General features: G+C 64.3%; 56 protein-coding genes and 1 tRNA gene (1 of these 57 cut by a window edge). 29 read left to right on the top strand and 28 right to left on the bottom strand.

Annotated features, from left to right (window positions below):
- Window positions 1–263: 263 nt before the first annotated feature.
- The 3 genes from JWQ24_RS04455 to JWQ24_RS04465 all read left to right on the top strand — a co-directional run bounded on the left by JWQ24_RS04455 (window position 264) and on the right by JWQ24_RS04465 (window position 1,791).
- A complete protein-coding gene (locus JWQ24_RS04455; protein ID WP_299804870.1) occupies window positions 264–854 on the top strand; it encodes a hypothetical protein in 591 nt (196 codons plus the stop codon).
- An 85-nt stretch (window positions 855–939) separates the two neighbouring features.
- On the top strand, window positions 940–1,158 hold the full coding sequence (locus JWQ24_RS04460; RefSeq protein ID WP_299804873.1) for a hypothetical protein: 219 nt from the start codon (window positions 940–942) through the stop codon (window positions 1,156–1,158).
- Window positions 1,159–1,248: 90 nt separating this feature from the next.
- Window positions 1,249–1,791, top strand: a complete 543-nt coding sequence (locus tag JWQ24_RS04465; RefSeq protein ID WP_299804876.1) for a methylated-DNA--[protein]-cysteine S-methyltransferase — start codon at window positions 1,249–1,251, stop codon at window positions 1,789–1,791.
- Window positions 1,792–1,831: 40 nt separating this feature from the next.
- On the opposite strand, the gene JWQ24_RS04470 is transcribed toward JWQ24_RS04465, so the two are convergent.
- The 5 genes from JWQ24_RS04470 to JWQ24_RS04490 form a co-directional block, all read right to left on the bottom strand.
- Window positions 1,832–2,446 carry a glutathione S-transferase family protein gene (locus JWQ24_RS04470; RefSeq protein WP_299804878.1) on the bottom strand — a complete coding sequence of 205 codons (615 nt, stop codon included), beginning with the start codon at window positions 2,444–2,446 and terminating at the stop codon, window positions 1,832–1,834.
- Window positions 2,447–2,584: 138 nt separating this feature from the next.
- The gene (locus JWQ24_RS04475) at window positions 2,585–3,427 is read right to left on the bottom strand and encodes a fumarylacetoacetate hydrolase family protein (protein WP_299804881.1); all 843 of its coding nucleotides are present in this window, start codon (window positions 3,425–3,427) and stop codon (window positions 2,585–2,587) included.
- 76 nt (window positions 3,428–3,503) lie between these two features.
- Complete coding sequence (locus tag JWQ24_RS04480; protein WP_299804883.1) at window positions 3,504–4,355, bottom strand: MBL fold metallo-hydrolase; 852 nt, start codon at window positions 4,353–4,355, stop codon at window positions 3,504–3,506.
- A 78-nt stretch (window positions 4,356–4,433) separates the two neighbouring features.
- A complete protein-coding gene (locus tag JWQ24_RS04485) occupies window positions 4,434–5,216 on the bottom strand; it encodes an SDR family oxidoreductase (RefSeq protein ID WP_299804886.1) in 783 nt (260 codons plus the stop codon).
- Between the two features lie 114 nt (window positions 5,217–5,330).
- Window positions 5,331–5,843, bottom strand: coding sequence for a CvpA family protein (locus tag JWQ24_RS04490; RefSeq protein WP_299804889.1), 513 nt, complete (start codon window positions 5,841–5,843; stop codon window positions 5,331–5,333).
- Window positions 5,844–5,958: 115 nt separating this feature from the next.
- On the opposite strand from JWQ24_RS04490, the gene JWQ24_RS04495 reads away from it, so the two are divergent.
- Window positions 5,959–6,720 (top strand): SDR family oxidoreductase, encoded by a 762-nt coding sequence (locus JWQ24_RS04495; protein ID WP_299804892.1) that lies wholly within the window; start codon window positions 5,959–5,961, stop codon window positions 6,718–6,720.
- A 233-nt stretch (window positions 6,721–6,953) separates the two neighbouring features.
- Window positions 6,954–7,030: transfer RNA gene (locus JWQ24_RS04500), tRNA-Met, on the top strand.
- Between the two features lie 450 nt (window positions 7,031–7,480).
- Here JWQ24_RS04500 and JWQ24_RS04505 read toward each other — a convergent pair.
- The 3 genes from JWQ24_RS04505 to JWQ24_RS04515 all read right to left on the bottom strand — a co-directional run bounded on the left by JWQ24_RS04505 (window position 7,481) and on the right by JWQ24_RS04515 (window position 11,083).
- On the bottom strand, window positions 7,481–8,674 hold the full coding sequence (locus JWQ24_RS04505; protein WP_299804895.1) for an MFS transporter: 1,194 nt from the start codon (window positions 8,672–8,674) through the stop codon (window positions 7,481–7,483).
- Window positions 8,675–8,738: 64 nt separating this feature from the next.
- The gene (locus JWQ24_RS04510) at window positions 8,739–9,728 is read right to left on the bottom strand and encodes an aldo/keto reductase (RefSeq protein ID WP_299805034.1); all 990 of its coding nucleotides are present in this window, start codon (window positions 9,726–9,728) and stop codon (window positions 8,739–8,741) included.
- Window positions 9,729–9,919: 191 nt separating this feature from the next.
- Window positions 9,920–11,083 (bottom strand): NADH-dependent flavin oxidoreductase, encoded by a 1,164-nt coding sequence (locus JWQ24_RS04515; protein ID WP_299804898.1) that lies wholly within the window; start codon window positions 11,081–11,083, stop codon window positions 9,920–9,922.
- 135 nt (window positions 11,084–11,218) lie between these two features.
- Between JWQ24_RS04515 and JWQ24_RS04520 the strand changes: the two genes are divergently transcribed.
- Both JWQ24_RS04520 and JWQ24_RS04525 read left to right on the top strand, forming a co-directional pair.
- Window positions 11,219–12,112 carry a LysR family transcriptional regulator gene (locus JWQ24_RS04520; RefSeq protein WP_299804900.1) on the top strand — a complete coding sequence of 298 codons (894 nt, stop codon included), beginning with the start codon at window positions 11,219–11,221 and terminating at the stop codon, window positions 12,110–12,112.
- Window positions 12,113–12,214: 102 nt separating this feature from the next.
- Entirely contained in the window at window positions 12,215–12,364 is a 150-nt protein-coding gene (locus JWQ24_RS04525) for a hypothetical protein (protein WP_299804902.1), read from the top strand.
- A gap of 257 nt (window positions 12,365–12,621) precedes the next feature.
- On the opposite strand, the gene JWQ24_RS04530 is transcribed toward JWQ24_RS04525, so the two are convergent.
- The gene (locus tag JWQ24_RS04530) at window positions 12,622–14,013 is read right to left on the bottom strand and encodes a TAXI family TRAP transporter solute-binding subunit (RefSeq protein WP_299804904.1); all 1,392 of its coding nucleotides are present in this window, start codon (window positions 14,011–14,013) and stop codon (window positions 12,622–12,624) included.
- Between the two features lie 153 nt (window positions 14,014–14,166).
- Here JWQ24_RS04530 and JWQ24_RS04535 point away from each other — a divergent pair, with 153 nt between their 5' ends.
- The gene (locus JWQ24_RS04535) at window positions 14,167–15,312 is read left to right on the top strand and encodes a DUF3095 domain-containing protein (protein WP_299804906.1); all 1,146 of its coding nucleotides are present in this window, start codon (window positions 14,167–14,169) and stop codon (window positions 15,310–15,312) included.
- 88 nt (window positions 15,313–15,400) lie between these two features.
- On the opposite strand, the gene JWQ24_RS04540 is transcribed toward JWQ24_RS04535, so the two are convergent.
- The gene (locus JWQ24_RS04540) at window positions 15,401–15,844 is read right to left on the bottom strand and encodes a DUF2147 domain-containing protein (RefSeq protein WP_299804908.1); all 444 of its coding nucleotides are present in this window, start codon (window positions 15,842–15,844) and stop codon (window positions 15,401–15,403) included.
- A 123-nt stretch (window positions 15,845–15,967) separates the two neighbouring features.
- Entirely contained in the window at window positions 15,968–16,492 is a 525-nt protein-coding gene (locus JWQ24_RS04545; protein ID WP_299804911.1) for a GNAT family N-acetyltransferase, read from the bottom strand.
- 110 nt (window positions 16,493–16,602) lie between these two features.
- Here JWQ24_RS04545 and JWQ24_RS04550 point away from each other — a divergent pair, with 110 nt between their 5' ends.
- From JWQ24_RS04550 to JWQ24_RS04595, 10 genes are all read left to right on the top strand, one after another.
- Window positions 16,603–17,844 carry an MFS transporter gene (locus JWQ24_RS04550; RefSeq protein WP_299804914.1) on the top strand — a complete coding sequence of 414 codons (1,242 nt, stop codon included), beginning with the start codon at window positions 16,603–16,605 and terminating at the stop codon, window positions 17,842–17,844.
- Between the two features lie 87 nt (window positions 17,845–17,931).
- On the top strand, window positions 17,932–18,534 hold the full coding sequence (locus JWQ24_RS04555; protein WP_299804917.1) for a superoxide dismutase: 603 nt from the start codon (window positions 17,932–17,934) through the stop codon (window positions 18,532–18,534).
- Window positions 18,535–18,739: 205 nt separating this feature from the next.
- Complete coding sequence (crcB, locus tag JWQ24_RS04560; RefSeq protein ID WP_299805037.1) at window positions 18,740–19,114, top strand: fluoride efflux transporter CrcB; 375 nt, start codon at window positions 18,740–18,742, stop codon at window positions 19,112–19,114.
- Between the two features lie 80 nt (window positions 19,115–19,194).
- The gene (locus JWQ24_RS04565; RefSeq protein WP_299804919.1) at window positions 19,195–19,371 is read left to right on the top strand and encodes a hypothetical protein; all 177 of its coding nucleotides are present in this window, start codon (window positions 19,195–19,197) and stop codon (window positions 19,369–19,371) included.
- Complete coding sequence (locus tag JWQ24_RS04570; protein ID WP_299804922.1) at window positions 19,371–20,126, top strand: ABC transporter ATP-binding protein; 756 nt, start codon at window positions 19,371–19,373, stop codon at window positions 20,124–20,126. The genes JWQ24_RS04565 and JWQ24_RS04570 overlap by 1 nt, the downstream gene beginning before the upstream one ends.
- Before the next feature lie 4 nt (window positions 20,127–20,130).
- Window positions 20,131–21,000 (top strand): metal ABC transporter permease, encoded by an 870-nt coding sequence (locus JWQ24_RS04575; protein ID WP_299804924.1) that lies wholly within the window; start codon window positions 20,131–20,133, stop codon window positions 20,998–21,000.
- 29 nt (window positions 21,001–21,029) lie between these two features.
- Window positions 21,030–21,887 (top strand): metal ABC transporter substrate-binding protein, encoded by an 858-nt coding sequence (locus tag JWQ24_RS04580; RefSeq protein WP_299805040.1) that lies wholly within the window; start codon window positions 21,030–21,032, stop codon window positions 21,885–21,887.
- 68 nt (window positions 21,888–21,955) lie between these two features.
- The gene (locus JWQ24_RS04585; RefSeq protein WP_299804927.1) at window positions 21,956–23,008 is read left to right on the top strand and encodes a GTP-binding protein; all 1,053 of its coding nucleotides are present in this window, start codon (window positions 21,956–21,958) and stop codon (window positions 23,006–23,008) included.
- On the top strand, window positions 23,008–24,024 hold the full coding sequence (locus JWQ24_RS04590) for a WD40 repeat domain-containing protein (protein WP_299804930.1): 1,017 nt from the start codon (window positions 23,008–23,010) through the stop codon (window positions 24,022–24,024). The genes JWQ24_RS04585 and JWQ24_RS04590 overlap by 1 nt, the downstream gene beginning before the upstream one ends.
- 298 nt (window positions 24,025–24,322) lie before the next feature.
- Window positions 24,323–24,880 carry a sugar O-acetyltransferase gene (locus JWQ24_RS04595; RefSeq protein ID WP_299804932.1) on the top strand — a complete coding sequence of 186 codons (558 nt, stop codon included), beginning with the start codon at window positions 24,323–24,325 and terminating at the stop codon, window positions 24,878–24,880.
- A 332-nt stretch (window positions 24,881–25,212) separates the two neighbouring features.
- Here JWQ24_RS04595 and JWQ24_RS04600 read toward each other — a convergent pair whose 3' ends face one another.
- The 4 genes from JWQ24_RS04600 to JWQ24_RS04615 all read right to left on the bottom strand — a co-directional run bounded on the left by JWQ24_RS04600 (window position 25,213) and on the right by JWQ24_RS04615 (window position 30,127).
- The gene (locus tag JWQ24_RS04600) at window positions 25,213–26,316 is read right to left on the bottom strand and encodes an alkene reductase (protein ID WP_299804934.1); all 1,104 of its coding nucleotides are present in this window, start codon (window positions 26,314–26,316) and stop codon (window positions 25,213–25,215) included.
- A 176-nt stretch (window positions 26,317–26,492) separates the two neighbouring features.
- A complete protein-coding gene (locus JWQ24_RS04605; RefSeq protein ID WP_299804937.1) occupies window positions 26,493–26,996 on the bottom strand; it encodes a DUF1993 family protein in 504 nt (167 codons plus the stop codon).
- A gap of 119 nt (window positions 26,997–27,115) precedes the next feature.
- Window positions 27,116–28,432, bottom strand: coding sequence for a lytic murein transglycosylase (locus JWQ24_RS04610; RefSeq protein ID WP_299805043.1), 1,317 nt, complete (start codon window positions 28,430–28,432; stop codon window positions 27,116–27,118).
- Window positions 28,433–28,681: 249 nt separating this feature from the next.
- Entirely contained in the window at window positions 28,682–30,127 is a 1,446-nt protein-coding gene (locus tag JWQ24_RS04615; RefSeq protein WP_299804940.1) for an XRE family transcriptional regulator, read from the bottom strand.
- 212 nt (window positions 30,128–30,339) lie between these two features.
- Between JWQ24_RS04615 and JWQ24_RS04620 the strand changes: the two genes are divergently transcribed.
- From JWQ24_RS04620 to JWQ24_RS04630, 3 genes are all read left to right on the top strand, one after another.
- Window positions 30,340–31,977 carry an isocitrate lyase gene (locus JWQ24_RS04620; protein ID WP_299804943.1) on the top strand — a complete coding sequence of 546 codons (1,638 nt, stop codon included), beginning with the start codon at window positions 30,340–30,342 and terminating at the stop codon, window positions 31,975–31,977.
- Between the two features lie 21 nt (window positions 31,978–31,998).
- Window positions 31,999–32,205 carry a hypothetical protein gene (locus tag JWQ24_RS04625; protein WP_299804946.1) on the top strand — a complete coding sequence of 69 codons (207 nt, stop codon included), beginning with the start codon at window positions 31,999–32,001 and terminating at the stop codon, window positions 32,203–32,205.
- 210 nt (window positions 32,206–32,415) lie between these two features.
- Entirely contained in the window at window positions 32,416–32,955 is a 540-nt protein-coding gene (locus tag JWQ24_RS04630; RefSeq protein ID WP_299804949.1) for a hypothetical protein, read from the top strand.
- A 73-nt stretch (window positions 32,956–33,028) separates the two neighbouring features.
- On the opposite strand, the gene JWQ24_RS04635 is transcribed toward JWQ24_RS04630, so the two are convergent.
- On the bottom strand, window positions 33,029–33,910 hold the full coding sequence (locus tag JWQ24_RS04635) for a metallophosphoesterase (protein ID WP_299804951.1): 882 nt from the start codon (window positions 33,908–33,910) through the stop codon (window positions 33,029–33,031).
- A gap of 94 nt (window positions 33,911–34,004) precedes the next feature.
- On the opposite strand from JWQ24_RS04635, the gene JWQ24_RS04640 reads away from it, so the two are divergent.
- Both JWQ24_RS04640 and JWQ24_RS04645 read left to right on the top strand, forming a co-directional pair.
- Window positions 34,005–34,493 carry an NUDIX domain-containing protein gene (locus JWQ24_RS04640; protein WP_299804954.1) on the top strand — a complete coding sequence of 163 codons (489 nt, stop codon included), beginning with the start codon at window positions 34,005–34,007 and terminating at the stop codon, window positions 34,491–34,493.
- Between the two features lie 60 nt (window positions 34,494–34,553).
- Window positions 34,554–35,066 (top strand): N-acetyltransferase, encoded by a 513-nt coding sequence (locus JWQ24_RS04645; protein WP_299804957.1) that lies wholly within the window; start codon window positions 34,554–34,556, stop codon window positions 35,064–35,066.
- 137 nt (window positions 35,067–35,203) lie between these two features.
- Here the strand turns inward: JWQ24_RS04645 and JWQ24_RS04650 are convergent, their stop codons facing one another.
- The 6 genes from JWQ24_RS04650 to JWQ24_RS04675 all read right to left on the bottom strand — a co-directional run bounded on the left by JWQ24_RS04650 (window position 35,204) and on the right by JWQ24_RS04675 (window position 45,299).
- Window positions 35,204–37,558 carry a TonB-dependent receptor gene (locus JWQ24_RS04650; protein ID WP_299804960.1) on the bottom strand — a complete coding sequence of 785 codons (2,355 nt, stop codon included), beginning with the start codon at window positions 37,556–37,558 and terminating at the stop codon, window positions 35,204–35,206.
- Between the two features lie 119 nt (window positions 37,559–37,677).
- Window positions 37,678–38,052: a DUF2946 family protein gene (locus tag JWQ24_RS04655; RefSeq protein WP_299804963.1), complete on the bottom strand. Its 375-nt coding sequence runs from the start codon at window positions 38,050–38,052 to the stop codon at window positions 37,678–37,680.
- Between the two features lie 294 nt (window positions 38,053–38,346).
- On the bottom strand, window positions 38,347–40,410 hold the full coding sequence (locus JWQ24_RS04660) for a hypothetical protein (protein WP_299804965.1): 2,064 nt from the start codon (window positions 40,408–40,410) through the stop codon (window positions 38,347–38,349).
- Window positions 40,411–40,537: 127 nt separating this feature from the next.
- The gene (locus JWQ24_RS04665) at window positions 40,538–43,351 is read right to left on the bottom strand and encodes a DUF4159 domain-containing protein (protein ID WP_299805046.1); all 2,814 of its coding nucleotides are present in this window, start codon (window positions 43,349–43,351) and stop codon (window positions 40,538–40,540) included.
- Entirely contained in the window at window positions 43,351–44,295 is a 945-nt protein-coding gene (locus JWQ24_RS04670) for a DUF58 domain-containing protein (protein ID WP_299804967.1), read from the bottom strand. Before JWQ24_RS04670 ends, JWQ24_RS04665 begins: the two co-directional genes overlap by 1 nt.
- Window positions 44,295–45,299 (bottom strand): MoxR family ATPase, encoded by a 1,005-nt coding sequence (locus JWQ24_RS04675; RefSeq protein WP_299804969.1) that lies wholly within the window; start codon window positions 45,297–45,299, stop codon window positions 44,295–44,297. Before JWQ24_RS04675 ends, JWQ24_RS04670 begins: the two co-directional genes overlap by 1 nt.
- A 230-nt stretch (window positions 45,300–45,529) precedes the next feature.
- Between JWQ24_RS04675 and JWQ24_RS04680 the strand changes: the two genes are divergently transcribed.
- The 4 genes from JWQ24_RS04680 to JWQ24_RS04695 are packed head-to-tail and all read left to right on the top strand — an operon-like array spanning window position 45,530 to window position 48,337.
- Window positions 45,530–46,150, top strand: coding sequence for a DUF1285 domain-containing protein (locus tag JWQ24_RS04680; protein WP_299804972.1), 621 nt, complete (start codon window positions 45,530–45,532; stop codon window positions 46,148–46,150).
- The gene (locus JWQ24_RS04685; protein WP_299804974.1) at window positions 46,147–46,824 is read left to right on the top strand and encodes a CoA pyrophosphatase; all 678 of its coding nucleotides are present in this window, start codon (window positions 46,147–46,149) and stop codon (window positions 46,822–46,824) included. Before JWQ24_RS04680 ends, JWQ24_RS04685 begins: the two co-directional genes overlap by 4 nt.
- The gene (locus JWQ24_RS04690) at window positions 46,821–47,084 is read left to right on the top strand and encodes a DUF6111 family protein (RefSeq protein WP_299804976.1); all 264 of its coding nucleotides are present in this window, start codon (window positions 46,821–46,823) and stop codon (window positions 47,082–47,084) included. Before JWQ24_RS04685 ends, JWQ24_RS04690 begins: the two co-directional genes overlap by 4 nt.
- Complete coding sequence (locus tag JWQ24_RS04695; protein WP_299804978.1) at window positions 47,081–48,337, top strand: CCA tRNA nucleotidyltransferase; 1,257 nt, start codon at window positions 47,081–47,083, stop codon at window positions 48,335–48,337. The genes JWQ24_RS04690 and JWQ24_RS04695 overlap by 4 nt, the downstream gene beginning before the upstream one ends.
- A gap of 88 nt (window positions 48,338–48,425) precedes the next feature.
- Here the strand turns inward: JWQ24_RS04695 and JWQ24_RS04700 are convergent, their stop codons facing one another.
- The 4 genes from JWQ24_RS04700 to queE all read right to left on the bottom strand — a co-directional run bounded on the left by JWQ24_RS04700 (window position 48,426) and on the right by queE (window position 50,565).
- Window positions 48,426–48,632 carry a DUF2158 domain-containing protein gene (locus JWQ24_RS04700; RefSeq protein WP_299804980.1) on the bottom strand — a complete coding sequence of 69 codons (207 nt, stop codon included), beginning with the start codon at window positions 48,630–48,632 and terminating at the stop codon, window positions 48,426–48,428.
- 100 nt (window positions 48,633–48,732) lie between these two features.
- Window positions 48,733–49,458, bottom strand: coding sequence for an aspartate/glutamate racemase family protein (locus JWQ24_RS04705; RefSeq protein WP_299804983.1), 726 nt, complete (start codon window positions 49,456–49,458; stop codon window positions 48,733–48,735).
- A gap of 80 nt (window positions 49,459–49,538) precedes the next feature.
- Window positions 49,539–49,904, bottom strand: a complete 366-nt coding sequence (locus JWQ24_RS04710; RefSeq protein ID WP_299804988.1) for a 6-carboxytetrahydropterin synthase — start codon at window positions 49,902–49,904, stop codon at window positions 49,539–49,541.
- A 28-nt stretch (window positions 49,905–49,932) separates the two neighbouring features.
- On the bottom strand, window positions 49,933–50,565 hold the full coding sequence (queE, locus tag JWQ24_RS04715; RefSeq protein ID WP_299804990.1) for a 7-carboxy-7-deazaguanine synthase: 633 nt from the start codon (window positions 50,563–50,565) through the stop codon (window positions 49,933–49,935).
- 183 nt (window positions 50,566–50,748) lie between these two features.
- Here queE and JWQ24_RS04720 point away from each other — a divergent pair, with 183 nt between their 5' ends.
- The gene (locus JWQ24_RS04720) at window positions 50,749–51,270 is read left to right on the top strand and encodes a hypothetical protein (protein WP_299804992.1); all 522 of its coding nucleotides are present in this window, start codon (window positions 50,749–50,751) and stop codon (window positions 51,268–51,270) included.
- 176 nt (window positions 51,271–51,446) lie between these two features.
- The gene (locus JWQ24_RS04725; protein WP_299804994.1) at window positions 51,447–52,163 is read left to right on the top strand and encodes a Crp/Fnr family transcriptional regulator; all 717 of its coding nucleotides are present in this window, start codon (window positions 51,447–51,449) and stop codon (window positions 52,161–52,163) included.
- Window positions 52,164–52,187: 24 nt separating this feature from the next.
- On the opposite strand, the gene JWQ24_RS04730 is transcribed toward JWQ24_RS04725, so the two are convergent.
- Window positions 52,188–54,350 (bottom strand): PAS domain-containing sensor histidine kinase, encoded by a 2,163-nt coding sequence (locus tag JWQ24_RS04730; RefSeq protein WP_299804996.1) that lies wholly within the window; start codon window positions 54,348–54,350, stop codon window positions 52,188–52,190.
- A 302-nt stretch (window positions 54,351–54,652) separates the two neighbouring features.
- A protein-coding gene (locus tag JWQ24_RS04735) for a tRNA (cytidine(34)-2'-O)-methyltransferase (protein ID WP_299804999.1) crosses the window boundary here: on the bottom strand, window positions 54,653–54,928 show its 3' portion. The gene runs 171 nt beyond the window's last position; only the last 276 of its 447 coding nucleotides appear in the window; the start codon falls outside the window, past its right edge — the gene reads right to left on this strand; its stop codon occupies window positions 54,653–54,655.

A 54,928-nucleotide genomic window follows, 5' to 3' on the forward strand; every position in this document is an offset into this window, starting at 1 on the left:
CTCAGCGCCAATGGTACTATGGCTTAAGCCCTGGGAGAGTAGGTCGCTGCCAGGCCTGCAAAGGACAAAGATCTCGAACTTACGATGTCAGATCATCAAAAACGCCGCTCCTAAGTGCTAACGCACCGGGGAGCGGCGTTTTTTTTGGTCGATACTTTGGCCATCATTGTCGCCAATATTTCCTGGATTGGAATGGCCCGGACCGAACCGGGCCAGTTGCACGATCGCCCCATACGATCGCGCCTTTCGCCAAGGAGAAATCCATGCGCATCACCCGTTCCGTCATGGCCTTGAGCCTGATGCTTGCCTCGCCACTGATTGCGCTGACCGCGGGGAATGCGTTCGCCCAGACGGCCAAACAGCCGCCCGCCAGGCAGGCCGCGCCGACGGCAGCTCCCGCAGACGCCGTGGCGATGAAGCAGATCGCGCTGACCGAGAAGCAGATCGAGCAGGTGCTGGCCGCGCAGAAGGATCTCGACGCCATCACCGAGAGACTGCCGGAGAATGCGGCGGCGAAACCCGACGCCAAAGTCGTGGCGCAGCTCGACGGCGCCGCGAAGAAGAGCGGCTTTGCGAGCTATGGCGAGTACAATGACGTGGTCGAGAATATCAGCCTGGTGCTGTCCGGCTTCGATCCGCAGAGCAAAAAATATGTCGGCCCGGAAGCCGTCGTCAAGCAGCAGATCGCAGCCGTGCAGGCAGACAAGAAGATGCCGGCCAAGGAAAAGAAAGAGGCACTGGCTGACCTCGACGGCGCGCTGAAATCTCCGCCGCCGGCAATCGAGAACAAGGGCAATATCGAACTGGTCGGCAAGTATTACGACAAGCTCTTTGCGGTGATGCAGGACGAATAGGCTGGTCGCGCCCGAAATAGCGTCTTGGCGCGGCCGACATAGTTGTTTAAGCCGACGTCATCTCTTTCTCACCCGCGAGACCGACATGCAGGATAACGCCAATCCCATCCCGAACGACCGGCCCGCTCTTCCGCTGAAGGGCTACCGCCTGCTGGACTACAAGACCGATCCCGCGATCGTCGGCATCGCCTTTGACACCGAGCAGGGCCCTTTCATGTTCGTCGCCAACAAGGAAATCCTGGCGATGCTGGGTGCGGCGTTCTCGCAAAAGGCCTCGGAGATGCCGTCGCAGAACCAGGGCTGAGATACGTTCGCCATCCTGAAAACGGGTGGCGAACGCCGCCGTTACGCGCCACACTGACGTCATCGTTCACAAGGGGCATTGGAGCCCGCCATGACGCAAGTGATGTTCACTTTGTTCGACACCGCGATCGGCCGCTGCGCCATCGCGTGGGCCGCGCGCGGCATCGTCGCCGTGCAATTGCCGCATCCGGACGAGGCGCAGACCCGGGTTCGGCTGCGGCAGCGTTATGACGACATCGCCGAAGTCGCCCCGCCGGCCGAAATCCAGACCGCCATCGAGCGCATCAAAACGCTGCTCGAGGGCCAGCCGGTCGATCTTTCAGAGATCGTTCTAGATCTCAACGATTGCCCGCCGTTCAACCGCCATGTCTATGCCATCGCGCGTACCATTCCGCCGGGTGCGACGCTGACCTATGGCGATATCGCCAAGCAACTCGGCGGCGTAGAGCTGTCGCGCAGTGTCGGCACCGCGCTGGGACAAAATCCGTGTCCGATCGTGGTGCCGTGTCATCGTGTGCTGGCGGCTGGCGACAAGCCCGGCGGTTTCTCAGGCAATGGCGGCGTCGTCACCAAGCTCAAGATGCTGGAGATCGAAGGCGCCCGCGTAAATCACACGCCGTCGCTGTTTGACTGAGCGGGCCGTGGCCCGCTCAGTCGTCGCGTGAAGTCCGAGCTTACGCGGCGGGGGCGATTGACGCCCTCACCGACGGCCGCTCCAGCATGGTCGCATGGAAGGCGGCGAGTTTCGGAAATGCTGCGCGCCAGCCGCAATCCGGAAAACGGAAATCTGCGTAGACCAGCAGGCTGACCAGCGCGATCTGCGAGATGTCGAACGGGCGGGTCAGAATATCCGGATGGTTTTCGAAGCGCGTCAGGCCCTGCCAGGTGCGATCCCACTGGTCGTCGACCCACTTCTGCCACAGCAATTCCTTCGGCCGCACGCCAACCTCGTAGCGACACAGCAGCATCGCGTCGGTCATGCCCTGAATGATCGAATGGTCGCTCTTGACCTTCCAGCGCGCCGCGCCGGAGGCCGGGATCAGTTTGCCGCCGGCGAGTTCATCGAGGTATTCGACGATGACGTAGGAATCGACGATCACTTCGCCGTTATCGAGGATCAGTGCCGGCAGCTTTCGCAGCGGGCTGATGTCATGGGAATATGCTTCGTTGGGCTGTGTCGGCGCGACGGTCGCCGGCACCAGTTCGATCTTGTCGATCAGTCCGAGTTCGATCGCGGTGATGCGCACCTTGCGTGCGAACGGCGAGCCCGGGGAGAATGTCAGCTTCATGGGAAGTCCTTGAGTGAATGGCTACTAATGCAGGCGCCACCGTCATTGCGAGGAGCTCTTGCGACGAAGCAATCCAGTCTTCGCTTGTGGCTCTGGATTGCTTCGCTTCGCTCGCAATGACGACGGTGTGTGCGGCGCTTAAGCCGCGACCACCTTCTGCTTCTGGTCGCCGAGCTTCTCGATGCCCAGCGTCATGACGTCGCCGACGTTCAAGAACTTCGGCGGCTTCATGCCGAGGCCGACGCCGGGCGGGGTGCCCGTGGTGATGATGTCGCCGGGCTCCAGCGTCATGATTTCCGACAGATACGACACGATCTTCGGCACGTTGAAGATCATCGTTGCGGTCGAGCCGGTCTGGCAGCGCTGGCCGTTGACGTCGAGATACATGCCGAGCTTGTGCACGTCGCCGACTTCGTCAGGCGTCACCAGCCAGGGACCCAGCGGGCCGAAGGTGTCGTGCGATTTTCCCTTGGTCCACTGTCCGCCGCGCTCGATCTGGAAGAAGCGCTCCGAGACGTCGTTGCAAACCGCATAGCCCGCGACATGCTTGAGCGCCTCGGCTTCCGAAATATACTTGGCGCGCGTGCCGATGATGATCGCGAGTTCAACTTCCCAGTCGAGCTTGGTCGATCCGCGCGGCTTTTCGACGTCGTCGTTGGGACCGCACAGGCTGTTGAGCGCCTTCATGAACACAATCGGCTCCGACGGAATCGGCATGCCGGCTTCCTTGGCGTGGTCGATGTAGTTTAGGCCGATGGCGAGAAATTTCGGTTTTCCGCCGACCGGCGACCCGAGCCGCGGCGAGCCATCGACCAGTGGCAACGAGGCCGGATCAAGTGCCGCCAGCCGGGCCAGGTTCGAGGGGGAGAACGCATCGTCCGCGAGGTCCTTCACCTGACCCGAGAGGTCACGCAATTGGCCGTTACTGTCGATCAGTCCCGGCTTTTCGCTGCCGAATGCGCCGTATCTCACGAGTTTCATTGTTCTCTCCCTGTGGTCTTATTGTCCTGATGTCATGGAACAGCGCGCTGGGGAATTCAACCGCTGCGGCCGCTGACTAGTCCTGCAAGGCGATGAATTTGAACGCCTCGCCATTGCGCTGGAGTTGGCCGGCGCCGAAATGGCCGCCGATCACCAGCGTTGGCGTATCGGCAAAGCGCGAGAACAATTCGTGCCGCGTTGCAGCAGCCTGCGCGGGGTCGGAATCCACGCTCGACGACCAGTCGAGATGCGCCATCTGCGCCGGGCTGTGCGCGACGTCGCCGGTTAGCAGGGCCTGATGGCCATCGGAGTGAATCAGCACGCTCATATGGCCGGGGCTGTGGCCCGGCGTCGGGATCAGCGTGATCTCGTCGGACAGTTGCGCATCGCTGGCCACCAGCTCGGCGCGGCCGGCGTCAATGATCGGCTGAATGGAGTCGTTGAACACCGCAGCTTGCTCGGGCCGTTCGCTATGGGCCTTCCAGTGTGCGTATTCGATGGCGCCAAAGACGTATGTCGCGTTCGGGAAGGTCGGCACCCACTGGCCATCGACCAACCTGGTGTTCCAGCCGACGTGATCGACGTGCAGATGGGTGCACAGCACCCTGTCGATGCGTTCAGGCGGAAAGCCGGCCGCGGTCATGTTTTCCAGGAACGGCGTATTCAGGTCGTTCCAGACCGGTACCGAGCGGCCCTTTTTGTCGTTGCCGAGGCCGGTATCGACCATGATGCGCAGGGACGGCGTTTCCACGATGAAGGACTGCACCACCATCTTCAACCGGCCTTCCGCCGTGGCGAAAGACGGGATCATCCAGGGTAGTCGCTGGACGTCATCCGGGCCGATCTGCGGCAGGATAAAGCGGGTGCCGCCGACCGTTTTCAGCTCGACGATGCGTGTGATCCTGACCTTGCCGACGGTCCAGTTCATCCGGCGCGCTCCCGCTGCAGCAAATTAAGATAGAAGCGACGCCCAGCGCATCGCCGGGCGTCGCGTGGTCGCGTTCGCTTACATGGTGCCGGGGAATGCGCCGCCGTCGAGCACGATGTTCTGGCCGGTGATGAAGCCGGCCTTGGCGCCGCACAGGAAGGCGCAGGTCAGGCCGAACTCCTCGGGGTCGCCGAAGCGGCCGGAGGGGTTCTCGCTGGCGCGCTTGGCCAGGAGTTCGTCGATCGACAGGCCGCTCGATTTGACCTGGCCGGCGGCGACGCCGCGCAGCCGGTCGGTGTTGAACGGGCCGGGCAGCAGGCCGTTGATGGTGACGTTCTCGCGCACGGTCTTGCGCGACAGGCCGGCGACGAAGCCGGTGAGGCCGGAGCGGGCGCCGTTGGAGAGGCCGAGCACGTCGATCGGCGCCTTCACGGCGGCCGAGGTGATGTTGACGATGCGGCCGAATTTACGGGCCATCATGCCGTCTACGGTCGCCTTGATCAGCTCGATCGGCGTCAGCATGTTGGCGTCGATCGCCTTCAGCCAGTCGTCGCGGGTCCAGTTACGGAAATCACCGGGCGGCGGGCCGCCGGCATTGTTGACGAGGATATCGATCTGGCCGGCGGCCGCCAGCGCCGTCTCGCGGCCTTCGACCGTGGTGATGTCGCCGACTACTTCGGTGACCTCGACGTCCGGATAGGTCTGGCGGATATACGCCGCCGTCGCCGCCAGCGCCTCGGCGCCGCGCGCCGTCAGCGTAACGTGAACACCCTCTGCTGCCAGCGCGATCGCGCAGGCGCGGCCGAGGCCCTTGCTGGATGCGCAGACGAGTGCGCGGCGGCCTTTGATTCCCAGATCCACGATGTCGCTCCTGAAGTTAGATCATTTTGCAGAGTGCGCGGGGTTATAGCGTTTCAGCGCAGGCGTGATAAGGGCGCTGTTTCTCCGGCCGTAGCGCGTCATACAAATTTGCTTCTACAATCGATGATCGCGTTTCCATTTGTCGATATAGGCGCTGACATCCGGCGGTAGCGACTTGAAGCCGCGTTGTCCGGCCTGCGACAGCCACGGTCGCAATTTCGACTCGGTGAGGTAGGGCGGCTGCTGGCTTGCCGGAAGCATCTGGTCGAACACCAGCACCAGCGTCACCGCGATCAGCCCGACCCGCACCGCGCCCAACGCTGCGCCGGCGATACGGTCGGCGATGCCGATGTGGTGTCCGAGCGTCTCGTCCACGGCCATGCGGAGCACCATGCCGAGCACGATGCCGGCGACCAGGAAGGCGGCGGCGAACAATTGTGGATTGGCCGTGGTGACGCCGGCATTTCCAGCAAGCTGCGGCGCGATCAGCGTCGTGATCCAGGCAGCGATCGGCACCGCCAGCAAATAAGCGACGATCGTCACGACGCTGCGCAGCAGCCCGGCCCGAAAGCCGATCACCGCGGCTGTCACCAGGCCGGCATAGACGATCAGATCGAAGACGTTCATGCGCAGGCCCCATGTCTGGCAATTCCGCATCACAGAAATTTGCCGGGGCCGCGCGTCCGGTTGGCGATCCCAAGCCTGCCCTGTATCAGTAAAGCAAAGCATCAGGGAGCCCGCCATGTCCGCCATCTTCGACGTCAGTCAAGAAACCATTCTGATTACCGGCGCCTCGCAGGGGCTAGGGCGGCAGTTCGCGCGGGTGCTTTCGGCGCATGGCGCGGCCGTGGTGCTGGCGGCGCGGCAGACCGCGAAGCTGAAGAGCCTGCAAGACGAGATCGTCGCGAAAGGTGGGCGCGCGATCGCAGTGCAGATGGATGTCACCATTACCGGATCGATCGCAGCCGCCATCGACACTGCGGAAGCGGCGCTGGGCCCGATCAGCGTGCTGATCAACAACGCCGGTATCGCCGTGGAGAAGCCCGCGGTCGAGCAGACCGAGGCCGACTGGGACGCCGTGATGTCAGCCAACCTGAAGGGCGCTTATTTCACCGCGACCGAGATCGCCCGCCGGATGATCGCGCGAAAGCAGCAAGGCAACATCGTCAACGTCGCCTCGGTGCTCGGCTTCGGTGTGATGAAGTTCGTAGCCCCCTATACGATCTCCAAGGCCGGTATCGTGCAGGCGACCAAGGCCCTGGCGCTGGAACTGGCGGGCCAGGGCATCCGCGTCAACGCGCTGGCGCCGGGCTATATCGATACCGACATCAACCATGCGTTCTGGGCGACCCCGGCCGGCGAGCGGCTGGCCAAGCGGATTCCGCAGCGCCGGGTCGGCGACGACTCGGATCTCGACGGCGCGATCCTGCTGCTGGCGTCCAACGCCTCGCGTTACATGACCGGCAGCACGATCACCGTCGACGGCGGCTTCCTGCTGACCTGATCGGCCACGCTAAGATGCTGGAATCGCGCGACTTTCAATTATTTTTCGGGCAATCGTCATAAATGCGCGAAAACACTCACAATGGCCCTTTCCAAACCCGCTGCGCATTGGTAGATAACCCTCGCACCGCAGGCACTGCCTCGGTGACTTCTCAGGAAGCCTCCGGACTGGGATCGATCGACGCTTAGGCGTTGGCCGAATTCATTTCGTTCTCCGGTTTCTCGAAGGTTTGGCGCGGGGTGGAGCAGCCCGGTAGCTCGTCAGGCTCATAACCTGAAGGTCATAGGTTCAAATCCTATCCCCGCAACCAAACTTATTAAATCATTACAATGAATTAGCCCGCCCCTAGCGGGCTTTTTCATGTGTTACAGCCCTTCCTATTCATTGCGTCTTATTTCTAATTGATTTCAGGTGCTTACGCGAATTCTTGCCGAGGATTGCTCACCGTTACTAATTTTTCTTAGGCACACGGTGGGCACATGAAACGGTAAACCCGCGTGGGGTTCGATGGTTATCGACGCCTTGTAAGATCTCGGCCGGCGAGCAGCTCCCAATAGCTGACCTAAGCAGATACAGCGAAATCCTCTGTCGCCCCCGGATCAGCCGCGAAGTCTTCATCTGGGAATCCGAGTTACGCGCTATTGCGGCAATTTTATTGAAGGTGCTGGCAGCCGTGCTGGGCGGCGTTGGCATGGCCTATTCGCCGCAGCATCAAGTGCAGCCCTCTCTCGACAAGAGGCAACTAGTCCTGGCTCGCCGGCTACTCGCGGCTGCTGGCTCGAGATGTCAACACAGCTAGCACGCATGAGGCTACCAGCATCACAGCACTTGCCCCGAACGTCGCCTGATATCCGACATGGTCATACAACAGGCCGCCGGTGATCGCGCCGGAGGTTACGGCAAGCTGAACGACCGCGACCATGAGGCCTCCGCCGCCCTCGACGTCGTTGGGCAATGTCCGGGAGAGCCACGTCCACCATGCGACAGGCGCGGACGTGCCGATGAGCCCCCAAAACCCGAGCAGAACGGTAGCCGTGGCCTTGCCGCCGCCAAAAGAAACAAGAAGGAGTGCGATCGCTGCCATGATGAAAGGGCTGACGACCAGCGCCTTGTAAACGCTCTTCTTGATGAGCTTTCCAATCAGCGTCGTTCCCAGAAAGCCCGCCAGACCGATCAGAAGGAGAATGAGCGAAAGCGACGAGGCATCAACACGCGTGATGGTCTCAAGAAAGGGGCGCAGATAGGTGAACAATGAGAACTGCCCCATGAAGAAAAGACTGACCGCTGCCATGCCGAGCGCAACCACGGGCCGCGTCAAAAGCGTCAGGACCTTTCCCGGTTCGTCCCTTTGGACAGCTTTCAACGGTGGAAGGCTGATCGCTTGCCAGACGAACACGAGGGCGGCAACGGGCACGATGAAGAAGAACGCGCCGCGCCATCCGATGATCGAACCCAGAAAGCTGCCCAGAGGTGCCGCGATGACGGTTGCAAGTGCGTTGCCTCCGTTCACGATAGCGAGCGCCTGCGGTACGTTTGCCAGCGGTACCAGACGCATCGCCGTTGCGGCGGACATCGACCAGAACCCGCCGATGGCGATGCCGACGAGGGCTCGGGCGACCATGAACGTGGTGTAGTTGGGCGAGAGTGCCACGAGCGTGCCCGAAGCGATCATGATTCCTGTGAAGGTCAGCAGGATAGTTTTGCGATCAATCCGGCCTGCGATGGCTGTAATGAACAAGCTCGTCACAAGAGCGAAGGCCCCGGCCACGGAGATGCCCTGGCCGGCCTGACCTTCGGTGATATGGAGATCGCGCGCGATGGGCGTCAGCAGGCTCACGGGCAGGAACTCGGACGCGACCAGCGCGAACGCGCCGAAAGACAGCGCGAACACCGCGCCCCAAGCCGGGGCGCGGTGCTGATTTTCAAGGTGCATGGTTGATGCCTGTGACTGCATGACGACTTTCAAATAATCCGACAGTGGCCCCGCCAGATTTCGGAAGCCACGATCGGATCTGATGTTAAGTGGCTGGTTCGACGATCTTCATCTGGTCGGCATTCATGCGACCGCCGTGAACCTTGAGTTTGGCGAGTGCCGTATCGATCTCGCTCAACTCAGTTGTGTTCAGGGCAATAGTGATCGCACCGAGATTCTCGTTGAAATGGGAGAGATTGCGCGTTCCCGGAATGGGCACGATCCACGGTCTTTGCGCGAGAAGCCAGGCCAGCGAAATCTGCGCGGGCGTCGAATTCTTTTTCGCGGCAATCTGCTTCAGCAGATCGATGATCGGCTGGTTCGCCGCAAGGTTCTCGGGCGTGAAGCGTTCGAAGCCGGAGCGGAAATCCGCCTTCGGGTCGAGCTTCGTGCTGCCGCTCAGCGATCCGGTCAGATAGCCCATGCCGACGGGGCCCCATGGCACGAACCCGATTCCCAGCTTTTCGCACGTGTCGAGAACGCCGTTGTGTTCGGGGTCCCGGTTCATCAGTGAGTATTCGGTCTGAACCGCGCTGACGGTCTGAACGGCATGCGCGCGGCGAATGGTCTCCGGTCCAGCTTCGGAAAGCCCGAAGTGCAGGACCTTGCCCTCTTTGATGAGATCCTTGACGGCACCTGCAACGTCCTCGATCGGGACGGCGGGATCGACGCGGTGCTGGTAAAGGAGGTCGATGCGGTCGGTACGCAGACGCTTGAGCGATGCCTCGACCACCTCCTTGATGTGCTCTGGTCGGCTATTCAACCCGCCCCCGCTGCTGCTTAGGTTGAACCCGAACTTTGTCGCGATGGAAACCTTGTCCCGAAAGGGTTCGAGTGCGCCGCCGACAAGCGTTTCACTCGTATACGGGCCGTAGACTTCCGCCGTGTCGAAGAACGTGACGCCGTTTTCGAAGGCAGCACGGATGGTCTTGATAGCCTGGTCAAAAGGTGCGGGCGGCCCGTAATTGGCGCTGATGCTCATGCAGCCCGCGCCGAGTGTCGAGACTGCCAGTGTTCCGAGATTTCGTGTTTTCATTTTCGTGTCCCCGTTTGTTTTCGCGTCGTTATCTTTGGTCGCCACCGTCGCGGCGACCGCCAGCGGCGCGACGCTCAAGACCGCTCCGGCGATCGCTGTCGTGGCCAGAAATTCACGGCGGCTGCGATCGTAGTGTGGTGTGGACCGGGCATCGTTGCGTTCCATTGAAGTTCCCCTGACTGGTTATGTGTTCATGCGTCCACGCGCTCCGGCTTTTCGAGCGCAGCGTCGGTCTTCAGATCGAACCAGCCTTTGGTTGCCTCGATGATCGTCCAGAGTTTTTCCGGAATGGCGATCTGCCGCGCTTTGGCGGGCCAGAGCGCCGTATCGACGTCGCGCCCGGCTTTCGCCCGCTCGACCCAGTCCGGGTTCATGACGAGGCCTTGTCCGACGGCAACCAGCGACAGTCCGAGATCCAGTGCTTTAACTGCCTGATCGGGCGTTCTGATCTGCCCCGCTGCCAGAACTGGCAAACGCCCGGCGACATGCCCCACCATGCGCTGTGCGGTCGTGACTTCGTCGGTCGCACCGATGGGTTTTGACGTCAGTATGCTGGTCAGCGAAAAGTGCAGGTAGCCGATGCCGCTCTGGATCAGTCTGTCAGTCAGTGCAAAGGTGTCCTCGATACGCAGGCCGCCTTCGTCACCTTCCTCGGGCGAGATACGGTAACCGATCACGAAGGGCTGCTTCGCGTGGGCCGCAGCGATGCGCTGGACTTCCGCCACGACCGCCAGAGGGAAACGCATGCGCTTCTCCGGCGGTCCGCCCCACAGGTCGGTGCGCTGGTTGAAGTGCGGAGAAAAGAAATTCTGGATCAAAAAGCCGTGCGCACCGTGCAATTCGACCCCGTCGAATCCGGCTTTGATCGCGCGGCGCGTTGCCTCACCGAATGCGGTGATGACGGCGCGGATTTCGTCATCGATTAAAGCCCGTGGCGTAAGCGCCGGATTGAAGGGGCCTGCCGGAACGGCGACAGCGCTGGCACTGACGACGTCGCTGCCGGTCACGAGCGCGGGAGCGGCCTTGTTGCCTGCATGGAATATCTGCAGGATCGCAGGCGCGCCGCCGCTTTTTGCGGCCTCGGCAAGCCTACGCAAGCCGGGAATGAAGCGATCAGAATGGGAAGCGAACTCGCCGGTAAAGCCGATGCCGTTCGCCGTCACGTGGGAGCAGCCAGTGATGACGAGGCCGACGCCGTTGGATCGGGCGCGGTAATAGGCAAGCTCTTCGTCCGAAACCGTCCCGTCGGTATTTCCCGCCCATGTCGTCATGGGGGCCATGACGATCCGGTTGCGAAGGCTTATGCCGTTGGCAAAGGCGAAGGCGTTGAACAGTTTCTGATGGGTCACATGCACGTGGGCCAGTCCTTTTCGATGGATGGGCCGGAAGCCTGAGAGGAGCCCGCCGGTATCGTCAGGACCAAGATAGGCCTGGCGGAGCCTATCGATTAGTCGCTATAATCATCTAAAGCTTATGTGCGGCGTGCATCAATGAAACGGGATGATCTCTACGATCTTGCGGCCTTCGCGGTGGTCGCCGAACAAGGCAGCTTTACCCGCGCAGCGGCGGAGCTCGGTATGTCGCAGTCGGCGTTGAGTCACGCCATGAAATCGCTGGAAGAGCGGCTGGGCGTGCGGCTCTTGTCACGGACGACGCGCTCGGTCTCGACGACCGAGGAAGGTGAAAAGCTGTTGCGCTCGCTCCGGCCTGCGCTGGAAGAAATCAGTGCCGGGGTGGATGCGGTCGGGGCCGCGCGCGGCAAATTGTCGGGCACCGTACGCGTCACGGCGACCAGGCACGCCATTGCATCCGCCATCATGCCCAAGCTCCCGCGCTTCTTTGCATCCTATCCCGACGTTCAGGTGGATATGATCGCTGACGACAATCTTGTCGACATTGTCGCCGAGCGCCTCGATGCAGGAATCCGTTTTGGCGACATCGTTCAGAAGGACATGATCGCTGTGCGTATCGGTGCGGATGTTCGCATGAGCGTCGTCGGTGCGCCGTCTTATTTCGAAGAGCATGCCGTTCCTAAAACGCCGCGCGATCTGGCTGATCATCGCTGTATCAACTACCGGCTCGTTCGATCGGGTGGCCTTTATGCCTGGGATTTCGAGGAAAAAGGGCGCAGTTTTGAAGTGCGTGTTGCGGGTCCTCTCGTATTCAATAACGCGGACCTCCTGCGCGAGGCCGCTCTCGCGGGCCACGGGCTCGCATATATGTACGACGACATGGTGGCCGCCGACGTAAAGGCAGGACGGCTCAAGCGCGTTCTGGAGAAATGGTGCCCGACATTTCCGGGTTACTATCTCTACCACCCGAGCCGTCGGCAGACGCCGCCCGCGCTGACGGCGCTGATCGCGGCGCTGCGATACAAGAGCTAACGCGGTGTCCCGGACCTGCGCAGGTGGCATCTGCCATAAGGCCTACATTCTCGTTCATTGTTCGGCAGAATTACTGTGGCGCTTCTGGCACATAGCGAAACTATGACCGATCTCAAGAAATTCAGCGAGGATACGTTCAGGGCCGCGCAGGGCCCAGCGAAATGGCTGCTGACGGCCGAGCGTTTGCGCGATGGCGCGGAGGCCATCTTCAAGCACGAACAGGAGTTCGAGATCGACTACCTTCGGGCTTAAATTGAGGGCAGGCAAGTTCCGGATGCGTTGGTGGACAAAATCTGCGCGATGACAGCCAAAGAGGCGTTCGAATACTTCACCGAAACTACCGCCTAAATCGCACCTTGAGATCAAGGCGACGGCGGTCTTCTGTCGGTTGGACCGGCCACGTGAGGGACCGGTCAATGCAGACTTCCTGCGACCTTGCAGTCTACTTACAGGTCAGAGGTCGCGTCCTGCCGCGGCGTTTGTGCGAGGAAATACGATTTTCCGTTGCCCTATGAAGCTTCGCCAACGCTGGCCAGAACATCGCGTCGGTCACTGACCGCAAAATGAAACTGCTCGAGGACGAGGCCGAAGGCCAGCAAGGCGGCGTCCTCGATCGCGCCATCCTCGAAGCAGTCGAGCGTTTCGCGCAGGACGTCGTCGACCTCGCTCTGCATTTTCGCGAGCTGTTCCGGCGTTTCCGCTGCGCGCGCGGCGCCGATCATTTCCAGCACGCGGTCCCGCGACGCCAGATAGCTGTTGCGTTCGTCGCGCTTGAGATAGCTGCGCAGCCACGCGCCGGTGGAGCCGAGGCCCGACAGCAGCAACAGCCCGCCCCACATGAAATCGCTGTAGCGCTCCAGGAAGGTGCGGTCGGTGCCGTCGATATAGGCCGCGGCGCCGCGATGCGCCGGTATCGCGGCATCCTTGTCGGTATCGGGCTTTTCCAGTGTCGCCACGCCGGGCAACGCGCGCAGCAGGTTGGGCCTTGCGACGAACAATTGCCGGGTCATCTCGGTGACGGTGGCCTCGGCCAGGGTTTTCGGCGCGACGATCAGATGGTCGACGCTGATGGTTTCGATCTTGTCGTCCGGCCGCGCCGGCGACGAACTGAACGTGCTGCCGGGAATTTCTGTCGATTCATAGGTCGGATGCTTCTGCGCGATCGACTCCGAAACATCGACGCTCAGGAATTGCGGCGCGCCGCGCAGTTTGGCGGTGGCGGCGATGGCGTCCGCCGTGATCTTGCTGTCGAGCGTGCCGACCGCCATGTAGGCGTCATTCTTGCGCTCGCGCGCCATCGCGTCGATTTCGCTAACCGAGTATTGCACCATCTCGACTTTGTCCGCGGCGATGCCGGCCTCGGAGAGCACCATTTTCAACATCGCCGGATTGGCCGGCGACTTGCCGATGATCGCGATGCGATGTCCCGGCAAGTTTTCCAGCGCCTTGATGGTGTTCACCGGCTTCTTCGATTTGTTGTCTTCCGCCTTCGGCACCGACCACAACACAAGGAAGTTCTTGCGCAGGATGGCGACCGCCTGGGTGCCGGTGGGCATCGGCAGGTCGGCGCGGGCCACTGCGAGGTCGGCCTTGCGCTCGCCGAGCAGCGCCAGGCTGGCGGTGGGCCCTTCGGTGGCCGTAAGCGTCAGGCGGACGTGATCGCGATCGCGGGCAAAGGTCTGCACGACGGTCTGGATGAACTTGACGTCGTCGCTTCCCGCAGGCCCGACCGCGATGCGCAGGGTTTCCGGCCGCAGGATCAGATAGGCGGATATGCCGGCCAGCCCGACCAGCAGCAGGACGCTGGCGGCCACGAACAGCGCAAAGGTTCGCGCCGCACGCCGCCGCGCGCTTTGCAACTCTGTCCGGACGGGCCGTGTTGCCGAGGTTGTCTTGTCCATATGGCACCTTTAACGGGTATCGCGGCAACAGGATATGGATAGTCGTATCCGGCCAAGACGTCGAAACCATCCGGATGACGTCACCCCCTCGCTGCGGCTAGGATGGGCCCGCGCGTCCGTTCGGGCGTGCGCAACGATCGGGACGGCGCATCCATGACCCCTCGGGGCGACGATTTGTACAGCCGCATTCCGGTATTTCGCGGCTTCGGTGACCTGATGGACCCGGCGCTCTATATGCCGTTGCCGGATGACTGGACCATCGGTCTCGCCGACATCGTTCAATCCACCCAGGCCATCGCGCAGAAGCGCTACAAGGCCGTCAACATGGCGGGCGCGGCGGTCATCGCCGCCGTCACCAATGCGCTGGATGGCCGCGAGTTTCCCTTCGTGTTCGGCGGCGACGGCGCCAGCTTCGCGGTGCCGCCCGGCGATCTCGAAGCTGCCCGCGAGGCGCTGTCGGCGACGGCGCGCTGGGTGCAGGACGATCTCGATCTGATGATGCGCGTGGCGCTGGTGCCGGTGGCCGACGTGCGGGCGCAGGGGCTCGACGTCCGCGTCGCGCGCTTTGCGCCATCGCCGAACGTGTCCTATGCGATGTTTTCCGGCGGCGGGCTCGGCTGGGCGGAAGTGGCCATGAAGCGCGGCGAATTCGCAGTGCCGATGGCGTCGTTCGGCTCGATGCCCGATCTCACCGGCCTGTCGTGCCGGTTCGAGGAAATTCCAGCGACGCGCGGGCTGATCCTGTCGGTGCTGGTGGTGCCCTGCGCGGGCGTCGATGAATCGGCGTTCCGCCGCGTCATCGAGGACGTCATTGCGGTGGTCGAGCGCAGTCCGGACGCCGGGCGTCCGGTGCCGGCAGGTGGTCCGGCGATCAAATGGCCGCCGGCCGGGCTGGAATTCGAGATCCGCGCTGAGCGCGGCTCACGGCTGGTGAACCGGGTCTATGTGCTGGGCCGCACGCTGCTGGCGTGGTTCGTGATGCGCTACGGCATCAGCGTCGGCGGCTTCGTGCCCAAGGTCTATGTGCATCAACTGGTCGAGAATTCCGACTTCCGGAAATACGACGACGGGCTGCGGATGATCCTGGATTGCACGCCGGACCTGGAAAGCGCGCTGGAGCGGTGCCTGGTCGCGGCCGCTTCTGCCGGCACGGTTCGCTACGGCCTGCACCGGCAGGATGCGGCGATGATGACCTGCTTCACGCCCTCGGCGCTGCGCAGCGACCACGTCCACTTCATCGACGGCGCCCGCGGCGGCTATGCCTCGGCCGCGACCGCCTTGAAGGCGATGAAGGCGTAGCTAGATTGACGTGTTCGACGCGCAGCAGACGCAGCCTGCGTATAGCGCTCCCTCGCCCCGCTCTTGCGGGGAGAGGTAACAAAGAAGCTTACTTCCCCACGCGGGTCCAGTTTTCGCCGCCGCAGAAAGCGCCGACGCAGCCTTCGACCCGCAGCGCATCGGGGCTGGCGAGGGAGATGTTGCTGGCGTACGTTTTGCCGTCGTCTGCATTGTAGATCTGGCCCGACCAGCGGTTAGGCCCTGCAGGGCGCATGTCGATGAACAGGTGCACGCCGATCATCGAACGGGTCGCCTTGGCGGGATCCGGGTTCTTGTCATCGATGGCCGGCTTGCCTGTGTTCGGATCGAACTTGTCGCGCAACGACGCCACCGTCGCGCACAGCGCGCCGCCGCATTTGCTGACGCGCACGCGCGCATCGCCCGCCTGGGTCTGCCACAGGCCGGTTGCCTCGTCGGCAGCCCGGGCCTTGGTGGCGGGGACGGCGAACAGCGCGCCCAGCAGCGCAATCATAACGGCGGAACGGATGGCCATGCGTATCTCCTCGATTCGGACGCCTGCAATAACAAGAAATCGAACTTGTGCAATGCCGGATCGCCATCGCGGTAAAGTGAACATGCGGCAATCAAGACGTTTTGTGTCGGCAACTTTAACGGTTCACCACGGCAGCCCGCACAGGTCGATTTCGCCCGTATGCGGCGCGCGCTTCAGATAGGACACGAAAGGCAGCAGCGCATCGAAACGTGCGCGCTGCCCGGCCTGTTCCGCAAACACCTCGCCAACGAACGGCTTCCAGCCGCGGCTGGTGTAGAAGTCGGCTTGATGGGGCTCGCAAAACAGCAAGGCGAAATCGGTCGCCCGCTCCTCCTTCAGCGTCTGCAGCGCGGCGTTGAGCGCAACGCTGGCGAAGCCACGGCGACGAAAGTCCGGGTGCGTCGATACGCCGCCAATGCCGCCGATGCGAACCTTGCGGCCGTCCCACGTGGCTTCGCGACGGGTGATGCCGACCTGGCAAACCAGCCGCTCGTCATCCTCCACCAGCACGCGAAGGTCGGCAGGGGCAAACACGATGTGACCCCATGAAAGTTTCTCGACGACCTCCCGCGGCCACACCGCCTCGAACAGCGGCTTGACGCTCGGCCACGATGCAACGCCCGTCCGAATTTCGATCTCGACGCTCATAATGCAACTCACCTCTGCCTGTTTCGCATTCCTTATAGGTCGCCCGCGGGATGGTCAGTTGCCCAATCCGGTGGCAATGTGTGGAAAATTATTCTCCGGTGAGGACGACGATGACAGAGGCCCAACTCAGCACCTATCAGCGCTGGTCGATTCTCGCCGGTGCGGCGGTGCTGCTCAGTCTGGCGATGGGGATGCGGCAGAGTTTCGGCCTGTTCCAGCCCTCTATCCTGCACGACACCGCGATCACCACGGCCGACTTCTCGTTGGCGACGGCGTTGCAGAACGTGATCTGGGGCGTCTCGCAGCCGTTCGTCGGCGCTTTCGCCGATCGCTACGGCAGCCGCTATGTGATGCTGACCGGCGTGTTCATCTATGCCGCCGGCCTGTTGCTGATGATGGTGGCGACCTCGGCGCTGGTGTTCACGCTCGGCGCCGGGCTGTGCGTCGGCCTCGCGCTGTCGTGCACGGCGTCGAGCATTGCCATGACCGTCTCCTCGCGCAGCGTCTCGGCGGCCAAGCGCAGCGTGACGATGGGCGCGGTCTCGGCCGCGGGCTCGCTCGGCCTGGTGATCGCCTCGCCGCTGGCGCAGACGTTGATCACCACAGCGGGCTGGCAGATGGCGCTGGTCGGCTTCCTCGGTCTCGTTGCCGTGATGCTGCCGGCCGCTCTGTTTGCCGGCCGCTCCGACAAGATCGAGGCGGCGAAGTCCGATGAAATGCCGCAGACGATGGGCGCCGTGGTGCAATCGGCGCTTGGTCATTCCGGCTTCGTGGTGATGGCGCTGTCGTTTTTCGTCTGCGGGTTGCAACTCGTCTTCATCACCACGCATCTGCCGAACTATCTGGCGATCTGCGGCCTCGACCCTTCGCTCGGCGCCACCGCGCTCGCGCTGGTCGGGCTGTTCAACGTGTTCGGGTCGTACGCCTTCGGCTGGCTCGGTGGCCGTTATCCGAAGCAAATTCTGCTCGGCGGGATCTATATCGTGCGCTCGCTGGCGATCGCCGCCTATTTCTACTTCCCGGCCTCGGCGGCCTCGACGATGGTGTTCGCCGCGGTGATGGGGTCGCTGTGGCTCGGCGTGGTGCCGCTGGTTAACGGCCTCGTTGCGCACCTTTTCGGGCTGCGCTTCATGGCGACGCTGACCGGCATCGCGTTTCTCAGCCATCAGGCCGGCTCCTTCATCGGGGCCTGGGGCGGTGGCGTGATCTACGCGCAGCTCGGCAATTACGACCGGGCGTGGCAGGCCGCGGTGGTGATCGGTCTGATCGCCGGCTGCTTCCAGATGCTGATGAATGTCCGCCCGCCGGTTCGCCGCGACGCGCTGGACGTCGCCATGCCCAGCCCGGCGTAACGCACAAAACATGTCCAAGGGTGATGGAACCATCTATAATGGTTCCCGTTAGACTGCGTATCCCATCAATTTTGTGGACGATTCCCCATGACCTTCACGCTTCCCGAACTGCCTTACGCCTATGACGCGCTCGCGCCTTATATGTCGAAGGAAACGCTGGAATTCCATCACGACAAGCACCATCAGGCTTACGTGACCAACGGCAATAACCTGCTCAAGGGCACCGAATTCGAAGGCAAGTCCCTCGAGGAGATCGTGAAGGGTTCGTTCGGCAAGAACGCGCCGCTCTTCAACAATGCCGGTCAGCACTACAACCATCTGCATTTCTGGAACTGGATGAAGCCGAACGGCGGCGGCGACAAGCTGCCCGGCCGTCTCGAGAAGAAGATCACCGAGGACCTCGGCGGTCTCGAGAAGTTCAAGACCGATTTCGCCGCCGCAGGCGTCGGCCAGTTCGGCTCCGGCTGGGCCTGGCTCTCGGTCAAGAATGGCAAGCTGGAAATCTCCAAGACCGCGAACGGCGAAAGCCCGCTGGTGCATGGCGCGACCCCGATCCTCGGCGTCGATGTCTGGGAGCACTCTTACTATATCGACTACCGCAACCGCCGCCCGGACTATTTGAAGGCGTTCGTCGATCATCTCGTGAACTGGGAATATGTCGACGATCAGCTCGGCAAGGCCGGCGTGTAACAAGCGGTCCGTTTTCGGATCGGACAAGAGGGCGGTGGCGCAAGCTGCCGCCCTTTTGCTTGCGTAGCTTGGGCTACAAGCTGACCCCTCGTCGTTGCGAGGAGCCCTTGCGACGAAGCAATCCAGTCTTCGCTTGCGGCTCTCTGGATTGCTTCGCTACGCTCGCAACGACGACCGATAGGATTTAGCAAGGCCGGCGATCATGATGAATTACGTTCTGGTGTTTATCGGCGGCGGTCTTGGCTCGACCTTGCGCCATACGGTCAACATGGTCAGCGCGCGGACCCTCGGCACCGCGTTTCCGTGGGGCACCTTCCTGATCAACATTACCGGCTCGATTGTGATGGGACTGATTGCCGGTTACCTCGTCTTCAAGGGGCAGGCGTCGCAGCCGTGGCGGCTGTTTCTGATGACCGGTATTCTCGGCGGCTACACCACCTTCTCGGCGTTTTCGCTCGATACTGCACTGCTGTACGAGCGCGGCGAGATCGGGCTGGCGCTGCTGTACGTGCTGGGTTCGGTCGGGCTGGCGATCGCCGGCCTGTTTGCGGGCCTGGCGCTGGTCCGGCATTTCACCTGAGCCGTTGCAGCGGGTGATGTTATAATATAACAAATGGACAGGGCGGCCGCGGCCGCCGCTTTGTTCGTCCAGGCGTATCGATGGCCCATTCGCACACCCACCACACCCATTCGCACCATCACCACGATCCCCTTGCGCCACACCCCGCGCAGCCGGCGCCGTGGTCGATCCTGCGCATGACCCTGCTGGCGCGGCTTGGCGCGGCCGTTCTGGTCAGCGCCGCGATGTGGGCGGTCGTGCTGACGGCGATGCGCTGATGACCGCGCAACTGACCTTCTCCGACGTCACGCTGGGCTATGACCGCCATCCGGCGGTGCATCACCTCAATGGCGAGATCGCCGCGGGCGCCTTGCTCGCGGTCGTCGGTCCCAACGGCGCCGGCAAGTCGACGCTGTTTCGCGGCATCGTCGGCATCCTGAAGCCGCTGGCGGGGACCATCGGGCTTGGCGACCTCAAGCCGCGCGAGATCGCCTATCTCCCGCAAAGCGTCGATATCGACCGCACGTTCCCGATCTCGGTGTTCGATTTCGTCGGCACCGGCCTGTGGCGCTCCACCGGCCTGTTCGGCGGGCTTGGCCGCAAGGCCGGCCAGCAGATCGGGCAGGCGCTGGCCGCGGTCGGCCTCACCGGCTTCGAGAACCGCACCATCGGGACGCTGTCCGGCGGCCAGATGCAACGCATGTTGTTCGCCCGCGTGCTGCTGCAGGACGCCCGCGTTATCGTGCTGGACGAGCCTTTCAACGCGATCGACGCCAAGACCTCCACCGACCTGATCGGGCTTGTCAGGCACTGGCACGCCGAGCGGCGCACCGTGCTGGCCGCGCTGCATGACATGGAACTGGTGCGCGACAATTTCCCGGAAACGCTGCTGCTGGCCAGGGGCGCGGTGGCGTGGGGCGCGACGCGCGAGGTGCTGACGGCAGACAACCTGCTGGAAGCGCGGCGGATGTGCGAGGCGTTCGACGACGGCGCCTCGGCCTGCGTCGTCGATGCCAGACCGCGGGCGGCCTGAGCGCATGATCTATGACGTGCTGATCGCGCCCTTTGTCGATTTCGAATTCATGCGCCGGGCGCTGGCTGGCGTGGTCGCGCTCGCGCTCGGCGGCGCGCCGGTCGGCGTGTTCCTGATGCTGCGCCGGATGAGCCTGGTCGGCGACGCCATGGCGCATGCAATCCTGCCGGGCGCCGCTGTCGGCTTCCTGTTCTCCGGGCTCAACCTGTTCGCGATGACCTTTGGCGGGCTGATTGCCGGCTTCTCGGTGGCGCTACTCGCGGGCCTCGTCTCGCGCGTGACCGAGATCAAGGAGGATGCTTCGCTCGCGGCCTTCTATCTGGTCTCGCTGGCGCTCGGCGTCACCATCGTTTCCATGAACGGCACCAACATCGACCTGCTGCACGTGCTGTTCGGCAATATTCTGGCGATGGACGACCAGACGCTGCTGGTGATCGCCTTCAACGCCACCATCACGCTGCTGGTGATGGCGGTGATCTATCGCCCGCTGGTGATTGAATGCGTCGATCCGGTGTTCCTGCGCACGGTGTCGCGGGCCGGTGCGCCAGCGCATCTGGCGTTTCTGGCGCTGGTCGTCATCAATCTCGTCAACGGCTTCCATGCGCTCGGCACGCTGCTGGCGGTGGGGCTGATGGTGCTGCCGGCCGGCATCGCGCGGTTCTGGTCGCGCGACATCACCGGCATGATGGTGATCGCGGTCGCCAGCGCCATGCTGTCGGGCTATCTCGGCCTGGTACTGTCGTTTCAGACCAAGGTGCCGTCGGGCCCGGCGGTCATTCTGGTGGCAGCCGCGCTGTATGTGATTTCAGTTCTGTTTGGCCGTGTCAGCGGACTGGTGCGGCAGTTGTTTCCCGGCCGGCATCTGGAAGCGTAGGAGCGATCATGCGGCGTATAGGCTATTCGATGGTCTATGCGGTGGCGCTGTTGTTCGCGTCGGCGGCCGCGTCGTTTGCGCAGGACAGGATCGATGTCGTCGCCAGTTTCTCGATCCTCGGTGATCTCGTCAAAAACGTCGGCGGGGATCGCGTCAGCATCACCACACTGGTCGGCCCCAACGGCGACGCGCACGTCTATACGCCGTCGCCGCAGGACGCCAAAAAGATCACCGATGCGAAGCTCGTCGTGGTCAACGGGCTCGGCTTCGAGGGCTGGCTGCCGCGGCTGGTGAAGTCCTCCGGCGGACAGGCGGTGATCGTCATGGCCTCCGACGGCATCGCGGAGCGCATTTTGGGCACCCGCACCGATCCGCATGGCTGGCAGTCGGTGGTCAATGCCAAGGCCTATGTCAGCAATATCCGCGAGGCGCTGGTCGCGGTCGATCCGGCAGGGGCTGCGACCTACAAGGCCAATGCGACGGCCTATCTGGCGAAGCTGGACGCGCTCGACGGCGAGGTGCGGGCCGCGGTGGCCTCGATCCCCGAAGGACGTCGCCAGGTGATCTCGACCCACGATGCCTTCGGGTATTTCGCCGATGCCTATGGCATCGGTTTTGTTGCGCCGCAGGGCGTCTCGACCGATTCCGAACCCAGTGCGCGGGATCTCGCGGCGATCATCAGCCAGATCAAGGCAGCCAAGATTCCCGCGGTTTTCCTCGAAAACATCAGCGACCCCCGCCTGATGCGCCGGATCAGCGCCGAGACCGGGGCGAAGATCGGCGGAACGCTGTATTCGGACAGCCTGACGGCGGAAAACGGCGACGCCCCCACTTACATTGACATGGTCAGGCACAATATAAAGACGCTGACGAGCGCGCTGAATTAACCAGCGCGGGGGCACCCCTGCCGCCGGCGCGCTGCCAATACCCCGCCCGATACAATGCCGGAGTGACCATGTCTGAAGCGACTGCCGCCAAAATTCCCGTGACCGTGCTGACCGGCTATCTCGGCGCCGGCAAGACCACGCTCCTGAACCGCATCCTGTCGGAGAACCACGGCAAGAAATACGCCGTGATCGTCAACGAATTCGGCGAGATCGGCATCGACAATGACCTGATCATCGGCGCCGACGAAGAAGTCTTCGAGATGAACAACGGCTGCGTCTGCTGCACCGTGCGCGGCGATCTGGTGCGCATTCTCGACGGCCTGATGAAGCGCAAGGGTAAGTTCGACGCCATCATTCTGGAGACCACCGGCCTCGCCGATCCAGCCCCCGTGGCGCAGACCTTCTTCGTCGATGAAGACGTGCAGTTGCACACCCGCCTCGACGCGGTGGTGACGGTGGCCGACGCCAAGTGGCTGAGCGAGCGGCTCAAGGACGCGCCGGAAGCCAAGAACCAGATCGCTTTCGCCGACGTGATCGTGCTCAACAAGATCGATCTGGTATCGAAGCCCGAACTGGCCGAAGTCGAAGCCCGCATCCGCGCCATCAATCCCTATGCGAAGCTGCACCGCACCGAGCGCGCGCAGGTCAAATTGTCCGATGTGCTGGAGCAGGGCGCCTTCGATCTTGAGCGTATTCTGGAGATCGAGCCGGAATTCCTCAATGCCGGCGATGGTCACGACCACGATCATCACGACCACGGTCATGACCATCATCACCACGGCCATGATCACGGCCACGGCGGCGTGAAGCACTATCACGACGAGGACATGCAATCGCTGTCGCTGCGCACCGACAAGGCGCTCGACGCCTCGACTTTCATGCCTTGGCTGCAGGGGCTCGTCGCCGCAGAAGGCGCCAAGATCCTGCGCTCCAAGGGCATCCTGTCGTTCCACGGCGACGATGACCGCTACGTGTTCCAGGGCGTGCACATGATGCTGGAAGGCGATCACCAGCGCGCCTGGAAGGATGGCGAGAAGCGCGAGAGCCGTCTCGTCTTCATCGGTCGCGATCTGCCGGAGCAGGCGATCCGCGACGGCTTCGCCAACTGCATTCCCGCCTGATGTCGGACTTCAACCCCCTGCAGGAGCAGGAATCCATCGTCTCGGTTACCGACCGCGTGCGTCCCGTGACGATTGGCGCGGCGGTTGTCGCCGTGCATTTTCTCGGCGACAAGGCCGCGTTCGTCTGCGCCGAGGAAAATGTCGTGCTGGTCGATGAGATCGGCCGGAGCGTTGTCGCCGTGCATGGCGGTGGCATTCTGTGCACCGCGGCCGATGACCTGCGGCTGCTGATAGGCGGCGACGACGGCAAGCTGGTCGAGCTGAATCGCAACGGCGATGTCACGGTGCTCGCCACCGACGCCAAGCGCCGCTGGATCGACAATGTCGCCGTGCATCCCGACGGCGCGGTGGCGTGGTCGGCCGGCAAGACGGCGTTCGTGCGCAGCCCCAAGGGCGAAGTGAAATCGCTCGACGTGCCCTCGACCGTCGGCGGCGTGGCGTTTGCGCCGAAGGGCCTGCGGATCGGCATCGCGCACTACAACGGCGTGACGCTGTGGTTTCCCAACATGGCGGCGAAGCCCGAAATTCTGGAATGGGCCGGCTCGCATCTCGGCGTCACCTTCAGTCCGGACAACAAGTTCCTCGTTACCGCGATGCACGAGCCGGCGCTGCACGGCTGGCGGCTGTCGGATAGCAAGCACATGCGGATGACCGGCTATCCGGCGCGCGTGCGCTCGATATCCTGGACCACCGGCGGCAAGGCGCTGGCGACCTCCGGCGCCGACAGCGTGATCGTCTGGCCGTTCGGCAGCAAGGACGGTCCGATGGGCAAGGAGCCCGGCATGCTGGCGCCGCTCAAGGCCAAGGTGACGATGGTCGCCTGCCATCCGAAGCAGGAAATTCTCGCCTGCGGCTACAGCAACGGCACCATCCTGATGGTGCGGCTGACCGACGGCGCCGAGATTCTGGTGCGCGCCAACAAGGGCGAGCCGGTGACGGCGCTCGGCTGGAACGCCAGGGGCACGCTGCTGGCTTTTGCCGATCAGAACGGCGACGCTGGCCTGTTGGAGATTTGACGGCCGCGACTTGCTTCATCTTTTCCCGGAAGCGGGATGAGGGAAGCAAGCGGCCTTCGCAAGTCAAAAAATAAAAACGACCGGGATCGCTCCCGGCCACTGGCTTAAATGTGGAATCGCCAAACGGCGATTCCACGGAGTTTTTGCCGCTGGCGAGATGCCCGCTTCATCACCGCAGCCCGGCAATCCAGGCTGTGGACCTGTTAACTGGGAATGATGGAAAGCGGTGATCCGGCCATGTAGATTTCCAAGCGAGCATCGGGCCGAACCGATGCAGTTACGCAAGGAAAAGCGATAAATGTCGCATCAGGGTGGCGTCAGGATTGTTCACAGGCGGACGCCAGAATCCGCGGCGATGGTCGCGGAAACCAGGCGAGCAATGGCGATCACGGCCAAGCTCAATCGCCTGACATTCCATGACGTGGACGAAGTCCGGCTTCTTTTCAGCGAGCTTATCGGCAAGAAGGTAGACGACAGCTTTATACTGATCCCCCCATTCTACGCGACAGGGGGGAACGAAGTTCGCATCGGGCATCGCGTCTTCATTAATCAGAACTGCACGCTCTATGACCTCGGTGGCGTCGATATAGCCGACGACGTGATGATCGGACCGAATGTGAGCATCATCACGTCAGGCCATCCGCTCGAACCCTCGCAGCGGCGGTCGGTTACGATAGGGAAGCCCATAGTGATTGGGAGGAACGTCTGGATCGCAGCCGGGGCGACGATCATCGGAGGAGTGACCATCGGCGAAAACTCGGTCGTTGCTGCAGGCTCGGTGGTTACGAAGGACGTGCCCCCAAACACTCTTGTCGGAGGCAACCCGGCGCGGCCCATTCGCGCGCTTGGCGCCTGAGCTCAATGCGGCTGTAGCTCCGCGCTTATCAGTCTACGACCTGGCTGAAATATAAAACTTTCTCGAACCGGATAGCTCCCTTGGCCAATCCGATGCGCAGATATTTCCGGCGTGGTCGGCACCCGCAACTTCTTATGGAATAAGGGGGCCGATGAGGGGGAGTTAAAATTCCACATTTAAACTAGTGGCTGGGGGATCGCTCCCGGCCTTTTTGTTTTGTCGCTCCGGGCGCGCGCAGCTTGCGCGCGAACCCGGAATCTCGAGATGAATTACTTCGGGTTTCCGGGTCTGCGCGTGAAGACGCGCATCCCGGAATGACACGGAGCTTTGGTTTACTCCGCCGCCTGCCTGGCTTCAGCCAGCGTCGGATAGTCGGTGTAGCCCTTGGCGCCGCCGCCGTAGAAGGTCGCCTGGTCGGGCTTGTTGAGCGCCGAGCCGGTCTTCAGGCGTTCGACCAGATCGGGGTTCGAGATGAACGGCTTGCCGAAGGCGATCAGGTCGGCCTCACCGGCCGCCAGCACCTTCTCGGCGAGCGCGAGGTCGTAGGCGTTGTTGCCGATATAGGCGCCCTTGAAGCGCTTGCGCAGGCTGGCGTAGTCGAACGGCGCGTTGTCGCGCGGGCCGCCGGTGGCGCCCTCGACGACGTGCAGATAGACAAGCTTCTCCGCGCTCAGACCGTCGACGATGTAGTCGAACAGTTTTTGCGGATCGCTGTCGATGGCGGCGTCATTGGCAGGCGTCACCGGCGAGATGCGGATGCCGGTTCTGTCGGCACCGATTTCCTTCACGACGGCTTTGGTGACTTCGAGCATCAAGCGCGCGCGATTCTCGATCGAGCCGCCATATTCGTCGGTGCGCTTGTTGGTCGAGTCGCGCGCGAACTGTTCCAGCAGGTAACCGTTGGCGGCGTGGATTTCGACGCCGTCGAAGCCGGCTTCGATCGCGTTCTTCGCGGCAACCCGGTAATCCTCGATCAGTTCGGGAATCTCGGAAAGCTCCAGCGCGCGCGGCTCGGATGTTTCAGTGAAGGTGTTGTTGACGTAGGTCTTGCCCTTGGCGCGGATCGCGGATGGCGCGACCGGCTTGCCGTTGTTCGGCTGCAGGTCGGTGTGCGAGATGCGCCCGACGTGCCAGAGCTGGATGAAGATGTGGCCGCCCTTGGCATGCACGGCATCGGTTACTTTCTTCCAGCCGCCGATCTGTTCCTTGCTGTAGATGCCGGGGGTGTCCTGATAGCCCTGGCCCTGCTGCGAGATCTGGCTCGCTTCGGTAATCAGCAGACCCGCAGAGGCGCGCTGGGCGTAATATTCGACGGCGAGCGGATTGGGCACCAGGCCTGCGATCGCGCGGTTGCGCGTCAGCGGCGCCATCACGGTGCGGTTCGACAGGGTGATCGGGCCAAGCTTGTAGGGTTCGAAAAGTTTGGACGTGCTCATTTTGATTTTTCCGGGAAATGACCAATACGCTTGAAGTGTGCATTCGCGCGCGCCTTGGCAATGGCTGGCATGGCTGCATTCACGAACAGATGAAATGCACCGCGATCGCAGGATGATCGGGATAAAAATGCTTTCGGCCGCGCACCAGGCGGCCGAAACGCACCGTTGTCGGCCGCTCAGTTCGCGCCGAGAAAATCGCGCTTGCCGATTTCGACGCCGCTCATGCGCAGGATGCCGTGCGCGGTGGTGATGTGGAAATAGAAGCTCGGCAGCGAGAAGCTGGAGAGGAATTGCTGGCCCGACAGCGTGGTCGTTTGGCCGGGGCCGGTGGGGAAGGTGACCTCACGTGTCTCGCCGCCGTCGAACTGCGCAGGCTTGTAAGCCTTGAGGTAATCGATGGTCCTGGCAATTCGCGTCTGCAGTTCGTCAAACGTCGTTTCGACGTCGGGTGTCGACGGCACCTCACTGCCGGTCAGGCGCGCAACGCCCTTGGTGGCGAAATCGCAGGCCAGCTGGATCTGCCTGCGCAGCGGCAGCATGTCGGGAAACAGCCGTGCGTCGAGCAGGGTGGCCGGCTCGATCTTCCGGGTCGCGGCGTAGGCCTCGGCCTTCTTCAGGTTGGCGGACAGGCTGACCAGCATCTGCAGATAGGCCGGCACGGCGGAGTCGTAGAATGACATGTGGCGCTCTTTTTCAGTGAATTTACGCCGTGCAGCGCCGGCAAATAGAAAGATGCTGCTGCATGGACTTAGGGAGCCGTCCGCCGGGAACAACCGCGGCGCGGTTTTTATTTCACAGCTCAGCCGCCGCGCAGCCGCGCCAGTAATTCGGCGGTCGGCCAGGAATCAGCCGGCAGGCCGTATTTGACCTGCATCGCCTTCACCGCGGTGCGGCTCTGCTGGCCCATGATGCCGTCCACCTTGCCGACGTTGAAGCCGGCGCGGACCAGGAGTTGCTGCATCTCTTTCAATTCGTTGAACGGCAGTTGCGGGATCGGCGTCACCGGCAGCCGCATCCGCGGCGCACCGGCAATGCGGGTAGCGAGATAGCCGGCGGTGGTGGAATAGATCAGCGAGTTGTTCCATTCCGTGTAGGCGGCGAAATTGGCGTAAGCGAGAAACGCCGGGCCAAAGCGCCCCATCGGCAGCAGCAGTGACGTCGGCATATTGTCGTTCGGTAGCGGCCTGCCGTCCGGGTAGGTCACGCCGTATTGCGCCCATTTCGCGCGCGGCAACTGGACAGTGAGGTCGGCCTGGTCCCAAGGAAAACTAGACGGAACATTGGCGGAGACGCGCACTTCCTGCAGCCACGGCTCGCCGCGCCGCCATTTCAATCCGTTGGCAATGTAGTTCGCGGTCGAGCCGATCACGTCATCGGCTGATCGCAGCAGGTTGCGGTGGCCGTCGCCGTCATAGTCCACGGCGTAATTGTAGTAATGCGTCGGCAGAAATTGCGTCTGGCCGAGTTCGCCGGCCCACGAACCGATCATCTCGGCGGGCGCGAGATCGCCGCGATCGATGATCTTCAATGCGGCAATGGTCTCGTCCTGAAACATCTTCGAGCGCCGGCAGTCATAGGCCAGCGACACCAGCGAGGGCAGCGTCGACAGGTTGCCCATCTGCGCGCCGAAATCGCTCTCCAGCGCCCAGAATGCCGCGATCACCGCAGGCGGTACGCCGAATTCTTTCTCGGCGCGCGCGAACGCCGCCGCATGCTGTTTGATCTTGAGTTGCCCGTTCTGCATCCGGTAGTCCGCCGCCATCCGGCGCGAGAATTCGGTGAACGGCTGGCCGAACACCCGCTGGCCCCTGTCGCGGTTGACGATCCTGGGGTCGTAGACCAGCCACGGCGTCGCCGCGGCGATGGCGCGCGACGACACCCCGGCAGCGGAGGCTTGCTGCTTCAGCCCGGCAAGGAACTGGTCAAAACTCTGCCCGCCGTGGCAGGTGGCGCCGCGGAGGCTGGTTGCTGTGACGGGTCTGGCCGTCGTGGAGGCCGCTACCGGTCGGACCTGAACGGGTGGTGCGAACTGCGCGGATGCGGGCGAAGCAAGGTCGGCTATCGCGATCGCCGCAACAGAAATGATGGCTCGCATCCGCAAGGTCATTCGCAGCATAAGCACCGGCCTCTCCCCCGTCATGCCCGGCCTCGTGCCGGGCATCCACGTTCTCAATGCCCAAGGAATACAGACGTGGATGGCCGGGACAAGCCCGGCCATGACGGCGTTTCGACTTTCGCGTCGTCGCCACGTCTCGCTCCGTCATTGCGAGGAGCCCTTGCGAAGAAGCAATCCAGTCTTGCAGAGCTTGTGGCTTTCTGGATTGCTTCGCTTCGCTCGCAATGACGAGCCATTACTATCGGCGTCCTACAACTCCCGCGCATTGCTGAACGCAAAGCTCGATACCCGCCGCGTGTTCTCATCCAGTATCAGCGTCCGGGTGATCGGCGGCTCGGCGCGCTGGCTGCAGTTTTCGCGTTCGCAGAGCCGGCAGTTGACGCCGATCGGGGTGCCTTCGGTTTTTTCCAGATCCATCCCGGACGCATAGACCAGCTTGGAGGCGTGCCGGATTTCGCAGCCCAGCCCGATGGCGAAGCGCGGCTGCGGCTGGCCGTGCGGCGCGGGCGGCCGGCGCACCATCTGCGCGATCGAGAAATAGCGGCTGGCGTCGGGCAGTTCGATCACCTGCTTCAACAGGCGGTCCGGCGTGTCGAAGGTGGAGTGCACATTCCACAACGGGCAGGTGCCGCCGAATTTCGAGAACGGGAAAGTGCCCGACGAGAATCGCTTCGAAACGTTGCCGGCGTTATCCACGCGCAGCATGAAGAACGGCACGCCGCGTGCGGTCGGGCGTTGCAGCGTGGTGAGGCGGTGGCAGACCTGCTCGAAGCCGACATTGAAGCGCTGGCCGAGCACCTGCAGATCGTAGCTCAGTGCTTCCGCAGCGCCATGGAACGCTGCGTAAGGCATCAGCACCGCGGCGGCGAAGTAGTTCGCCAGCGTGATGCGGTACAGCCGCCGTGGCGTATCGTCGAGCGGGCCGGCGCGGCCGACGATGGCCTCGAAATGGCTGCTGCATTCGGACAGGCCGATCTGGAATGCGAGCTGGAAGGCGCGGCCGGGGCCATCGACCAGTTCGGAGATCAATAGCTGCCGGCGATGCCGGTCGAAACGGCGCAGCGTCTCGCGCATCACGTCGACCGGCATGATGCGGGTGACGACCGAGTGCCGCTCGCGCAGCCGCGTCGCAAGCGCGGAGTGGAGATCCTGCGCCGTCACGTTGATCTCGTCGCGCAGCGCTTCCGCGGCCTGCTCGAGTTCGGGGAAATAGTTGCGGTTGGCCTCGATCAGGTCCCGAACGCGCTCAATCGGGTTGGCCTCGTAATGGCCGCCCTCGTTGCGGTCGGCGAACTGCGCCGCCACCAGCGTTTCGCCGCGCCGGGCTTCGGCATAGGCGGCATACAGCCGCTGCAGCGCATGCGTCACGCCGGGGCAGAGTTCGGCGAGGTCGCGCAGCTCCTGCTTCGGCAGGTCGATCTGCCGGAATAGCGGGTCGGAGAAAATCTCGTTCAGTTCGGCGAAAAAGCGGTCCTCGTCGGCGGTGGCGAGGTCGCGCAAATCGAGGTCGTAGGTCTGCGCCAGCCGCATCAGGAGCTGCGCGGTCACCGGGCGCTGGTTGCGCTCGATCAGGTTGATGTAGCTCGGCGAGATGCCCAGCCCCTCGGCGATCTGGGTCTGCGACAGGCCGAGTTGCTGGCGAATCCGCCGGAAACGGGGGCCGACGAACAGTTTTTTTGCGGAGTCGCCAGCCATCGCCCGATACCTGTTTGTGACAATTTTTACAAAATGACATTTGTTACAAGTCGTGATGTTACATTGCATCACCATTAAAACACAAGACATCTGGACGAAATCGGCTTTATGGCGTTTAGCTTTCGGTACGTTACGCAACGATCTGTCACGAATGTCGAAACGATGTCGAAGATAAGAGTTGCGGATTTTTCGTCATCGAAGGGATCAGGGACATGAACTTCCAGCCACGTGGGATCAGCGATCTGGCCATCCAGGGGCCAGCTTCCTATCAGAGCGAAATCAAGGCGGCCGAAGCGCTGCTCAAGGACAAGGACACCTGGAACGGCGTCAACGCCGAAGCCGTGGCCCGCATGCGCCTGCAGAACCGCTTCAAGACCGGCCTCGATATCGCGCGCTACACCGCGTCGCTGATGCGCGCCGATATGGCCGCCTATGATGCCGATCCCACCAAGTACACCCAGTCGCTCGGCTGCTGGCACGGCTTTATCGCCCAGCAGAAGATGATCTCGGTGAAGAAGCATTTCGGCACCACCGATCGCACCTATCTCTACCTGTCGGGCTGGATGATCGCTGCGCTGCGTTCGGAATTCGGCCCGCTGCCGGACCAGTCGATGCACGAGAAGACCTCGGTGCCGGCGCTGATTGAAGAGCTCTACACCTTCCTGCGTCAGGCGGATTCCCGCGAGCTCAACGACATCTTCCGCAACCTCGACGCCGCGCGCAAGGCCGGCGACAAGGCGACGGAAGAGGCGATGATCGAGAAGATCGACAACTTCCAGACCCACGTCGTGCCTGTCATCGCCGACATCGATGCCGGCTTCGGCAATGCCGAAGCGACCTATCTGCTCGCCAAGAAGATGATCGAAGCAGGCGCGTGCGCCCTGCAGATCGAAAATCAGGTCTCGGATGAGAAGCAGTGCGGCCATCAGGACGGCAAGGTCACCGTGCCGCACGAAGGCTTCCTCGCGAAGATCCGTGCCTGCCGCCACGCGTTCCTGGAAATGGGCGTCGAGGACGGCATCATCGTGACCCGCACGGACTCGCTCGGCGCAGGCCTCACGCAGCAGATCGCTGTCAGCCACAAGCCCGGCGATCTCGGCGACCAGTACAACAGCTTCCTCGACTGTGAAGAGATCACGGCCGAGAACGCCCGCAACGGCGACGTCATCATCAACCGTGGCGGCAAGATGCTGCGTCCCAAGCGCTTGCCCAGCAATCTCTACCAGTTCCGCGCCGGAACGGGTGAAGACCGCTGCGTGCTCGACAGCATCACCTCGCTGCAGAACGGCGCTGACCTGCTGTGGATCGAGACCGAGAAGCCTAATATCGAGCAGATCGCCAAGATGGTCGATCGTGTCCGCGAGGTGATCCCGAACGCGAAGCTGGCCTACAACAATTCGCCGTCGTTCAACTGGACGCTCAATTTCCGTTGGCAGGTTTACGATGCGATGAAGGAAGCCGGCAAGGATGTCAGCAAGTACAACCGTGCCGAGCTGATGAAGGTGGAGTACGACGGCACGCCGCTGGCGATCGAAGCCGACGAGCTCATCCGCACGTTCCAGGCTGATTCAGCCAAGCGCGCCGGCATCTTCCATCATCTGATCACGTTGCCGACCTATCACACGGCAGCGCTTTCGACGGACAATCTCGCAAAGGCGTATTTCGGCGAGCAGGGCATGCTGGGCTACGTGAAGAATGTGCAGCGTCAGGAAATCCGTCAGGGCATCGCCTGCGCGAAGCATCAGAACATGGCCGGCTCCGACATCGGCGATGATCACAAGGAATACTTCGCCGGTGAGGCCGCTCTGAAGGCCGGCGGCGCGCACAACACGATGAACCAGTTCGGCTAACCGCAACAACAGGAGGCTATCATGTCAGGCAGCAATTTTTGGGTGATCGGCGGCGAGTTCGGTTCGATGAACTTCCACAAGCTGGTCGAAGGTTCGGCGCAGGTGCAGGGTCCGTTCAAGACCCGGCAGGAAGCGGAAGACGCCTGGAAGAGCGTCTCCGAGGAAAACCGGCATCGCGCCGGCGTGCGGTTCTCGATCGTCGAGGAACCGCAGCGCGCGATGGCCTGACGGCCTAAGTCTGGAAGCCAAGTCTGGAAACAAAGTCTGGATAACCAAGTCTAGAGCGTCGTCCAGGGACTTCAGCGGCCTCATCCGGGCAACCGGGTGGGGCTGTTGTTGCGTGGTCGGGCAGAAGTGTCTGGAAACAAACGGCCTTTTCCGGACCCATGGTTACTGATAGGTTAATTTCGATGAGAATGGCGTCACAGAGCCGGGAGTATGTCGGACGTGCCACCCCGCGGAATCCAACCCGAAGAAAGGCCGATGCGGCTGCGCGATGCGCTGCGTCGTGCGCGGATCGAGGCGGCGGACCGCAGCGCCGTGGTGGTCGAGTTGCGCGACGCCGAGGTGGCGCGGCTGGAGATTCTCAACGACGCGCTGGATTCTCTGTTCGACGAAATTCCGCCGCAGGTTGATCTGTTCGACCGCGGCATCAGCCAGGGCGAAACGCCGCGGCTGTGGATCGACATGGTCGCCCATGTCGCGATGGGCCGCGACAAGCGCATCTACCGTTTCGTGCAGGACACCCGCTCCGGCCGCGTGGTGCTCGCGGAATCGCACGACGTCCCTGTCATCGTGAAGGCCGTGATCGACTACGTTGCGCGCCGTTTGATCGAGCGCGAACACGCATTGGTGTCGGCGCCGTCAGCGGTCGTCAGCAAGCCGCGGCGCCGGTTTCCGGCATTTGTCCTGGGCATGGCCGTCGGCGCGCTGGCGCTGTTCGGCGTAGCGCTGGTCGTGGCGGCGCTGGGATATTGAGTTGCGTCACTGTCATTCCGGGATGCGCTTCCGTCGGCTGCGCCGACTGAAACGCATCCCGGAATGACAGTCGCTATATCAGTACGGCCTTTTGCAACTCGTGTATCCCAGTCCCGTCGCCAAACCCGCGCACCGTCTGCGCGCAGTGCCACCGATCGCCCGCGCGTTCGATCGCAAACAGATTGTACGCCGCCGCCGGCCGATGCCCGTCGGCGATTGACGATGCCGACGGCACGCCGATCGCAGGAATGCGGCCGCTCGGCCCCTCGAACCACATCGTCGAATGGATATGGTCGTGGCCGTGCAGGATCAGCTCGACGCCATGGCGCTTCAGCACGATCTGCAAAGCCTCGGAATCGGTCAGGCGTTTGTATTTGTGTTTGGAACGTAGCGGATGGTGGATCAGCAGCACGCGACAAAGCTGTGCAGCCGACAAATCGCCCAGCATCCGGTCGAGCGCGTCGAGCTGCGCCTTGCCGAGCGTGCCTGTCGCCATGAAGGGCGCGGTCGGCACCGCGGTGGAGAGGCCGATCAGCGCCAGCGGTCCCCTGCGTTGCAGATAGGGGAAGCCCGGGGCGCCGTGGTCGCCGCGCATGTAATCGCCGAACGTCCTGGCAAAGCGCGGCACGGCGTCGTTGGTGTAGGCGTCGTGATTGCCCGGCACGAGGCTGACGTGATCCGGCGTCCCGACGCTCTCGAGCCAGGCCCGGGCGGGCGCGAATTCCGCGGCCAAAGCGAGGTTGACGAGGTCGCCGGTGACGGCGATGTGGTCCGGCCGCTGCCCCTTGAGGTCGGCAACGAGGGCATCGAGCACGGTGCTTTGGTGGATGCGGTGCCGGTTGCGGGTCCAGTTGAGATAGCCGAGTATCCGCTTGCCGAGCAGTTCGGCCAGATCAGGCTGCGGCAGCGGCGGGACATGCGCGTCCGACAGGTGCGCGAGCGTAAACGTGGTCATCGGTCATGCACCCTGTGAAATCCTGCAATGGTTTGGCAAGGTGGCGGATGTTACGCAAGGACCAGCCGTCAGCCAGACCAGGACGCCCGCCGCGATGACCGACCCGACCCTGCGGCAGCGGCTCGAGCCGTATCTGCGAAAAATCTTCCACCTGTATTTCCGCTTTGCCCGCGGCATGACGCTCGGCGTTCGTGCGGTGGTGCTGGATGCCGATCACCGCGTGTTTCTGGTCAGGCATACCTATGTCTCCGGCTGGTACCTGCCGGGCGGCGGCGTCGAGGTCGGCCAGAGTTTCAGCGAGGCACTCGTTCGCGAACTGATGGAGGAGGGCCGCATCGAGGTGCTGGGCTCCCCGGTGTTGCTCGGCGTCTATTTCAACAGCCATGTCTCGGTGCGCGACCACGTCGCGGTCTACGTCGTCCGGGCGTTTCGGCAGGACCGGATGCCGGAGCCGAACCGCGAGATCGCCGAAACCGGCTTCTTTGCCGTGGATGCGCTGCCCGGGGACACCACGGAAGGCACCAGGCTGCGGATCGCCGAGGTGCTGGGCGGCCGGCCGGTGGGCGCCACCTGGCGGGACTGATCCTGTTGCTTGCGCCCGCGATGGACCGGGGCGTCGCCAAATGCTATCCCGCCCCCCGACATGACCGATCTCTCCCTTACCATCCTGGCGGAAAACGCCAACGACGCCCAGATCATCGAGCGTCTTCATGCCCGTACCTTCGGGCCCGGCCGCTACGTGCTGTCAGCCTACCGCTTGCGCGAGCAGGTCGGCCACCTGCCGGCACTGTCCTTCACGGCACGGATCGGCACGTTGCTGGTCGGCTCTGTCAGGCAATTGCCGATCTGTGTGGGCCAGACGCGGGCGCTGCTGCTCGGCCCGCTGACGGTGGAGCCGCCGTTCCGCAGCCGCGGCGTCGGCCGCGCGCTGCTCGATCGCGCCATCGGCGACGCCCGCAAGGCCGGCCACCGGCTGATCGTGCTGGTCGGCGACGAGCCCTATTACAGCCGGGTCGGTTTCAAGCTGATCCCGCCGGGTTCGGTGACGATGCCCGGCCCGGTTGACAAGAAGCGCCTTCTGGTGCTGGAGCTCGTCGATGGCGCCGCCGACGGAATCGCCGGCGCGATCCGGCCGGACTGGGACGCGGGGAAGTAACTCTCCGTCATTCCGGGGCGCGAGCGCACCAGCGCGAGCGAACCCGGAACCTGGAGGCGTGACGATGAACATCTCGAGGTTCCGGGCCTGCACCAGCCGGCTTCGCCGTCTGCTGCATCCCGGAACGACAGAAGTGTTCAGAACTTCAAATTCGCAAACGCCCGCACATTCAGCCCGGGCATCAGCACGTCGTTCTTGTTGTAGGACGAGGCGTTGCGGATGTTCTCGTTGAGCAGGTTGTTGCCGACCAGCCCCACGGTCATCTCCTTCGCGCCATAGATCCGCGGATCGAGTTTCGTATTGTAGCTCACTTCCGCCTTCAGCAGATTGTAGCCATCGGTCGGCGTCTCCGCGATCACGGCGACATCGTTTTGCGCAAAGGCGTGCAGCAGGTTGATGCGGGTCAACCAGTTGGCATCGCGCCAGAACAGTCCGCCGCCGGCGCGTACCGGCGGGATTCGCGGCACGTTGCTGCCGTCCGCAAAGGTCGCGCGCACGATGTCGGCCTGGGCCTCGATGCCCCAGGTGCCGCCGTAGATCTGCGCGACATCGAGCTGGCTCTGGAATTCACCGCCGCGGAAGGTGGCGTCGCGCTGCGAGTAGATCGCCTGGTTCAGCTCCAGGCCGGGACCGGCGACGCAGACGCCATCGCCGCAGGTGTTGCCGGTGAGGCGACGATAGATGAAGCCGTTGAACTGGGTGTAGTAGCCGGTCAGTTCGAAGCGGAACGGCCCGGTGGCGCGGCGCAAGCCGACTTCCACCGACCTGGCGGTCTCGATGCCGAGATCGGGATTGCCGATGTCGAACGTCGTCGTCGCATCATGACCGCCGCGCGAAAACAGTTCGGCGGCCTTCGGCGCGCGCTCGACATATTGCCCGGTGACGCTGGCCGAAAGATTCCACGGCAGCGCCTGGATCAGGCCGAGGCTGAAACTCTTCGGCGTGAACGACAGGTCGCGCCCGGTGGCCGCGCCGATAGCGCCGGGATCGGCTGCGAGGTCGAACGTGTCCGGAATGACGCTCGGCGTCGTGCCGGTGAGGTTGACGTGCTCGATGCGGCCGGCGACCTGCGCCTTGGTGGTCTCGGTGAACTTCAGCTCGTTGAACACATAGCCCGCCACCTTGGTGTTCTTGTTGGGATCCCACAATCCGTTCAGCGGACTGGTCGGGTCGTCGGGGCTCGGCGCCGTCAGTTCCTGATGGCTGGCCTGCACGCCGAACGCGGTGGTCACCGTGGCGAAGCGGGCGTTGAACGGCATCATCTGCAGTTCGATGCGGCCTTCCTGTTCCTTGTTGGTGAAGCGCTGGCGCACGCCGTCCGTCGTCGGATCATTGGGATCGGCGAGTCCGATCTCGCTGTGGCGATAGTCGGTGATCCCCGCCCAGAACCGGATGGCCTCGATCGCCGCGGCGTCCGGGCGGTACTCGCCCTTGGTGGTGAACTTGGTCTGGTGGCCGTCGATCCGCGTGCCGGCCGCCGCGGCTTCGCTGCCGGGGATATGATAGATGGTGTCGTTCTGCGTCAGCGCCGCGCCGATGAAGCCGCCGTCGAAGATCCAGGAGCCGCCGAGCGACGCGCCGCTCGACTGCATCGACGAATTCGGCTGGCGGCCGTTGAAGGCCTGGCCGGGGGCGGCATAGGGATAGCTCGGCACGTTGTAATCACTGGCGCGGCGGCCGTAGACGTCGGCATGAACCGCGACATTGCCGCCAGCGGCATCCAGCAGGATGCCGCCCTCGACGCCGCGATCGCCGGACGAGATCGAGGTCCGCGTCTCGGCATTCATGCACGACGCCTGCGTGCCGATCGAAGGCGCTTTGGCGGGCAGGCCATAGCTCTGGAACGGCGCCACGGCGCAGGCCGGCAGCGCATCGGGAATCCGGTTGTTGCTCGCCGAGACCACGCCGCCGATCGACTGCGAACCGTAGCGCAAGGTGGCGGGGCCGCGGATCACCTCGACCTGGTTGGTCGCGAACGGATCGACCGGGACGAAGTGATCTTCGCCGAGATCGGAGGCGCCGTTGCTACTGACGCCGTTCTCGACGATGCCGACGCGGTTGACGTCGAGCCCCCGGATGATCGGCCGGCTCGCCGCGCCGGGCGCGTAGCCGGAAGACGTGATGCCCGGTTTGGAGAACAAGAGGTCGCCAAGCGTGGTGGCGCCGGAACGGCGGATCTCTTCATTCGGGATCACGGTGACGGTAGCGAACTGGTCGGTCACCACAGGCAGCACGCCCTGCTGTGGTGCTGGCGCAGCCGCGGTGTCGGCGGGCGGTTGGCCGGCGTTGCGGCCGGGAGCGGCGCGCACGATGCGGGCGGGCGCACGCACCACGGCGGGCTTGCGGCGCGCGATCGGGCTCGGCGCGTTGACCGTGACGGCGGGCAGTTCGGTGGGGGCCGCGCTTTGCGCAAGCGCTGCGCCATCGAGCAGGCCGAGTCCGGCGATGGCGGAGCCGCCGAGCAGCACGGCGCGATTGAAACGGAATGGCATGGTGTGTCCTGACTATGCCGGCGCTACCGCGATGAACGAGGCGCGAACCGGGATCTGCGGGGCAGATCGAACCCTGAAAAGATCGCCGTGCGAATGCAGCGATCAGCAAAGCTTCAAGGTCAGGAGAGTGGTGGAGCGCGCGGCTGGAACGCGACGCCGGGCGTGGCGAGATCGACGAATTCAGCCGGTGTGGCGATCCGCCGGAATTCCATGGCCGGCGGCAGTTCGAGGACCGGCGGCGTCGCTGACAGCATCGTGCCGGCCATCGCCGTGACGGCGCAGATGTCGCATTGGTCGGCCGGGTGCTGGTCGTGGGCGGGGCCGGCAGGCGGCTGCGCCAGTTCGATCGACGCGCCGCCGGGCGAAGCCACCGCGCGGTCGGCATGGAAATGGCCGAACGCCAGCACCATCTGGATCGCCAGCGCGAACAGCGCCAGCCGGGATCCCTGTGTGATGTGCCTACGAAACCAGTTCATGCCGAAAACGCCCTGCATCGGACGGGAAGCGATCTCCGCCGCAGCCGATGTTATAATATAACATCGCGGGAATGGCGCGGGGTGTCAACGGGGGAGGATCGTCGGGGCGCCCGGGCATGCCGAAACCGCCGAGCTGTGGGATTGCAGCAACGTTCGGTCGTTTCCTGGATGTGGTGCAGCGTTTCTTTACGCTGCTCCGCAGATCTAGGATCCCGGTTGCTACCTAAACAACCGGGACCCCGGAACAGCAGCGCACCACGCCGCAAGTGCGACGCGTTGCGCAGCATCCGGGGAACGACACCTGCGCGAGAGTTACCGGCTCTCCCGCAGCCACGTTGCCGCAAACGCTCCCAGCAGCAGCAGAAGCCCGATCAGCCCGGCGAAGATTGGTAGCACGCCGACGCCGCGGACTACGCTGGCGTCGCGCATGTGGACGCCCATCCAGCCGTCGCCGCGGAAGATGGTGGAAGCGCGGATCGGCACGATACGCGGCACTTCCACGCCCGAGCCTTCGTTGATGCGGCGGGCGTCGCCGCCGGTGGCCTGCGCCAGCGGGCGCAGCGTTTCCGTGGTCGAGGTGACCTCGGAGAATTCCTTGGGGTTGATTGGGCCGACATTGATCAGCGCCTTCAGCGTGCCGTCGGTGGCGGCCCACAGGCCGAGCTCGTCGGCCGGCGTAGAGGCACGCCACAGCCCGGGCTCGCCGGCGCTGAGTGTCAACTCGCGGGTCTTGCCGGACGGCGAGGTGATCGTCACCGGGGTCACCGTGTCGCCCATGGTCTGGCGCTGCACGACCAGATCCTTGCCGGCGCTCTGCAGCTTCAGGGCTTCCTCGTCGAGGTCAGGCTGCTTCATCAGCCAGTGCGACATTCTTCTCAGCAGATCGAGATGCGGGCCGCCGCCTTCATAGCCGCGCGCCCACAGCCAGATGTGATCCGACAGCAGGAGTGCGACGCGGCCCTCGCCGGAGCGCGACAGCAGCAGCAGCGGCTTGCCATCGGCGCCGGTCATCACCGGCGGCGTGGTGGTGTTGCGGGTGTCCACGGTGCGGAAGAAGCGGCTCCATTTCGGCGGCTCCGTCGCGCCGCCCTCCAGCCCGCGCGTCACCGGATGGCGTTTGCCGACGTCCGACAGGTGCGCATAGAACGGCTTCTCGGTGACCCCCACCGGCTCGGCCGGCAGCACCGAGTCCAGCGGCGTGCGCCAGATGCTTGTGTTCGAAGCGTAGTCCGGGCCCGCCGACACCAGCACCGCGCCGCCGTTGCGGACATAGCGCGCGATATTGTCGAAATAGGCGATCGGCAGCACGCCCTGGCGGGCGTAGCGGTCGAAGATGATCAGCTGGAATTCGTTGATCTTCTGCTGGAACAGCTCGCGGGTCGGAAATGCGATCAGCGACAGTTCGTTGATCGGCGTGCCGTCCTGCTTCTCCGGCGGCCGCAGAATGGTGAAGTGCACGAGGTCGATCGACGCGTCGGACTTGAGAAGATTGCGCCAGGTGCGCTCGCCGGAATGCGGCTCGCCTGACACCAGCAGCACGCGCAACTTGTCGCGCACGCCGTCGATCGCGACCACCGCGCGGTTATTGACCAGCGTGAGTTCGTTCTCCAGCGGCGAGGCCTCGATCTCGACGATATTCGGGCCGGCGTGCTTGATATCAATGTCGATGCTGACGGTCTGGCCGGAGATCACCGTGCGCTCGTTGATGGTGTCACCGTCGCGGCGCACGACGACGCGGGCGCGCTCGCCGGTGACGCCTTGGTCGTCGAGCCGGTAGGTAACAGTTTGCGACTGCCCGACGATGCCGAAGCGCGGGGCGGCCACGATCGCGATGCGGCGGTCGCGCTCGTCCTTGCGGCCGGTGATCAGCGCATGCACCGGCGCGGTGAATCCGAGCGCGGACATGTTTGCCGGAATGTCATGGACGCGGCCGTCGGTGATCAGGAAGGCGCCGGCGACGCGGTCGGTCGGCACGTCGGACAAGGCAGAGGACAGCGCGCCGAACAGTTTGGTGCCGTCGGTCTCGCCATCGGCCTGTCCGGCCTCGACGACGCGGACCTCAAGCCCCTTGACCTGCTTCAGGCGGTCGATCAGTTGCTTCTGCGCTTCGGCGGTTTCCTTGTTGCGCTCGCCAAAATTCTGGCTCGGGCTCTTGTCGATCACCACGGCGGCGACGGACGTCAGCGGTTCTCGTTCCTCGCGAGTGAATGACGGGTTCGCCAGCGCCAGCAGGATCAGCGCCAGCGCCGCCAGTCGCACGAACGTGCCGCGCGCGCGGCCGACCAGCAGCAGCACCGCGATGACGATGATCGCAGCGAGGCCGATCCACAGCACGAGGCTGGGCACGAGCGGCGTGAAGGCGATGCCGTAGTTCATTTAGAGCTCCTCGTCATTGCGAGGAGCGAAGCGACGCGGCAATCCAGAAGGCGACAAACGAAGGCTGGATTGCTTCGTCGCAAGGGCTCCTCGCAATGACGGCTGATGGTGTTGTGGCCTGCCATCATCACTGCCCCAGCCGTTCGATCAGCGCGGGCGCGTGGACCTGGTCGGCCTTGTAGTTGCCGGTCAGCGTGTACATCACGATGTTGACGCCGGCGCGGAAGGCGAATTCGCGCTGGCGCGGTTCGCCGGGCACCAGCGGCAGCATCGGCTGGCCGTCCGGGCGCAGCGCCCAGGCGCCGGCCAGATCGTTCGAGGTGATGATGATCGGCGACACGCCGTCGCCGCCGCGCGCCGGGCGGGAGGCGGCGTCGTCGCCGTCGTCGCGCGGCAGCGTTTCGACCCAGGTAGGTCCCGAGTTGAAGCGGCCGGGGAAGTCGCGCAGCAGGAAGAACGTCTTGGTCAGCACGTGCTCGCGCGGCACCGGCTCGAGTTCCGGCACGTCGAGCGACGACAGGATGTTGCGCAACGTCAGCATCCCCGGCGTCTGCGACTCGCCGTTTGGTCCGGGCGGCGCCTCGATAGCGTCGCGGGTGTCGAACAATACCGTGCCGCCTTGTTTCATATAGGCGTCGACGCGGTTCAGCGCGTCCTGCGACGGCTTGGCGGAGCCCGGAATCACCGGCCAGTAGATCAGCGGGAAGAAGGCGAGTTCATCGCGCGCGGGATCGATGCCGACCGGCTCGCCGGCTTCCAGCGCGGTGCGCTGCGCCAGGAACAGCGTCAGGCCGGTCATGCCGGCCTTGACGATGGAATCGACGTCGGCATTGCCTGTGATCACGTAGGCCAGCCGCGTCTGCGACACCGCCTTGATGGCGAAGTCGTCGGAGGCGGCATCGGCGCGTGCCGGCGAATACGAACCCATCACGGTCGACAGCGCCAGCATCACGGCGAGCGCCGCCGGCACGGTGCGACGGCGCAGCAGCGCGGCAATGCCACCGCCGAGCATCGCCACGATGATCGCGTCGATCAGGAACAGCAGCAATGCGGTGGACAGCAGGATGCCGCGAAGGTCGTGCGGTTCGGCGGATGTGTAGCTGGCGTGGCGCGCCTTCAGCGCTGACGTATCGAGCGGCGCGATGCGGTCGGCGCTGGCCAGCGCGTTGACGGCAAGCGGGCCGTCGGCGGGGCCGTAGAAGCCGGGCGGATGGTCGAGGCTGGCGCGGTCGCGGAAATCCGCGGGCAAGGGCTTGGCGGTCGAAGGCGGCGGGCCGAACGCACCGAAGCCATCGAGCGTGCGCAATGGCGCCACGCTCTCGCTGCCGGTCTCGCCGGCGACGCCTGCGCCGGGCGTCGAGGTGTAGCCGGACATGTCGACGATCCGGCGCAGCATCTCGACGAAGGTGCCGGACAAAGGCAGGTCGGACCAGCGCATGTCGGCGCTGACATGGAACAGCGCGACCATGCCCTTGCCACGGCGCTCACCGGTGACCAGCGGCGTGCCGTCGACCAGCGAGGCCCAGGTCTTGTTGGCGAGCGCGGCGTCGGGCTCGGCCAGCACCTGGCGGTTGACGGTGATGTCCTTGGGCACAGCCAGGCCGGCGAACGGCCCGTCGGCGGTGAACGACGCCAGATGCTGTGGCTTCTCCCAGGTGAGGCTGCCGCCGAGGCTGCGGCCGCCGCGGCGCAGCTTCACCGGCACCAGATCGTCGTCGGCTTGCGCGAGCCGCGGTCCGGCAAAGCGCACGAGAACGCCGCCCTGATCGATCCAGCCATTAATGCGTTCGCGGATTTCAGGCGACAGCGTGCCGACATCGGCCAGCACGATCATCGGCAGCTTCTGGTCGAGGAATTGCGTGATCGCCTGCTGCGGCGCGCCGCGGTCGCCGAGCCGGACATCGGCGAACGGCGCCAGTGCGCGGGTGAGGTAGAAAGTCGAGGCGAGCAACGGCTGCGCGGTGTCGCTTGTTGCGCCCGAGACGATGCCGATGGCGCGGCGGCGCCAGCGCTTGTCGAGCAGTTGCACCGCGCCGGCCGAGCGTTCGCCGGAGATTTCGAGGCGGGCGATGTCGTTGCGCAATTCCACCGGCAGGTCGAACGAAGCTTCGGTCTCGCGGTCGTTCAGCGCGAAGGAGAACGGCGCCTCGCCGATCGGTGAGCCCTTCTGGTCTAGCCCGCGCACCACGCCGGCATCGAGCCCGCCGCCATGCGCGCGCAGCACCTTCACGGTCATCTTGGCTGCGGCATTTTCCGCCGCGACCAGCGCATGCGCCGGCACCGCGCCGCCGTCATAGATCGTCAGCACGCGCTCGCCGATGGTCTTGCCGAGTGCTTGCGTGAATTCGGTGCCGCGTCCGGTATCGACGCCGTCGGACAGCCACACCAGTTCGCTGTCGCCGGTGGCCTTCAGGAAACGCTCCAGCGCCGGCAGCGTTTCGACGCGCTCGACCGCATAGGGCTTCGGCGACAACTGGCGCAAGGCGACGCGTGCGGTGCCGGACGGCAGCAGCGTGATGTCACGGGCAGGCTCCGACAGCGGCACCAGAGCGACGCCGCGGCGATCGCTGTCGGCATTGGCAATCAGTTCGTCGGCGGCCTTGATACGGGCGTCCCAGGAGGAGGCGGCCGACCAGCCGTCGTCGAGCAGGATCACCAGCGGCGCCTTGCTGGAGGTCGTGCCGGTCTGCGGATTCCAGATCGGGCCGGCAGCGGCGAAAATGATCAGGGCGGCGGCGAGCAGGCGGAGCAGCGTCAGCCACCACGGCGAGCGCGACGGGGTTTCTTCCTTCGGCGCGATCTCGAACAGCAGGCGGGTCGGCGGAAACGCGACGCGCTGCGGCCGCGGCGGCATCACCCGCAGCATCCACCACAGCACCGGCAGGCTGAGCAGGCCGAGCAACAGCAGCGGTTCGGCGAAAGCGAGCGGAAGGGCTGCTATCATGCGGATCGTCCTGCCTTGACCATGATGCCGCCGCCGGCTGCCTTGTTGACCGCCATGCCGCTATGCAGGAACAGCAGCAGCTCGGCGGCAGAGCGCGTGGTGGTATGCGTCGAGAACAGCCAGCCGAGCTTGCCGGTCGTGGCGCGGATTTCGTCGCGATGTGCGGCGACGCGGGCGATGTAGTCGGTCGCCCATTTTTCGGCGCGGCCGGCGGTGATCACATTGCCGCTCTCCGGCTCGATGAATTCGACGCGGCCGGAATAGGGAAAGCTCTCTTCCGCGGGATCGACGATCTGCACCAGCGTGCCATGCGCGCCGTTCGACGACAGGCCGGCCAGCATGGTCTTGATGTCGGATATAGGCGACCAGAAATCGCCGAGCACCACGATCTCCGCCAGCGCCGCCGGCACGAAGTTCGGCGGCAGGCTGTCGCGGGTCGCGGTGTCGTGCAGCATCGCTTGGGCCATCTTGTCGATGACGTTGCGGCTCGAGGTCGGATTGATCAGGCCGGGTACGCCGACGCGTTCGCCGCCGGCGACCAAGAGTTCGGCCAGCGCGAAGGTGACGATCAACGCGCGCTCCAGCTTGCTGTTCAGCACGCCCTTCGAGGCAAAGGCCATCGACAGCGAACGGTCCGGCCACAGCCACACGGTGTGCGCGGCCTCCCATTCCTGCTCGCGGACATAAAGATGGTCGTCGCGCGCCGAGCGCCGCCAGTCGACATTCTGCGAAGGCTCGCCAGAGACGAAGCGACGGTACTGCCAGAAGCTCTCGCCGTGGCCGGCGCGGCGACGGCCGTGCAGGCCGTGGATCACGGTGGCAGAGATGCGCCGGGCTTCCAGCACGAGTCGCGGCAATGACGCCGCAAGCGAACGGCTTTCACCATCGGCGCGGCGGACTGCGAGGATCTCCTGCGTGGCGTGGTCCGGCAATGCCGCCATCAACCGATCCGCGATTTGAGTTGACGGATCACGTCGGGAATCGTGCGGCCTTCGGCGCGGGCCGTGAAGGTCAGCGCCATGCGGTGCTTGAGGATCGGCTCGGCCAGATCCAGCACGTCGTCGATCGACGGCGCAAGGCGGCCGTCGAGCAGCGCCTTGGCGCGCACCGCGAGCATCAGGGATTGGCTGGCGCGCGGGCCGGGACCCCAGGCGATCAGCTTGCTGACGTCGCCGGCATCCGGTCCCGGACGCGCCGAGCGCACCAGGGTCAGGATCGCCTCGACGACACTGTCGCCGACCGGCAGCCGGCGGACCAGCCGCTGTGCGGTGACCAGCACGTCCGAGGTGATCGCGGCTTTTGCGATGGTCTCGTCGGCGCCGGTGGTCTCGAACAGGATGCGGCGTTCGGCGTCGCGGTCGGGGTAATCGACGTCGATTTCCATCAGGAAGCGATCGAGCTGCGCTTCCGGCAGCGGGTAGGTGCCTTCCTGCTCCAGCGGATTCTGCGTTGCCAGCACATGGAACGGCTTCGGCAAGTCATGCCGCGCGCCGGCCACCGTGATGTGCTGCTCCTGCATCGCCTGCAGCAGCGCCGATTGCGTGCGGGGGCTGGCGCGGTTGATTTCGTCGGCCATCAGCAACTGCGCGAAGACGGGGCCGGCGATGAAGCGGAACGAGCGGCGGCCAGCGACGCTCTCGTCGAGCACTTCGGCGCCGAGAATGTCGGAGGGCATCAGATCGGGCGTGAACTGGATGCGCTTGGCGTCAAGACCGAGCGTGGTGCCCAGCGTTTCCACCAGCTTGGTCTTGGCGAGGCCGGGGACGCCGATCAGCAGCGCATGGCCGCCGGACAGGATCGTCACCAGCGTGTTCTCGATCACCTTGTCCTGGCCGAAGATGACGGTGGAAATCGCCTGCTTGGCGGTGAGCATCTGGCCCGCGACCTGTTCGGCCGAGCGGACGATCACGTCTTCGAGTTTCTCGACACTGTCTGCGCCAGCCATCCATCGCTCCTTCGGGTGATCGCCTGTCGGCGTCGTCTTGCCATGAACCTCATGCTAATCTCTCAGCGAAGGTCATGGTTTTGCTGAATTAAACTATCCCCACATTATCCGGCGGCAGTTATGCACCGCATCACGTTGTGGCGAGTTGGGTTAATGTAAAACACGATGTTTCGACTTTCACCGACTAGCACCAATCGTGCCAGATCGATGCGACAACCTCAGGGATAACCATGGCGAAGCAAGGGCAGGGCGCGCAAGGCCAGATCGCCACCAGCGGCCTCGAAGGGCTGACCACGGCGGCGACGCAGGCAGCCGGCGGTAAAGTCCGGGGCCTGCCGCCGGTGCATCTGTGGAATCCGCCGTTCTGCGGCGATCTCGACATGCGCATCGCCTCCGACGGCACCTGGTACTATCTGGGCTCGCCGATCGGCCGCGTGGCCCTGGTGCGGCTGTTCTCGACCATCCTGAAGCGCGAAGACGGCAAGCACTTTCTTGTGACTCCGGTGGAGAAGGTTGGCATTACCGTCGATGACGCGCCGTTCCTGGCGGTGGAGATGGAGAAGCAGTCCGACGAGCGCGGCCCGCGCTTGCGTTTTCGTACCAATGTCGATGATTTCGTGGATTGTGACGCCGGGCACCGGCTGCGTTTCGAGACCGCCGACGACGGCGGCCTGATGCCCTATCTGCACGTTCGCGGCGACCTGTGGGCCAAGGTGACGCGCGCGCTCTATTACGATCTGGTTGACATCGGCGAGGAGCGGGTGGTCGATGGCAGGCCGATGTTCGGCATTGCTTCCGCCGGGGAATTCTTCGCCATGGCGGACGCGGAGCAGATGAGGGAAGCGCCTTGAACGGACCGATGTTGAAGACCGACGCTGCACCCGCGGAGATCGGTTCATCGGAGTTCTTCGCCCGCGCCCGCGCCCGGCTGAATTTCGACGTGCCGAACGGTCTCACCGACGCCAGCATGGTGCCGCTCTCCGGTGACGCCGGCAACGACCGCATGCTGCAGATTATTGCTGCGGAGCAGCCGATCCGCCCCGCAGCGGTGCTGATCGCGGTGGTCGAGCACGAACAGCCGACTATCCTGCTGACCCAGCGCGCAACGCATCTCAGGGACCATGCCGGACAGGTTTCATTTCCGGGCGGCAAGATCGACGCGACCGATGCTTCGCCGCTCGATGCGGCTCTGCGCGAGGCCGAAGAGGAGGTCGGGCTGGACCGCTCTTTCGTCGAACCGATCGGCTATCTCGATCTGTACGGCACCGCGTTCGGTTTCCGCATTCTGCCGACGGTGGCGCGGGTGAAGCCCGGCTTCCAACTGAAGATCAACGAGAACGAGGTGGAGAGCGCTTTCGAGGTGCCGCTGGCGTTTCTGATGGACCCGGTCAATCACCAGATCCACAGCAAGGAATTCCGCGGCATGGAACGTTCTTATTACGCGATGCCGTTTGCCGAACGCTACATCTGGGGCGCGACCGCGGGCATCCTGCGCGTGCTGTATGAACGGATTTGCCTGAAATGATCCGTCCGCTTTTTACCGAACTCGGCATCTTCCTGATTCCGTTCGCCGTCTATGCGTTGTTTCTGATCGTCAGCCAAAACGGCGTGACGCTGAAGTCGTCGTGGCCGATCCGCGTGGTCGGTCCGCTGGCCTTCGTCGCTTTGCTGCTGGTGGCGCTCAGCCTGGTGTTGCTGGCGCAGTTCTCCGGCGCGCCGCCGGATTCGACCTACGTTCCTGCGCATATCGAGAACGGCCGGCTGGTGCCAGGGGTCGAAAAATGAACGCGGTGCGGATGTTGCACGATGCGCCGTGGCTGACCTCGGGGGCTGCGGCCACGGTGCTGGCGCTGCTCAACGGCAACGGCGAGGAGGCCCGCGTCATCGGCGGCGCCGTGCGCAATGCCTTGATGCGCTTGCCGCCAGGCGATCTCGATATCGCCACCACCGCTTTGCCTGAGGAAGTCGTGCGCCGCGCCAGGGCCGCCGGCATCAAATGCGTGCCGACCGGGCTCGAGCACGGCACGGTGACGTTGGTGGTCGACGGCCAGCCGTTCGAGGTCACGACCTTGCGCGAGGACGTCGAGACCTTCGGTCGCAAGGCGAAGGTGGCGTTCGGCCGCGACTGGCAGCGCGACGCGCAACGTCGCGATTTCACGATCAACGGCCTGTCGGTGTCATCCGACGGCGTGGTGCATGACCACGTCGACGGGCTGATCGATATCGAACATCGCCGTGTCCGCTTCATCGGCGATCCCGACCGCCGTATCGCCGAAGACTATCTGCGCATCCTGCGGTTCTTCCGCATCCACGCCGCCTACGGCAAAGGCGCGCCGGATCGCGAGGGCTGGCTCGCCTGCATCCGTGGCCGCGGCGGCCTCGCCGGGCTGTCGGCGGAGCGCGTGAGGATGGAGATGCTGAAGCTGCTGGTCGCCGACGGCGCGTTGACCGCGGTGCAGGCGATGATCGATGGCGGGTTGCTGCTGCAGGTGTTCGGCGGCGTGACCTATGCGGGGACATTGGCGGCGATGATCGCGGCGGAAGCCAGGCTTTCGCGCGCGCCCGATCCGATGCTGCGGCTGGCGGCGCTTGGCGTCGCGGTGACGGAAGACGCCAGGCGGCTGGCGCAGCGGCTGCGGCTCACCAATGCGGAGGCGAAGGCGCTGGACTCGATGGGCCATCGCTGGTGGCGCCTCAAGGGCATGGACGATTCCACCGCGCGCCGGCGGCTGTATCGGCTCGGCGAAGCGCGCTACCGCGACCGGATGATGCTGGCCTGGGCGCGCGCCGGGCAGGGCGCCGATGATGCGATGTGGAAGACACTGGTAACGCTGCCGGACCGCTGGAAGGCGCCGGCGTTTCCGCTCAAGGCCGCGGACTTCATGGCCCGGGGCGTCGCCAAGGGGCCTGGCCTCGGCCGCGTCATCGCGCTGGCGGAAGACGCCTGGCTGGCGCAGGATTTCCCGCTGGAGATCGACGTGCTGACCGTGATCGCCGACCAGACCGTGGCGCGTTTCGCGCGGGATCACACGCTGTAGCGCCTGTTTTTGTGCCGGACATGATTCCAGAAAAAAAGCCGCCGGGTGATCACACCCGGCGGCTTTGATTTTACGACTTCGCCCTCAATCAGGCAGCGTCGTCTTCGTCTTCATCTTCTTCGTCGTCCGAGGCCAGCAGCGCCAGTTCGAGCACCGACAGCGGCAGGGTCTCGCGGAACAGGTCGCCTTCGTCGCCCATCCACACGCAAACGACCGAGCTGCCGTTGACTTCGGCAACGGTCATCGGATGACCGCCTGATTTCAGCATGGCGACGTCGCCGGATTTCAATTCCATGATCTTGTCCTTCAAGTTTGCAAGGGGTTTGACGCCGCCGAGGTCATACCGGCCCGTGATGACAGGCCGAACACAGAGACGATGTCGCGAAGGTCGGCTTCTACGCCCCTCGGAGCGATTTAGCGAGATCGCTTCCCAGCCCCACACTGTTTATTGCGGGCGGATTTTCGCGCGTGAAGGGCGCGGCCGCCGCAGCGATCGCGGCACGGGTGCCGACCTCGACGGAACACAGCACCGGCACCGGTACATTCGGCTGGATGCGCGAGGCGAGGCCGGCCAGGGCGGCGCCGCCGAGGATCACGACATCGGCGCCGTCCTGCGTGGCAACGGCGGTGCAGGCCGCCGCCAGTTGCGCCAGAGCGGCGTCGGGATTTTCCGCGATCGCGCCGCCGGTCGGCGCGATCGTGCGCACGGCGGCCAGCCGGTCGGAGAGGCCGATGAGGCCGACGAACTCCGTCAGCATCGGTTGCCACAGTGCGCCGCCGGTGACGATGGCGAAGCGACGGCCGACCCGGCAGGCCTCCAGACATGACGCTTCGGCCATGCCGACCACCGGCACCGGCGAGAGTTCGCGCAAGCCAAGCAACCCGGGATCGCCAAAACAGGCGAGATAGACTGCGTCGCAGCCCTCGACATGCCGCGCCAGTGCATCCAGCGCGGCATGGCCGGCGATCGCGGCCGACGCCCGGCTTGAAATGTAGCGCGCGCCGAACGCGCCGGTGACCGGCACAAAGTCGGCGACGTCGCCGGCGATGGCCGTGACATGCCGCGCTACCAGCGCGGTGACGGCCTCTGTGGTGTTCGGATTGATCAGCAGGATGCGCAAGCGGCGGGCTCTCGTGGGACGGCCCAGCCTACCTGCCGCGTCATGAAGCGCCAGCGGCAATCCTGCCGCCTTGTGCGGCTTTATGCCTGCGGGCCGAAATAGGTGCAGCTCTCGTTGCAGCTGTCGCGGAACACGCCGACGCGCACCAGTTGGTCGGCGTGCGCCACGCGTTCCCAGATGAAGCGGGAGAGGTTTTCCAGCGTCGGCGCGCCGAGGGCCGCGATGTTGTTGAGGTATTTGTGGTCGAGCATTTTCTGCACCTCCGCCATCTGGCGGTCGAGCAGGCCGAGGTCGAGCACCATGCCGGTGGCCGGATCCGGCGTGCCGCGGATCGTCACCTCGGCGCGAAATGAATGGCCGTGAATTTCCTGGCTGGCGTCGCCCAGCGTCGTGCCGGGCAGCGCATGAGCCGCCTCGAAGCGAAACGATTTCGTCAATTCCCACATGGCAAGTCGTCGTCCTGGAAGTCAGTATTTATCGAATACCCAGCGTCTTGTGCGTCTGCACGCTCAGCCGCCATTGCGGATGGCGCAGGCAGTAATCCACCGCCTGCGCGGTGTTCTGCAGCGCGTTCGGGCCGTCCATCGGCTGCAGCGAATAGCGCTCGAACGGCAGCCCCGCGAACTTCTCCGGCATCGCCTGCGGCTGCGGATAGACCAGCTTCAACTCATGGCCGCCGGGCACCGCCAGTTCCGCGCCGGCTTTCGGGCTGACGCAGAGCCAGTCGATGCCGTCGGGCGGAATCACCGTGCCATTGGTCTCCACGCCGATGCTGAAGCCGTGGCCATGCAGCGCCTCGACCAGCGCCGCATCGACCTGCAGCAGCGGCTCGCCGCCTGTCAGCACCACGTAGCGGTTGTCTGCAGGCCCCACCCATTGCGCGGCGATGGTTTCTGCCAGTCCGTCGGCAGTGGCGTAACGGCCGCCCAGCGTGCCGTCCATGCCGACAAAATCGGTGTCGCAGAACTGACACGTTGCGGCAGGGCGGTCCTGCTCGCGCCCTGTCCACAGGTTGCAGCCTGTGAACCGGCAGAACACCGACGCGCGCCCGGCATGGGCGCCTTCGCCCTGCAACGTCAGGAATATCTCTTTTACCGCGTAACTCACCGCACCCACTCATCGATTGGCGCACGGTCTAGCGCAGCCGCGCACGCAATGCCATCGCCACGGCGGCCCTGAGGCGCGCTCTCGATTTCGTGATAGCTAAACCGATTGCACTGCCCCGCCGCGCAGCCCAAAGGTCGGTCTGGTCAACTTGTCGCAGGCACCATGACACCCCCGCAACCGCCTATGGTCACAACTACCGCCCCGCCCGCCGCCCGGGCGTGCGGCAGTTGTACGATGTGCTGCAAGGTCTACCGCATCGACGACCTCGCCAAGCCGGAGGGAAAATGGTGCCTGCATTGCGCGATCGGCTCGGGCTGCAAGATCTATGACACCCGCCCGCAGCAATGCCGCGACTTCGATTGCGTCTGGGTTCAGGGCGAGGACCTGCCGGCCTCGTGGAAGCCGGAACTGTCAAAGATCGTGTTCTCGGTGTGGCCGGCGACCGGCTTCATCTACGGCCAGGTCGATCCGAAATCGCCCTACGCCTGGCAGAAGGAGCCGTTTCTGTCGGGGATGCGGAAATGGTCGGAGCAATTGCTAGAGCAACGCCGCCATCTGCTGATCTTCATCGGCAGCGACGCCACGCTGATCATGCCGACCGGACCGGTGCCGATCGGGCCGATGTCGCCGGCCGACGGCTTTGTCATCCGCGAGACCTTCAATGCGCGCGGCAAGCATTACACCGCCGAGCGCGTCGCCCGCTGAACATGTCGCGCAGCGGGCGCAAGGTCGATATTGGCGGCGCCGCGATTTGCGGGCGCCGTCCCGAATTAGGTCGCTTACCGGACATTTGTCGGGTATGGTGCCTTATCACCGCAAGCCCCCCGGCAGTTATCGGTGACAGAGAGTTCCAGTGCTCCCGCCTCTTGCAGGAGAGCACTTTGTCCGAACTCGCAATTTCCGTTCGTGAGCATCCCAATCATCTGCTGGCCGTATTGCCGGGCGAGACGCTGGCGCTGATGCGGTCGCACTTCACCATTCTCACCCTGAAGCAGGGCGCCGTGCTGTATGAAGCCGGCGATGAGGTCGAGCACGTCTACTTCCCGCACAGCGGCATGGTGTCGGTACTGGCGGTGATGCAGAACGGCAAGGCGATAGAGACCGCCACTATCGGTCGCGAAGGCGTGGTCGGCGCGATGGCCGGGCTTGGGCTCTACACTTCGATGGTGCGCGCCGTCGTGCAGCTCCCGATGACCGTCAGCCGGATCAGTGCCGCACGGTTTCGCCATGTCGTCGCGCTCAGCAAGAGCGTCGAGAATATCTGTATCCGCTACAATGAAGTGCTGCTGACGCAGGCCCGCCTCACCGCGGCGTGCAACGCGCTGCACCCCGTCGACGCCCGGTTCTGCCGCTGGCTGCTGCAATCGGCCGACCGTGCCGAGAGCGCTACCTTGCCGCTGACGCAGGAGTTGCTGTCCGAAATGCTCGGCGTGCGACGGACTTCGGTGACCGACGTCGCCGGCCGGCTGCAAAAGGAGGGGCTGATCTCGTTTTCGCGCGGGGTGATCCAGATACTCGATCGCCCGGCGCTCGAGGCGATGACCTGTGAGTGCTACCAGTCGCTGATCGACCAGTCGGCCATGCTGGGCAGCCCGTAGCTGATGTAAGCCGTCCCGGTCTCGTCAGAGCGATGGCTGCCCGCTCGCCACCGCATCGCCGGCAAGATCGCCGTCAAGTCCAAGCAGCCGCCGCGCCTTTCGCTGCAAATCGTCGTTGCGGAACGGCTTCTGCACGATGCGGTCTTCGCCGACGTTCTGCAAAGCGGTGATGTCGGCATAGCCGGTGACGAACAGGATCGGCAGGCCGGGGCGGCGCTGCATCACCTCGCGCGCGACTTCGGCGCCGTTCATGCCGGGCATTGCGAAATCCAGCACCAACAGGTCGCAATGCGCCTGCGCCTCCAGGAGATCGAGCGCCGCGCCGCCGCTGCCGGCCTCGATCACCGTGCAGCCCATTTCATGCAGCAGCGCCGACGTGATCTCGCGCACCGCGGCATCGTCATCGACCAGCAGCACCAGCCGCGCCGGGCCGGGCAGGCGGCCGACGCTGTCGATCTTTCCGAACGAATGCTCGACCGCCTGCGGCTTGGCGGAGCGCGGCAGATAGACTTTCACCGAGGTGCCCTGGCCTTGCGTGCTGTCGATGCGAACGCCGCCGCCGGATTGCTTGGCGAAGCCGAGCACCTGCGCCAGACCCAGCCCCGATCCCTTGCCGACCGGCTTGGTGGTGAAGAACGGCTCATAGGCCTTCGCCAGCACCTCCGGCGTCATGCCGGTGCCGCTGTCGCTGACCGCGACCATCACATAGTCGCCGGCGGGCGGCGCATCGGGTCGCGTCGGCGCGCCCAGCGTGACATTGCCGGTCTCCACCGTCAGCGCGCCGCCCACCGCCATCGCGTCGCGGGCGTTGATCGCCAGGTTGAGGATCACCAGTTCGATCTGGGTGGCATCGACCAGCGCCGGCCACAGATCCGGCCGCAGCGCTGTCTCCAGCCGCACCGAGCCGCCCATCGAGCTCTCCAGCAGGTCGTGCATGCTGGCGACGGTTTCGTTGAGGTCGAGCGGGCGCGCCTCAAGCCGCTGCCGCCGCGAGAAAGCCAGCAATTGCGCGGTCAGTTTGGCGCCGCGGTCGGCGGCGGATTTCATGTAGCCGAGCCGGTCGCGCGGCTTGCCGGCGATGCCTGACTGGTCGAGCGTGCGCTCGAGGAAGCCGATATTGCCGAGTACGACAGTGAGCAGATTGTTGAAATCATGTGCGACGCCGGCGGTGAGCTGGCCGACCGCTTCCAGCCGTTGCATCTGCTGTAGCGTCGCCTCGACGCGCTCGCGGCCCTCGATCTGCGCCACCAACTGGCGATTGGCGGCGGCGAGTTCGCCGGTGCGCTCCGCTACGCTGGCCTCAAGCCGGTCCGTAAAACCGTGCAGATCGGCGCGGTAGCGCAGTTCGCTCTCGCGAAGGGCGATGTCCGCCCGAATCCGTTCGGTGACGTCGGAGCCTTCGACGAACAGGCCGGTGACGGCGCCCGCGCTGTCGAGGATCGGCTGGTAGATGAAATCGACGTAGCGGTCTTCGGCGGCCGCGTTGCGGTGGCGTTGCAACTGGACCTTGATGCCGGTGCCGACGAACGGCCGGCCGCTGCGGTAGCAGTCTTCAAGGATCTCGAACAATCCCTGGCCCTCGATTTCAGGCACAGCCTGGTGCACCGACCGGCCGATTACTTCGCGGTGCCCGACCAGCCGCAGAAACGCGGCATTGGCGAGGGTGAAGATATGGTCCGGCCCGTCGAGCCGCGCCATGAAGCTCGGCGCCTGCTCGAACATCGCGCGCAGCCGGTCGCCTTCGGCGGCGTTGCGGCGGTCGGCCAGTACGCGCTCGGTGGTGTCGATGACGATGGCGATCACGCCGGCGGGCTTGCCGGTTTCGTCCGGCACCGGCGAATAGTCCAGATTCATCCAGACCTGCTCCGGCACGCCGTTGCGATGCAATGTCAGTTCCTGGTCGCGATAGGCCAGCGTGCCGCCGGCCAGCCCGACCTTCATTATATGGTCGTTGAACCCGGCGGCCTCCGGCCAGCCTTCCTGCACCTTGCTGCCAAGCAGTTGCGGATGCCGGCGGCTGGCGAACACCGCGTAGGCGTCATTGTAGATCATGACGCCGTCGTCGCCCCACAGCATCACCATCGGCACCGCCGAATGCACAACGAGGCCGGTCGCGGTCTTCAGGCTCTGCGGCCAGTCCTCGATCGGGCCGAGCGACGTTGAGGCCCAGTCAAAGGCGCGGATCAACGCACCCGTCTCGCCGCCGTGCTGCAGGAAGTCGGTGTCGGCGGCGGGGGGATGAGGCTGATCGGGCAGGGCAATTCTCCGGCGTGGCGTGTCTGCGACGCCTCAAACGAGCAAATCAATCCGGCGCGATCGTCGCCAACGACGGCGCACCCTAATCCCAAGCAACGTCAGGGCCTGATGAGAGTTCCAAGGGATCGCCGACGCGTGTGCCAGGCGCTTGAGCCTGATGCCGGTGTGGTGAAAATCTGGAGCGCCTTCGCGCCGCCGGGCCGCCCGCTGTGGCGTCTGGTACCACCGTGGTATCAGGCGGTCTGCCGCAGCGCCTCGCCGAGCGCCATCGCGGCTGCCATCGCAATGTTCAGCGAACGCAGATCTTTCCGGATCGGGATTACCACGCGGGCATCGGCGGTGGAGGCGACGTCGTCCGGCACCCCGGCAGATTCCCGGCCGAACAACAGGATGTCGTCCGCGCTGTAGCGGTGCTCAAGATAGGGCACGGCACCCTTGGTGGTGAACAGTACCAGCCGCAGGCCCTGCTCGACCCGCCATTGCGCGAAGTGGCCCCAGGAATCGTGGCG

This window comes from Tardiphaga sp. (genome assembly GCF_028290495.1).
Lineage (GTDB): Bacteria > Pseudomonadota > Alphaproteobacteria > Rhizobiales > Xanthobacteraceae > Tardiphaga.

Excerpts from the sequence above, each read along its gene's own strand:
- JWQ24_RS04680 (WP_299804972.1), top strand. The coding sequence starts at position 45,530 with ATGGCGAAGCAAGGGCAGGGCGCGCAAGGCCAGATCGCCACCAGCGGC.
- JWQ24_RS04510 (WP_299805034.1), bottom strand. The coding sequence starts at position 9,728 with ATGAAAACACGAAATCTCGGAACACTGGCAGTCTCGACACTCGGCGCG.
- JWQ24_RS04610 (WP_299805043.1), bottom strand. The coding sequence starts at position 28,432 with ATGCTGCGAATGACCTTGCGGATGCGAGCCATCATTTCTGTTGCGGCG.
- JWQ24_RS04455 (WP_299804870.1), top strand. The coding sequence starts at position 264 with ATGCGCATCACCCGTTCCGTCATGGCCTTGAGCCTGATGCTTGCCTCG.
- JWQ24_RS04475 (WP_299804881.1), bottom strand. The coding sequence starts at position 3,427 with ATGAAACTCGTGAGATACGGCGCATTCGGCAGCGAAAAGCCGGGACTG.
- JWQ24_RS04675 (WP_299804969.1), bottom strand. The coding sequence starts at position 45,299 with ATGGCTGGCGCAGACAGTGTCGAGAAACTCGAAGACGTGATCGTCCGC.
- JWQ24_RS04640 (WP_299804954.1), top strand. The coding sequence starts at position 34,005 with ATGACCGACCCGACCCTGCGGCAGCGGCTCGAGCCGTATCTGCGAAAA.
- JWQ24_RS04670 (WP_299804967.1), bottom strand. The coding sequence starts at position 44,295 with ATGGCGGCATTGCCGGACCACGCCACGCAGGAGATCCTCGCAGTCCGC.
- JWQ24_RS04490 (WP_299804889.1), bottom strand. The coding sequence starts at position 5,843 with ATGAACGTCTTCGATCTGATCGTCTATGCCGGCCTGGTGACAGCCGCG.
- JWQ24_RS04655 (WP_299804963.1), bottom strand. The coding sequence starts at position 38,052 with ATGCAGGGCGTTTTCGGCATGAACTGGTTTCGTAGGCACATCACACAG.
- JWQ24_RS04660 (WP_299804965.1), bottom strand. The coding sequence starts at position 40,410 with ATGAACTACGGCATCGCCTTCACGCCGCTCGTGCCCAGCCTCGTGCTG.
- JWQ24_RS04620 (WP_299804943.1), top strand. The coding sequence starts at position 30,340 with ATGAACTTCCAGCCACGTGGGATCAGCGATCTGGCCATCCAGGGGCCA.
- JWQ24_RS04460 (WP_299804873.1), top strand. The coding sequence starts at position 940 with ATGCAGGATAACGCCAATCCCATCCCGAACGACCGGCCCGCTCTTCCG.
- JWQ24_RS04575 (WP_299804924.1), top strand. The coding sequence starts at position 20,131 with ATGATCTATGACGTGCTGATCGCGCCCTTTGTCGATTTCGAATTCATG.
- JWQ24_RS04700 (WP_299804980.1), bottom strand. The coding sequence starts at position 48,632 with ATGGAATTGAAATCCGGCGACGTCGCCATGCTGAAATCAGGCGGTCAT.
- JWQ24_RS04530 (WP_299804904.1), bottom strand. The coding sequence starts at position 14,013 with ATGGACAAGACAACCTCGGCAACACGGCCCGTCCGGACAGAGTTGCAA.
- JWQ24_RS04600 (WP_299804934.1), bottom strand. The coding sequence starts at position 26,316 with ATGAGCACGTCCAAACTTTTCGAACCCTACAAGCTTGGCCCGATCACC.
- JWQ24_RS04695 (WP_299804978.1), top strand. The coding sequence starts at position 47,081 with ATGAACGCGGTGCGGATGTTGCACGATGCGCCGTGGCTGACCTCGGGG.
- JWQ24_RS04465 (WP_299804876.1), top strand. The coding sequence starts at position 1,249 with ATGACGCAAGTGATGTTCACTTTGTTCGACACCGCGATCGGCCGCTGC.
- JWQ24_RS04710 (WP_299804988.1), bottom strand. The coding sequence starts at position 49,904 with ATGTGGGAATTGACGAAATCGTTTCGCTTCGAGGCGGCTCATGCGCTG.
- JWQ24_RS04570 (WP_299804922.1), top strand. The coding sequence starts at position 19,371 with ATGACCGCGCAACTGACCTTCTCCGACGTCACGCTGGGCTATGACCGC.
- JWQ24_RS04720 (WP_299804992.1), top strand. The coding sequence starts at position 50,749 with ATGGTCACAACTACCGCCCCGCCCGCCGCCCGGGCGTGCGGCAGTTGT.
- JWQ24_RS04525 (WP_299804902.1), top strand. The coding sequence starts at position 12,215 with ATGACCGATCTCAAGAAATTCAGCGAGGATACGTTCAGGGCCGCGCAG.
- JWQ24_RS04505 (WP_299804895.1), bottom strand. The coding sequence starts at position 8,674 with ATGCAGTCACAGGCATCAACCATGCACCTTGAAAATCAGCACCGCGCC.
- JWQ24_RS04590 (WP_299804930.1), top strand. The coding sequence starts at position 23,008 with ATGTCGGACTTCAACCCCCTGCAGGAGCAGGAATCCATCGTCTCGGTT.
- JWQ24_RS04545 (WP_299804911.1), bottom strand. The coding sequence starts at position 16,492 with ATGAGCGTCGAGATCGAAATTCGGACGGGCGTTGCATCGTGGCCGAGC.
- JWQ24_RS04535 (WP_299804906.1), top strand. The coding sequence starts at position 14,167 with ATGACCCCTCGGGGCGACGATTTGTACAGCCGCATTCCGGTATTTCGC.
- JWQ24_RS04480 (WP_299804883.1), bottom strand. The coding sequence starts at position 4,355 with ATGAACTGGACCGTCGGCAAGGTCAGGATCACACGCATCGTCGAGCTG.
- JWQ24_RS04555 (WP_299804917.1), top strand. The coding sequence starts at position 17,932 with ATGACCTTCACGCTTCCCGAACTGCCTTACGCCTATGACGCGCTCGCG.
- JWQ24_RS04495 (WP_299804892.1), top strand. The coding sequence starts at position 5,959 with ATGTCCGCCATCTTCGACGTCAGTCAAGAAACCATTCTGATTACCGGC.
- JWQ24_RS04520 (WP_299804900.1), top strand. The coding sequence starts at position 11,219 with ATGAAACGGGATGATCTCTACGATCTTGCGGCCTTCGCGGTGGTCGCC.
- JWQ24_RS04595 (WP_299804932.1), top strand. The coding sequence starts at position 24,323 with ATGTCGCATCAGGGTGGCGTCAGGATTGTTCACAGGCGGACGCCAGAA.
- JWQ24_RS04580 (WP_299805040.1), top strand. The coding sequence starts at position 21,030 with ATGGTCTATGCGGTGGCGCTGTTGTTCGCGTCGGCGGCCGCGTCGTTT.
- JWQ24_RS04585 (WP_299804927.1), top strand. The coding sequence starts at position 21,956 with ATGTCTGAAGCGACTGCCGCCAAAATTCCCGTGACCGTGCTGACCGGC.
- JWQ24_RS04550 (WP_299804914.1), top strand. The coding sequence starts at position 16,603 with ATGACAGAGGCCCAACTCAGCACCTATCAGCGCTGGTCGATTCTCGCC.
- JWQ24_RS04470 (WP_299804878.1), bottom strand. The coding sequence starts at position 2,446 with ATGAAGCTGACATTCTCCCCGGGCTCGCCGTTCGCACGCAAGGTGCGC.
- JWQ24_RS04565 (WP_299804919.1), top strand. The coding sequence starts at position 19,195 with ATGGCCCATTCGCACACCCACCACACCCATTCGCACCATCACCACGAT.
- JWQ24_RS04650 (WP_299804960.1), bottom strand. The coding sequence starts at position 37,558 with ATGCCATTCCGTTTCAATCGCGCCGTGCTGCTCGGCGGCTCCGCCATC.
- JWQ24_RS04690 (WP_299804976.1), top strand. The coding sequence starts at position 46,821 with ATGATCCGTCCGCTTTTTACCGAACTCGGCATCTTCCTGATTCCGTTC.
- JWQ24_RS04615 (WP_299804940.1), bottom strand. The coding sequence starts at position 30,127 with ATGGCTGGCGACTCCGCAAAAAAACTGTTCGTCGGCCCCCGTTTCCGG.
- JWQ24_RS04630 (WP_299804949.1), top strand. The coding sequence starts at position 32,416 with ATGTCGGACGTGCCACCCCGCGGAATCCAACCCGAAGAAAGGCCGATG.
- crcB (WP_299805037.1), top strand. The coding sequence starts at position 18,740 with ATGAATTACGTTCTGGTGTTTATCGGCGGCGGTCTTGGCTCGACCTTG.
- JWQ24_RS04540 (WP_299804908.1), bottom strand. The coding sequence starts at position 15,844 with ATGGCCATCCGTTCCGCCGTTATGATTGCGCTGCTGGGCGCGCTGTTC.
- JWQ24_RS04645 (WP_299804957.1), top strand. The coding sequence starts at position 34,554 with ATGACCGATCTCTCCCTTACCATCCTGGCGGAAAACGCCAACGACGCC.
- JWQ24_RS04605 (WP_299804937.1), bottom strand. The coding sequence starts at position 26,996 with ATGTCATTCTACGACTCCGCCGTGCCGGCCTATCTGCAGATGCTGGTC.
- JWQ24_RS04625 (WP_299804946.1), top strand. The coding sequence starts at position 31,999 with ATGTCAGGCAGCAATTTTTGGGTGATCGGCGGCGAGTTCGGTTCGATG.
- JWQ24_RS04635 (WP_299804951.1), bottom strand. The coding sequence starts at position 33,910 with ATGACCACGTTTACGCTCGCGCACCTGTCGGACGCGCATGTCCCGCCG.